This is a genomic window from Nocardioides proteolyticus (genome assembly GCF_051280635.3).
Classification (GTDB): domain Bacteria; phylum Actinomycetota; class Actinomycetes; order Propionibacteriales; family Nocardioidaceae; genus Nocardioides.
Window position 1 is genome coordinate 1 of sequence record NZ_JBNBPO030000011.1, and the last position, 56,788, is coordinate 56,788.

General features: G+C 72.3%; 54 protein-coding genes and 3 tRNA genes (1 of these 57 cut by a window edge). 9 read left to right on the forward strand and 48 right to left on the reverse strand.

Going from position 1 to position 56,788, the window contains the following annotated elements:
• Positions 1–535 (reverse strand): VldE C-terminal domain-containing protein (locus tag ACPOLA_RS08345; protein WP_491483278.1); only part of this gene is annotated, 535 nt, incomplete at its 3' end.
• Between the two features lie 74 nt (positions 536–609).
• Entirely contained in the window at positions 610–1,110 is a 501-nt protein-coding gene (locus ACPOLA_RS08350; RefSeq protein WP_435769954.1) for a GNAT family N-acetyltransferase, read from the reverse strand.
• Positions 1,111–1,238: 128 nt separating this feature from the next.
• On the opposite strand from ACPOLA_RS08350, the gene serC reads away from it, so the two are divergent.
• Positions 1,239–2,357: a phosphoserine transaminase gene (serC, locus tag ACPOLA_RS08355; RefSeq protein WP_435769955.1), complete on the forward strand. Its 1,119-nt coding sequence runs from the start codon at positions 1,239–1,241 to the stop codon at positions 2,355–2,357.
• A gap of 68 nt (positions 2,358–2,425) precedes the next feature.
• Here the strand turns inward: serC and ACPOLA_RS08360 are convergent, their stop codons facing one another.
• The 15 genes from ACPOLA_RS08360 to ACPOLA_RS08430 form a co-directional block, all read right to left on the reverse strand.
• The gene (locus tag ACPOLA_RS08360; protein WP_435769956.1) at positions 2,426–2,698 is read right to left on the reverse strand and encodes a hypothetical protein; all 273 of its coding nucleotides are present in this window, start codon (positions 2,696–2,698) and stop codon (positions 2,426–2,428) included.
• Between the two features lie 81 nt (positions 2,699–2,779).
• Entirely contained in the window at positions 2,780–3,289 is a 510-nt protein-coding gene (locus tag ACPOLA_RS08365) for an O-acetyl-ADP-ribose deacetylase (protein ID WP_435769957.1), read from the reverse strand.
• 114 nt (positions 3,290–3,403) lie between these two features.
• Positions 3,404–4,411, reverse strand: coding sequence for a DNA topoisomerase IB (locus ACPOLA_RS08370; protein WP_435769958.1), 1,008 nt, complete (start codon positions 4,409–4,411; stop codon positions 3,404–3,406).
• Positions 4,412–4,462: 51 nt separating this feature from the next.
• Complete coding sequence (locus ACPOLA_RS08375; protein ID WP_435769959.1) at positions 4,463–5,473, reverse strand: LPXTG cell wall anchor domain-containing protein; 1,011 nt, start codon at positions 5,471–5,473, stop codon at positions 4,463–4,465.
• Positions 5,474–5,918: 445 nt separating this feature from the next.
• Complete coding sequence (locus ACPOLA_RS08380; protein ID WP_435769960.1) at positions 5,919–6,218, reverse strand: DUF1905 domain-containing protein; 300 nt, start codon at positions 6,216–6,218, stop codon at positions 5,919–5,921.
• A gap of 46 nt (positions 6,219–6,264) precedes the next feature.
• Complete coding sequence (locus tag ACPOLA_RS08385; RefSeq protein ID WP_435769961.1) at positions 6,265–7,131, reverse strand: RNA polymerase sigma-70 factor; 867 nt, start codon at positions 7,129–7,131, stop codon at positions 6,265–6,267.
• Positions 7,128–7,727 carry a carboxymuconolactone decarboxylase family protein gene (locus ACPOLA_RS08390; RefSeq protein WP_435769962.1) on the reverse strand — a complete coding sequence of 200 codons (600 nt, stop codon included), beginning with the start codon at positions 7,725–7,727 and terminating at the stop codon, positions 7,128–7,130. Before ACPOLA_RS08390 ends, ACPOLA_RS08385 begins: the two co-directional genes overlap by 4 nt.
• A 106-nt stretch (positions 7,728–7,833) precedes the next feature.
• Positions 7,834–8,883 (reverse strand): hypothetical protein, encoded by a 1,050-nt coding sequence (locus ACPOLA_RS08395; RefSeq protein ID WP_435769963.1) that lies wholly within the window; start codon positions 8,881–8,883, stop codon positions 7,834–7,836.
• Positions 8,880–10,157, reverse strand: coding sequence for a class I SAM-dependent methyltransferase (locus ACPOLA_RS08400; RefSeq protein ID WP_435769964.1), 1,278 nt, complete (start codon positions 10,155–10,157; stop codon positions 8,880–8,882). Before ACPOLA_RS08400 ends, ACPOLA_RS08395 begins: the two co-directional genes overlap by 4 nt.
• A gap of 90 nt (positions 10,158–10,247) precedes the next feature.
• A complete protein-coding gene (locus tag ACPOLA_RS08405; protein ID WP_435769965.1) occupies positions 10,248–13,046 on the reverse strand; it encodes an FAD-binding and (Fe-S)-binding domain-containing protein in 2,799 nt (932 codons plus the stop codon).
• Positions 13,043–14,299, reverse strand: coding sequence for a hydroxyacid-oxoacid transhydrogenase (locus ACPOLA_RS08410; protein ID WP_435769966.1), 1,257 nt, complete (start codon positions 14,297–14,299; stop codon positions 13,043–13,045). Before ACPOLA_RS08410 ends, ACPOLA_RS08405 begins: the two co-directional genes overlap by 4 nt.
• Before the next feature lie 19 nt (positions 14,300–14,318).
• The gene (locus tag ACPOLA_RS08415) at positions 14,319–14,795 is read right to left on the reverse strand and encodes an SRPBCC family protein (protein WP_435769967.1); all 477 of its coding nucleotides are present in this window, start codon (positions 14,793–14,795) and stop codon (positions 14,319–14,321) included.
• A complete protein-coding gene (locus ACPOLA_RS08420) occupies positions 14,792–15,436 on the reverse strand; it encodes a TetR/AcrR family transcriptional regulator (RefSeq protein WP_435769968.1) in 645 nt (214 codons plus the stop codon). The genes ACPOLA_RS08415 and ACPOLA_RS08420 overlap by 4 nt, the downstream gene beginning before the upstream one ends.
• Positions 15,437–15,475: 39 nt before the next feature.
• Positions 15,476–16,372 carry an NUDIX domain-containing protein gene (locus ACPOLA_RS08425; RefSeq protein ID WP_435769969.1) on the reverse strand — a complete coding sequence of 299 codons (897 nt, stop codon included), beginning with the start codon at positions 16,370–16,372 and terminating at the stop codon, positions 15,476–15,478.
• Between the two features lie 223 nt (positions 16,373–16,595).
• The gene (locus tag ACPOLA_RS08430) at positions 16,596–17,840 is read right to left on the reverse strand and encodes a geranylgeranyl reductase family protein (RefSeq protein WP_435769970.1); all 1,245 of its coding nucleotides are present in this window, start codon (positions 17,838–17,840) and stop codon (positions 16,596–16,598) included.
• 154 nt (positions 17,841–17,994) lie between these two features.
• On the opposite strand from ACPOLA_RS08430, the gene ACPOLA_RS08435 reads away from it, so the two are divergent.
• Positions 17,995–19,641 (forward strand): glycoside hydrolase family 18 protein, encoded by a 1,647-nt coding sequence (locus tag ACPOLA_RS08435; protein WP_435769971.1) that lies wholly within the window; start codon positions 17,995–17,997, stop codon positions 19,639–19,641.
• Between the two features lie 26 nt (positions 19,642–19,667).
• On the opposite strand, the gene ACPOLA_RS08440 is transcribed toward ACPOLA_RS08435, so the two are convergent.
• Positions 19,668–19,943, reverse strand: a complete 276-nt coding sequence (locus ACPOLA_RS08440; protein WP_435769972.1) for a hypothetical protein — start codon at positions 19,941–19,943, stop codon at positions 19,668–19,670.
• A 172-nt stretch (positions 19,944–20,115) separates the two neighbouring features.
• Between ACPOLA_RS08440 and ACPOLA_RS08445 the strand changes: the two genes are divergently transcribed.
• The 3 genes from ACPOLA_RS08445 to ACPOLA_RS08455 all read left to right on the forward strand — a co-directional run bounded on the left by ACPOLA_RS08445 (position 20,116) and on the right by ACPOLA_RS08455 (position 23,599).
• Positions 20,116–22,140, forward strand: a complete 2,025-nt coding sequence (locus ACPOLA_RS08445; protein ID WP_435769973.1) for a sensor histidine kinase — start codon at positions 20,116–20,118, stop codon at positions 22,138–22,140.
• Positions 22,137–22,820, forward strand: coding sequence for a response regulator transcription factor (locus tag ACPOLA_RS08450; RefSeq protein ID WP_435769974.1), 684 nt, complete (start codon positions 22,137–22,139; stop codon positions 22,818–22,820). Before ACPOLA_RS08445 ends, ACPOLA_RS08450 begins: the two co-directional genes overlap by 4 nt.
• A gap of 71 nt (positions 22,821–22,891) precedes the next feature.
• Positions 22,892–23,599, forward strand: coding sequence for a hypothetical protein (locus ACPOLA_RS08455; protein WP_435769975.1), 708 nt, complete (start codon positions 22,892–22,894; stop codon positions 23,597–23,599).
• A gap of 96 nt (positions 23,600–23,695) precedes the next feature.
• Here ACPOLA_RS08455 and ACPOLA_RS08460 read toward each other — a convergent pair whose 3' ends face one another.
• The 15 genes from ACPOLA_RS08460 to rplJ form a co-directional block, all read right to left on the reverse strand.
• A complete protein-coding gene (locus ACPOLA_RS08460; RefSeq protein WP_435769976.1) occupies positions 23,696–27,559 on the reverse strand; it encodes a DNA-directed RNA polymerase subunit beta' in 3,864 nt (1,287 codons plus the stop codon).
• Between the two features lie 137 nt (positions 27,560–27,696).
• Complete coding sequence (gene rpoB / locus ACPOLA_RS08465; RefSeq protein WP_435769977.1) at positions 27,697–31,179, reverse strand: DNA-directed RNA polymerase subunit beta; 3,483 nt, start codon at positions 31,177–31,179, stop codon at positions 27,697–27,699.
• 295 nt (positions 31,180–31,474) lie between these two features.
• Positions 31,475–32,398 carry a J domain-containing protein gene (locus tag ACPOLA_RS08470; protein ID WP_435769978.1) on the reverse strand — a complete coding sequence of 308 codons (924 nt, stop codon included), beginning with the start codon at positions 32,396–32,398 and terminating at the stop codon, positions 31,475–31,477.
• Positions 32,395–33,141: a hypothetical protein gene (locus ACPOLA_RS08475; protein ID WP_435769979.1), complete on the reverse strand. Its 747-nt coding sequence runs from the start codon at positions 33,139–33,141 to the stop codon at positions 32,395–32,397. The genes ACPOLA_RS08470 and ACPOLA_RS08475 overlap by 4 nt, the downstream gene beginning before the upstream one ends.
• A gap of 23 nt (positions 33,142–33,164) precedes the next feature.
• Positions 33,165–34,451 (reverse strand): MlaD family protein, encoded by a 1,287-nt coding sequence (locus ACPOLA_RS08480; protein ID WP_435769980.1) that lies wholly within the window; start codon positions 34,449–34,451, stop codon positions 33,165–33,167.
• On the reverse strand, positions 34,448–35,881 hold the full coding sequence (locus ACPOLA_RS08485; RefSeq protein WP_435769981.1) for an MCE family protein: 1,434 nt from the start codon (positions 35,879–35,881) through the stop codon (positions 34,448–34,450). Before ACPOLA_RS08485 ends, ACPOLA_RS08480 begins: the two co-directional genes overlap by 4 nt.
• The gene (locus ACPOLA_RS08490) at positions 35,878–37,011 is read right to left on the reverse strand and encodes an MCE family protein (RefSeq protein ID WP_435769982.1); all 1,134 of its coding nucleotides are present in this window, start codon (positions 37,009–37,011) and stop codon (positions 35,878–35,880) included. The genes ACPOLA_RS08485 and ACPOLA_RS08490 overlap by 4 nt, the downstream gene beginning before the upstream one ends.
• A complete protein-coding gene (locus ACPOLA_RS08495; protein WP_435769983.1) occupies positions 37,008–37,979 on the reverse strand; it encodes an MCE family protein in 972 nt (323 codons plus the stop codon). The genes ACPOLA_RS08490 and ACPOLA_RS08495 overlap by 4 nt, the downstream gene beginning before the upstream one ends.
• Entirely contained in the window at positions 37,976–39,031 is a 1,056-nt protein-coding gene (locus ACPOLA_RS08500) for an MCE family protein (RefSeq protein WP_435769984.1), read from the reverse strand. The genes ACPOLA_RS08495 and ACPOLA_RS08500 overlap by 4 nt, the downstream gene beginning before the upstream one ends.
• Positions 39,031–40,299: an MCE family protein gene (locus tag ACPOLA_RS08505; RefSeq protein ID WP_435769985.1), complete on the reverse strand. Its 1,269-nt coding sequence runs from the start codon at positions 40,297–40,299 to the stop codon at positions 39,031–39,033. The genes ACPOLA_RS08500 and ACPOLA_RS08505 overlap by 1 nt, the downstream gene beginning before the upstream one ends.
• A gap of 4 nt (positions 40,300–40,303) precedes the next feature.
• A complete protein-coding gene (locus ACPOLA_RS08510) occupies positions 40,304–41,131 on the reverse strand; it encodes an MlaE family ABC transporter permease (RefSeq protein ID WP_435769986.1) in 828 nt (275 codons plus the stop codon).
• 10 nt (positions 41,132–41,141) lie between these two features.
• Positions 41,142–41,927 (reverse strand): MlaE family ABC transporter permease, encoded by a 786-nt coding sequence (locus tag ACPOLA_RS08515; RefSeq protein WP_435769987.1) that lies wholly within the window; start codon positions 41,925–41,927, stop codon positions 41,142–41,144.
• A 13-nt stretch (positions 41,928–41,940) separates the two neighbouring features.
• On the reverse strand, positions 41,941–42,888 hold the full coding sequence (locus ACPOLA_RS08520; protein WP_435769988.1) for an ABC transporter ATP-binding protein: 948 nt from the start codon (positions 42,886–42,888) through the stop codon (positions 41,941–41,943).
• A gap of 228 nt (positions 42,889–43,116) precedes the next feature.
• Positions 43,117–43,512: a 50S ribosomal protein L7/L12 gene (gene rplL, locus ACPOLA_RS08525; RefSeq protein ID WP_435769989.1), complete on the reverse strand. Its 396-nt coding sequence runs from the start codon at positions 43,510–43,512 to the stop codon at positions 43,117–43,119.
• 80 nt (positions 43,513–43,592) lie between these two features.
• Positions 43,593–44,279 (reverse strand): 50S ribosomal protein L10, encoded by a 687-nt coding sequence (gene rplJ / locus ACPOLA_RS08530; RefSeq protein WP_435769990.1) that lies wholly within the window; start codon positions 44,277–44,279, stop codon positions 43,593–43,595.
• 280 nt (positions 44,280–44,559) lie between these two features.
• On the opposite strand from rplJ, the gene ACPOLA_RS08535 reads away from it, so the two are divergent.
• Complete coding sequence (locus ACPOLA_RS08535) at positions 44,560–45,843, forward strand: aspartate aminotransferase type Ic (protein WP_435769991.1); 1,284 nt, start codon at positions 44,560–44,562, stop codon at positions 45,841–45,843.
• Between the two features lie 166 nt (positions 45,844–46,009).
• Here the strand turns inward: ACPOLA_RS08535 and rplA are convergent, their stop codons facing one another.
• The 5 genes from rplA to ACPOLA_RS08560 all read right to left on the reverse strand — a co-directional run bounded on the left by rplA (position 46,010) and on the right by ACPOLA_RS08560 (position 48,771).
• The gene (gene rplA / locus ACPOLA_RS08540; RefSeq protein ID WP_435769992.1) at positions 46,010–46,732 is read right to left on the reverse strand and encodes a 50S ribosomal protein L1; all 723 of its coding nucleotides are present in this window, start codon (positions 46,730–46,732) and stop codon (positions 46,010–46,012) included.
• A 63-nt stretch (positions 46,733–46,795) separates the two neighbouring features.
• Positions 46,796–47,227, reverse strand: coding sequence for a 50S ribosomal protein L11 (rplK, locus tag ACPOLA_RS08545; protein ID WP_435769993.1), 432 nt, complete (start codon positions 47,225–47,227; stop codon positions 46,796–46,798).
• A gap of 190 nt (positions 47,228–47,417) precedes the next feature.
• Complete coding sequence (nusG, locus tag ACPOLA_RS08550; protein WP_435769994.1) at positions 47,418–48,332, reverse strand: transcription termination/antitermination protein NusG; 915 nt, start codon at positions 48,330–48,332, stop codon at positions 47,418–47,420.
• Positions 48,333–48,372: 40 nt separating this feature from the next.
• Positions 48,373–48,651: a preprotein translocase subunit SecE gene (gene secE / locus ACPOLA_RS08555; RefSeq protein ID WP_435769995.1), complete on the reverse strand. Its 279-nt coding sequence runs from the start codon at positions 48,649–48,651 to the stop codon at positions 48,373–48,375.
• 47 nt (positions 48,652–48,698) lie between these two features.
• Positions 48,699–48,771, reverse strand: a tRNA-Trp gene (locus ACPOLA_RS08560).
• A gap of 150 nt (positions 48,772–48,921) precedes the next feature.
• Here ACPOLA_RS08560 and ACPOLA_RS08565 point away from each other — a divergent pair.
• Together ACPOLA_RS08565 and ACPOLA_RS08570 are read left to right on the forward strand one after the other, a co-directional pair.
• Positions 48,922–49,941 carry an adenosine deaminase gene (locus ACPOLA_RS08565; RefSeq protein ID WP_435769996.1) on the forward strand — a complete coding sequence of 340 codons (1,020 nt, stop codon included), beginning with the start codon at positions 48,922–48,924 and terminating at the stop codon, positions 49,939–49,941.
• A gap of 69 nt (positions 49,942–50,010) precedes the next feature.
• Positions 50,011–50,490 carry a DUF4190 domain-containing protein gene (locus tag ACPOLA_RS08570; RefSeq protein ID WP_435769997.1) on the forward strand — a complete coding sequence of 160 codons (480 nt, stop codon included), beginning with the start codon at positions 50,011–50,013 and terminating at the stop codon, positions 50,488–50,490.
• Positions 50,491–50,517: 27 nt separating this feature from the next.
• Here ACPOLA_RS08570 and ACPOLA_RS08575 read toward each other — a convergent pair whose 3' ends face one another.
• The 10 genes from ACPOLA_RS08575 to ACPOLA_RS08620 all read right to left on the reverse strand — a co-directional run bounded on the left by ACPOLA_RS08575 (position 50,518) and on the right by ACPOLA_RS08620 (position 56,555).
• Positions 50,518–51,570, reverse strand: coding sequence for a UDP-N-acetylmuramate dehydrogenase (locus tag ACPOLA_RS08575; protein WP_435769998.1), 1,053 nt, complete (start codon positions 51,568–51,570; stop codon positions 50,518–50,520).
• The gene (locus ACPOLA_RS08580) at positions 51,563–51,967 is read right to left on the reverse strand and encodes a MaoC/PaaZ C-terminal domain-containing protein (RefSeq protein ID WP_435769999.1); all 405 of its coding nucleotides are present in this window, start codon (positions 51,965–51,967) and stop codon (positions 51,563–51,565) included. The genes ACPOLA_RS08575 and ACPOLA_RS08580 overlap by 8 nt, the downstream gene beginning before the upstream one ends.
• On the reverse strand, positions 51,964–52,362 hold the full coding sequence (locus tag ACPOLA_RS08585) for an FAS1-like dehydratase domain-containing protein (protein WP_435770000.1): 399 nt from the start codon (positions 52,360–52,362) through the stop codon (positions 51,964–51,966). Before ACPOLA_RS08585 ends, ACPOLA_RS08580 begins: the two co-directional genes overlap by 4 nt.
• A gap of 113 nt (positions 52,363–52,475) precedes the next feature.
• A complete protein-coding gene (rpmG, locus tag ACPOLA_RS08590) occupies positions 52,476–52,646 on the reverse strand; it encodes a 50S ribosomal protein L33 (RefSeq protein ID WP_345455701.1) in 171 nt (56 codons plus the stop codon).
• A 50-nt stretch (positions 52,647–52,696) separates the two neighbouring features.
• Positions 52,697–52,770: transfer RNA gene (locus ACPOLA_RS08595), tRNA-Met, on the reverse strand.
• Between the two features lie 53 nt (positions 52,771–52,823).
• Positions 52,824–52,896 (reverse strand) — tRNA-Thr (locus ACPOLA_RS08600).
• An 80-nt stretch (positions 52,897–52,976) separates the two neighbouring features.
• On the reverse strand, positions 52,977–54,383 hold the full coding sequence (locus tag ACPOLA_RS08605) for an amidase (protein WP_435770001.1): 1,407 nt from the start codon (positions 54,381–54,383) through the stop codon (positions 52,977–52,979).
• 123 nt (positions 54,384–54,506) lie between these two features.
• Positions 54,507–55,214 (reverse strand): LrgB family protein, encoded by a 708-nt coding sequence (locus ACPOLA_RS08610; protein WP_435770002.1) that lies wholly within the window; start codon positions 55,212–55,214, stop codon positions 54,507–54,509.
• The gene (locus ACPOLA_RS08615; protein WP_435770003.1) at positions 55,211–55,606 is read right to left on the reverse strand and encodes a CidA/LrgA family protein; all 396 of its coding nucleotides are present in this window, start codon (positions 55,604–55,606) and stop codon (positions 55,211–55,213) included. The genes ACPOLA_RS08610 and ACPOLA_RS08615 overlap by 4 nt, the downstream gene beginning before the upstream one ends.
• A 16-nt stretch (positions 55,607–55,622) precedes the next feature.
• Complete coding sequence (locus ACPOLA_RS08620) at positions 55,623–56,555, reverse strand: pirin family protein (protein ID WP_435770064.1); 933 nt, start codon at positions 56,553–56,555, stop codon at positions 55,623–55,625.
• Positions 56,556–56,651: 96 nt separating this feature from the next.
• On the opposite strand from ACPOLA_RS08620, the gene ACPOLA_RS08625 reads away from it, so the two are divergent.
• Positions 56,652–56,788: the start of a glycosyltransferase gene (locus tag ACPOLA_RS08625; RefSeq protein WP_435770004.1), read on the forward strand. Its footprint extends 979 nt past the window's final position; 137 of the gene's 1,116 nt are visible here — the first part of the coding sequence; its start codon is at positions 56,652–56,654; its stop codon lies beyond the right edge, outside the window.

Here is a 56,788-nt window from a genome sequence, read left to right on the forward strand (position 1 = left end):
TGTGGACGTGGTCGAGGTGGCGGAGGGTGCGGGAGCAGCGGGCGAGCTTGCGGCAACCGGAGTTGAGGTAGGGCTCGGAGCGGAAGCCGTTCCAGGCCGACCACATCCGGTCGTCCCAGATCACGTACATCACGCCCATCCGGCGGGCCAACGCGTCGGGGTTCCCGGCCGCGTCGGTGGCGAAGAGCCGCTGGAGGAGGCGCTTGACCCGGACCCGGTCGGCGCGCCGCCGGGTGTCGACGGTCCAGTCGAACGCCCGGCCCTCCTTGTGCTCCGAGCGGCCACCGGTGCGGCAGGCGCGGGAGATCCCGCCCATCCGGCCGCCGTACTTGCGCACGATCCAGCGGGCCAGCTCCACGGTGCCCGGCTTCGCCGACGGCGAGCAGCGGCGCTGCGGCTGGTACGGCGCGTAGTCCTCGACGGGCGTGGCCGCGCGGGCCGGGGTGGCGACGACCAACAGGCTCGCGAGGACGGCGACCGCCACCGCGAGAGCGGCGGGCACGGACAGGGACATGACGGCGCGGAGTGGGCGCACGGATCCTCCAGGTCGAGCACGGGCAGGAGATCACCATCGGCACCGCCCGCCGGGACCTGAGGACCGCGCAGCGGTCAACCCCGCGCCGCCGGCACGATCCGCTTGCCGAAGCAGCGCGACAGCTCCGCGCCGGCGTAGTGCCCGAACCCGGGGACCTGCACGTAGCCGCTGCTGGCGTACAGCGCGATCGCCTCCGGCTGCAGCAACCCCGTCTCGAGCACGACGAGGTCGTGGCCCGCCGCCGCGGCGCTGCGCTCGAGCTCGGCCAGCACCACCCGGGCGAACCCGCGACCGCGCTCCTCGGGCACGACGTACATCCGCTTCACCTCCACCGCGCTGGTGCCGCCGAGCACCCGGACCGGCGACCGCCGCCAGGCGCCGGTCGCGACCGGCCGCCCGCCGGCGTACCCGACGAGGAACAGCCCGCCCGGCGGCTCGAAGTACGACGCCTCGATCGGACTCTCGTCCGGCGACCCGTAGCGCTCGACGTACTCGCCCTGGACGCGCGCGACGAGCGCGGCGGCGTCGGGGTGGTCGTAGCCCACCGGCTCCAGGACCAGCGCGGGCTCGGGCACCGGACCAGCCTAGTGAGCGGCGGCGCCCGCCCCTCGGCGCGGTTGCTGCCCGGCGCGGCCCGCCTGCAACAATGGGCCGGCTGACACCGTGGTCACCGGACGCGCACATCTCAACCTGAAGGCAGCTCATGACCGACCTGCAGATCCCCGCTGACCTCAAGCCCGCCGACGGCCGGTTCGGCGCCGGCCCCTCGAAGATCCAGACCAGCCACCTCGACGCGCTGGCCGCGACCGGCGCCACGCTGATGGGCACCTCCCACCGCCAGGCCCCGGTGAAGGACACCGTCGGCCGGGTGCGCGAGGGCCTGGCCGCGCTGTTCGAGCTGCCCGAGGGCTACGAGGTGGTGCTCGGCAACGGTGGCGCGACCGCGTTCTGGGACATCGCGGCGTTCGGCCTGATCGAGCGGAAGTCGCAGCACCTGAGCTTCGGGGAGTTCTCCGCGAAGTTCGCGAAGGCCGCCGAGCAGGCGCCGTGGCTGGACGCCCCGACCGTGATCAGGTCCGAGCCCGGCGCCCGGCCCGAGGCCGTCGCCGAGGACGGTGTCGACGTCTACGCGTGGGCGCACAACGAGACCTCGACGGCCGTGATGGCTCCGGTGGTGCGTCCCGACGGCGCCGACGACGGCGCGCTGGTGCTGATCGACGCCACGTCGGGCGCCGGCGGTCTCCCGGTCGACCTGACCCAGGTCGACACCTACTACTTCGCGCCGCAGAAGTGCTTCGCCTCCGACGGCGGCCTGTGGATCGCGATCATGTCGCCGGCCGCGCTGGAGCGCGCCGCCCGCGTCGCGGCCACCGACCGCCACATCCCCGCGTTCTTCGACCTGCCGACCGCGATCGACAACTCGGCGAAGAACCAGACCTACAACACCCCGTCGGTCGCGACGCTCTTCCTCATGGCCGAGCAGCTGGACTGGATGAACAGCCAGGGCGGGCTCAAGGGGATGGTCGAGCGGACCACCGCCTCCTCCGACGCGCTCTACGGCTGGGCGGAGCGGACGTCGTACACGACGCCGTACGTCGCCCGTCCGGAGGACCGCTCGCTGGTCATCGGCACCATCGACTTCGACGACGCGATCGACGCCGCCGAGGTGGCGAAGGTGCTGCGCGCCAACGGGATCGTCGACACCGAGCCCTACCGCAAGCTGGGCCGCAACCAGCTGCGCATCGCGATGTATCCCGCGGTCGACCCGGCGGACGTCGAGGCGCTGACCGCCTGCATCGACTTCGTCGTCGGGGCGCTGTGACGGGAGCCTGAGGGGCGGCCTCAGTCGGCGTCAGGCGGCGTCAGGCCGCCTCGGCGCCGTCAGGCACGTCAGGCGACGACGTCGACCCGCGGCGCGCCGAGCGCCACGAGGAGCTCGCGCCGGGCCTCGCCGGAGACGGCGCCCGGCGTCGACAGGGCCTCCACGACGGTGCTCTGCAGCTCGCGGTGCTCCTGGAAGTGCCGCAGCGCCGCCGACCGCCACGCGTCGACGTCGGGGCCGGCCTCGACCGGCAGCGGCTCGGGACGGCTCGGCAGCACGCATGCCCAGCAGACGATGGCCAGGCCGACCAGGAGCAGCGCGGTGGTGAGCTCGAGCGACATGGTCGTCTCCTTCCGGGCCTGGCGAGATTCGGTTGCTGGACCAACGACCGCCCGCCCCCGAGGTGACGACCGTGAAGCGACTCAGGACCCGGTCCCAGCATCCAGCCGCGACCGGACGAGCTCGTACGTCGGCCGGCCGAACGCCACGATCCGCGCCACCTCCACCGCGGTCGGCGTCGCCCGCAGGGTCCCGATGGCGGCGTCGATCGCATCCGGCACCGGCCATCCGTAGATCCCTGCGCTGACCAACGGGAAGGCCACCGACCGGGCGCCGAGCTCGTCGGCCACCTCCAGCGCCCGCCGGTAGCAGGAGGTGAGCAGGGACCGGTCGGTCTCGCCGGCCCGGTGGTTGGGGCCGACGACGTGGATCACCCAGCGCGCGGGCAGCGCTCCGGCCGTGGTCCACCCGGCGTCGCCGGTGGCCAGGCCGTCGGGGAACCGGCGTACGCAGTCGGCGAGGACCTCCGGCCCGCCCGCGGCGTGGATCGCGCCGTCGACCCCGCCGCCGCCCCGCATGCCGCGGTTGGCCGCGTTGACGACCGCGTCGACCGGCTGGCGGGTGATGTCGCCCTCGACCACCTCGAGCTGCATGCCTCGAGCCTGCCACGCGGAGCCGGCCAGGCCGACCCGGCCCACCGGTCCTTCCCGGCCCACCCGGCCGGCTCACCCGTTCCGGCTCACCCGATCCGGATCAGCCGCTGCGGATCAGCCGCTGCGGATCAGCCGCAGGGTCGCCCGTTCGAGGGCCAGCTGCCGGGCGTCCGGGTCCGGGTAGTCCCGCCGTACGGCGGACCTGATGGTGCGGCCCTCGTCGTAGGCGTCGACCACCCGCGGGTCGACGTACGACGACCGGGCGAGGGTGGGCGTGTTGCCGAGGAACTCCGCGACCTCGCGCATGGCCGCGGTGACGGCCCGCTTCCTCGCGGTCTTGCTGGCGTCGGGGCCGGGGGCCTCGGCGAGCAGGGCAGCGGCCATGACCGTCGCGTGCCAGGTGCGGAAGTCCTTCGCGGTCGCGTCCATGCCGCTGACGTCCCGCAGATAGTCGTTGACGTCCGCCGGGGTCAGCGGCCGCCACCGGTGTCCGTTGCGGAACGCCAGCAGGCAGGGGTCGGTGTTGCTCCTCCGGCGCCGCATCCGCTCGACGACCTCGGTCACGTCGGCGTCCTCGATCTCGACGTGGTGCTCGACCCCGGACTTGCCGGTGAACTCGAAGACGAGGCGGCCCTGCTCGCGCCGGACGTGGTGCCGCTCGAGCGTGGTCAGCCCGAACGAGCCGTACTCCTCGGCGTAGACGTCGTTGCCGATCCGGAAGCAGCCCAGGTCCAGCAGCCGCACGGCGAGGGCGCAGGCGCGACCGAGGCCGAGGTCCTCGGCCGCCAGGTCCTCGCGGACCCGGTCGCGCACCTTCGGCAGCCGCTTGCCGAACCGCAGCACCCGGTCGTGCTTCTCGGCCGCGCGCTGCTCGACCCAGTACGGGTGGTAGAGGTACTGACGCCGCCCCGCGTCGTCGGTGCCGACCGCCTGGAGGTGGCCGTTGGGGTGGGGACAGATCCACACCTCCCGCCAGGCCGGCGGGATCACCAGGGCCCGGCACCGCGCCACGGCGTCCGGCGGCAGCCGGTCGCCGTGCTCGTCGAGGAAGACGAACCCCCGGCCGGCCCGACGCCGCGTCCAGCCCGGCTGGTCGGGCGAGGTACGACGGAGTCGGGGCATGCCGTGGAGGTAACCCGAGCGGGGCGGGTCAGTCCTCGCGTGCGGCTCCGGTCAGGCGCTCCTGCGCCGGCGGGCGACGAGCAGGCCCGCCCCCGCGGCCGCGCAGAGGCCGCCGACGGCGGCCAGCAGGGCCAGGTGCTCGGGCGACCCGGTGGCAGGGAGGAATCCGCCACGCTCGTCGGTGGCGTCGGCCGCGGCCTCGCGCGTCGCGGCGAGGTCGGCGGGCGCGGCCACGACCAGGCCGAGGACCTCGCCGTTCTCGTCGGGCAGGCCGGGGGCGCCCTCGTCGGGGGTGCCGGCGGCCGGCTGCTCGCCGGGAACCTCGTCCTCGGGAACCTCCTCGCCCGGAACCTCCTCGCCCGGGACCTCCTCGCCCGGGAGCTCCTCGCCCGGCACCTCGCTCGACGTGGGGCAGCCGGCCAGCGAGATCTCCCGCGCCTGCTCGCCGTCCTCGGCGTAGCGGACGGCGACCGAGCCGACCTGCCCGTCGGAGAACGGGTAGGGGAAGGAGCCGGTGAAGCCGTCGCCCTCCAGCGCGTGGTAGTCCACGACGATCACGTGGTGGGGGATCTCGGTGGCACCGGGCTTGCGGACGTACTTGCAGACCACGACCTTCCGCTGCTCGCGCCCGGCCTGGCCCGGAGGCGTGCCGGCGCCGGGAGCCTCCTGCGCGGGGGCGCCGGGGGCGCCGGGGGCGCCGGGGGCGTCGGGGGCGTCGGGACGCTCCTTGGGACCCTGGGCCTTCGCGCCCGGAGCCGCCTGGCCGCGGTTGCCGTGGTCGGCCTGCCCCTTCCCGTTGGACTTCCCCTTGGCCTTCCCCTTCGCGTTCCCGTTGGCCTTCCCGTTGGCCTTCCCATTGGCGTTGCCCTGACCCTTGCTCTTGCCCTGGCCCTCGCCCTGGCCCTTGCCCGCCTCCGACGCACCACGGCCGCGGTCGCCACCGTTCGGATCACCTCCCGGCTCCGCGGCGTGCGCCGGCCCGGCGAGGGCCAGCGAGAGCAGGGCGGTGGGAAGCGCCAGGGCGAGTGCGGGCCGCCGCGAGGGGCGGGAGGAGCTGGACAACGTCGGATACCTCCAGGTATCGGCGCGGCATGGCCGCGAGAACCGGACAACGGACCGAGCGCCTGGTTCCCGAGTACCAGCCCGGCGGCCGGTCCGGCCCGCACACCGCGCGGCCGGCACCCGGATCTCGCCGAGAGCTCACCCTCGGAAACGGAGAGGGTTCGCCACGGTTATCGGCGGGCCGGCGTGGCATGACTCACCGGTATGAACCGCCGATCGGTGGGCACTTCCCTCGCCCGCCCCGGGCCCAGACGCCGGCTCCGCAGCCACGACTACGGAGTGCACGGACGGCGCCGGTGACGCACCGCCGACCAGTCGGGCTGGTCACCGGGCGGGACAAGACCTACCTGGTCGCCGGCAGGGCGGCCGGCACGCGGAGTGGGCCTCCGAACCGGTCGTTCCGCACACCGCGGCCCGCCATGCCGGGGCGGGCTGACCGCCGCGGTCAGACCGCGCGGATCCGGAGCGCGCAGCGCGACCCCTCGTCGAGCCGCTCCCGCTCCCGCACCGATTGCTTGACCGGGAGCAGGAAGGTGCCGTGCTCCTTGCTGGGGAAGACGCTGGTGCGCCAGGTGGTGGAGCCCAGCGTCACCTCGACCCGCACGCTGCCGAACCCCTTGCGGGGTGCCGGGTCGTCGATCGCGTCGGCCACCTCGTGCGGCAGGTGGACGAAGAACCAGGAGCCCGGGTCGGCGCCGTCCGGACGCCAGCGCCACAGCGCGGCGGTGAACTGGTGCTCGGTCACGAGCACCGATCGTGGCAGCCGGCGCCGACACCGGCCGACACCAGGCCTACCGGCTCAGCGGCGCGACCTGCGGCAGTCGGGCGAGCTTGTGCGGGTTGCGCATCACGTAGATGCGGCTGACGCGCCCGTCCTCGACGACCACGCTGACCGCGGCGACCAGCTCCTCGCCGTCGTCGATCCGCACGCCGGGCGCGCCGTTGAGCCAGACCGGCGAGAGGTCGAGGCCCGGCGCGAGCGCCGGCACGTTGCTCAGCAGTCGGCCGACCGGCTCCCTCCCGGCGAGCGGCTTGCGGATCGCGGGCGCCAGGCCGCCGCTGTCCGCGACGATGACCACGTCGGGCGCCAGCACGTCGAGCAGGCCCTGCAGGTCGCCGCCCCGCACCGCGGCGAGGAACCGGTCGACCACCTGCTGCTGCTCGGAGCGGCTGACCCGGGTCCGGGGGCGGCGGGCGGCCGTGTGCTCGCGGGCCCGGTGGGCGATCTGCCGCACCGCGGCGGGGCTCTTGCCGACGGCGGCGGCGATCTCGTCGTACGGCACGTCGAAGACCTCCCGCAGCACGAACACGGCGCGCTCGGTGTGGCCGAGCGTCTCCAGCACGGTGAGCATCGCCATCGAGACGCTCTCCGCCAGCTCGGCGTCCTCGGCGACGTCGGGCGCGGTCTGGAGCGGCTCGGGGAGCCACTCGCCGACGTACTCCTCGCGCCGGCGGGCCAGCGTCCGCATCCGGTTCAGGGCCTGCCGGGTGACGATGCGTACGGCGTAGGCGCGCGGGTCTCCCACTGCGGACCGGTCGACGTCGGCCCACCGCAGCCAGGCCTCCTGCACCACGTCCTCGGCGTCGGCCGCCGAGCCGAGCATCTCGTAGGCCACCGTGAAGAGCAGGCTGCGGTGGTCGACGAACGGGTCAGTCACGAGGCGGACGCTACCGCCGGACGTCCGCTCGGGTCGGCCAGCGGCTTGAGGCCGCAGGCGGCGGCGAACCCGTCGGACTCGATGCCCAGCGCGACGTTGGTGCGGCTGGAGAAGTTCGCGAAGGCGACGACCGAGGTCAGCTCGACCAGGGCGGCCGCCCCGAGCTGGTCGAGGAGCCGCGCGGACAGCTCGTCGGTCACCGTCGGCGGCGTCTGGCTCATCGCCTCGGCGTAGGCCAGCACGTCGCGCTCGAGCGGCGTGAAGACGTCGGACTCCCGCCACCGCGGAACCTCGCGCGCCTTGTCGAGGTCGAGGTCCTTGTTGCGCGCCTCGAAGTAGTTGAAGTCCAGGCACCAGGTGCAGCCGATCAGCGACGCCACGGCCATGTGGGCGAACGTCTTGAGCGTCTCGTCGCAGGCGTCCCACGCCTGCACCTTGCGCCCGATGCCGGAGGCGCTCATCAGCACCTTGGGGTTGTGCCAGTAGATGCCGAGCGACGTCGGCACCTGGCCGAGCATCCTCCTCGCCATCCGCTTCATCAGGGCCGCCTTGAGGCCGGTCATCTCGGCCGGGGGGATGCGGGTCTCGCCGGTCATGTCTCCTCCTGAGGTCGGTGGGCTCGCCATGAAGACACCGCCCGGCCCGGGCGTGTGACAGGGCCGGAGGAACGCCGGACCGGCCGGCGCGGCGGGGTCAGCGGGGTCAGCGCGGGCGCAGCGACCGGAGCAGCACCACCACGATGACCGCCCCGGCGACGCCGCCGAGGGCCCACGGCCACCAGCCGCGCTCGGTCTCCACCTCGACCGGCACCGATCGGTCGGGGGCGGTCCGGCCCGACGGCGACTCCCCCGGCTCCGCCGGTGCGCTCTGCTCCCCGCCATCGGCACCGCCACCGCCACCGCCACCGCCACCGCCACCGCCACCGGCGAGCGTCCGGCGCAGGTCGGCCGGCAGCGGGACCGTGCGCACCTCCGAGCCCGCGCCCTCGGTGCTGACCAGCACCTCGCCGCGCTCGGAGACCGCGATGCCCTCCCCCTGCGGCTGGGGCGGCAGGTCGACCAGCGCGATCCGCTCGAGCGCGGGCCAGGTGTAGAACGCCGCCTGCTCGTAGTTGCGGAGCACCAGGTGCCGCCCGTCGGGGAGGAACGCCCCGTCGGTCGCGATGCCGAGCACCTCGTCGACCGGCTCCAGCACGTTGGGCTCGGTGGCCGACAGCCGCGCCGGCGCGGCGTAGAGCCGGCCGATGAACTCCTTGGCGACCACGTAGAGCCGACCGGTCACCGGGTGGACGAGCAGCGTCTCCGCGTCGTGCGCCCCGTCGGCGTAGACCAGGTCGTACGTCGCCGCCTCGACCGCGCGGTCACCCCGCCCGACCGTCACGCGGGCGACCTCGACCGAGTCGCGCGCGGCCCGGTTGTCGCCGATGTCGCCGACCCAGATCGTGCGGTCCTCGCCGGCCCGCCCCGGGGCCAGCGCCTCGACGTCCACCGCCTCACCCGGCCAGGTCGTCACGCCCACGGTGTCGCCGGTCGCCGGGTCGACGACGAAGACCCGGTTGCCGTCGCCGGAGTCGTTGACCGTGACCACGAGACCGTCGCGGGCGACCAGCCCGCTGGACTCCACGATCCGCTCGTCGGTGAAGGTGAACAGCAGCTCCCCCTCGGCCGGCTCGGCCGCGTCGGCGCCGACCAGGAACCCGACGGCGAAGGGCAGCGCGGCCAGGGCGAGCAGCAGCCGCTCCACCCGGGTCACTCCCCCGCCTCGCCCGCTGCGCCCGCCTCGCCCGCCTCGCCCGCCGCGACCCTCAGCAGCTCACCGAGGCGGGGACGGATGCCCCACGTGGTCACCAGGGCGTCGTACTCGCCCGCGACCTCGGCGGGCGGCGGGCCGCCGGCCCGCACCGCCCGGAGCAGGGTGTTGCGCGGCGTGTGCTGGCTGGCGACGAACTCGATCACCTCCACCCGGTAGCCGCGGGTCCGCAGCAGGGAGGCGCGCAGCGCGTCGGTCAGGGTGTCGGCGAACCGCTCCCGCAGGATGCCGTGCCGGGTCAGCGAGGCGTACGGCGCCGGGGCGGGCGCCCCGCGCAGCTGCGCCGCGATGTCGTGGTGGCAGCAGGGCGCGGCCAGCACCAGCGAGGCGCGCCACTCCACCGCGCGGGCGAGCGCGTCGTCGGTGGCGGTGTCGCAGGCGTGGAGGGCGAGCACCACGTCGGGCCGCTCCGCGAGGGTCGCCTCGCCGATCGTGCCGACCACGAAGTCCGCGTCGATCCCCAGCCGCTCCGCGACCGCCGCGTTGTGCCGGGCGGACTGCTCCTTCACGTCCACGCCGGTGAGCCGCACCGGGATGCCCCGCCGGCCGCTGAGGAAGCGGTGCGCGGCGAAGGTGAGGTAGCCGTTGCCGCAGCCGAGGTCGACGATGCGGAGCGGGTCCTCGGCCGACGGGCGGCGCACGTGGCCCTTCGCGACCGCCTCCGCGACGGTCCGGTCGAGGATCCGCAGGAAGTCCTCGACCTGGCGGTACTTCGCCATCCGGCTGGGCTTGATCCGGCCCTGCCCGTCGGCGAGGCCGAGGGCGGCGAAGAGCGGGTCGTCCTCGGGCAGCAGCCGCTCCTTGGCGCGGTCGTGGGCGCGGTCGGGTCCCGCGTCGCGGGCCTCGGCCGGTGAGCCGGTCGCGGCCTTGGTGTGGACGGCGGCGTCGCCCTTCTTCGTCACTCGCAGCGCGAGGTGGTGCTCGGTGGTGTCCACCGTCCAGTTGCCGAACGGCTCATCGAGCAGCGCCGCGACCGCCTCCGCGGCCGCCTCCCCGCGGGCGTGGTTGGCGGTGTGGGCCTGCGTCGCGTCGTACCGGACGACCTGGAGGTGCCGCCCGGCCTTGAGGTCCACCCACCGCAGCTCGACCCGGCGCCAGGGTGGCGTCGCCGAGCGCTGCCGGCCCGACGCGACGGCCCGCACCAGCCGGTCGTCGGCGAGGAGGTCGGCGCGCACCCGGGCGAGCCCCTCGGCCAGCGGCTCCGTGGTGCTGCTCATCTGCCCCTCACCCCATCAGCGCGGCGACGACCACGATCACCAGCAGCGCCACGAGCGCCGCGGGGATGATGAGGCGGCGGTGGCGCGGGTTCACTCCTCAAGCGTAGAGGCGAGCAGCTCGGCGAGGTGCAGCGACCGCACGCCGGCGAGGTCGTCGAGCTGCAGCGAGCAGGACAGGCCGTCCGCAAGCACGACCGTGGCGGGCTCGGCGGCGAGGGCGGTGCGCACGGCCGGCAGCAGATGGGTCTCCGCGACGGCCACCGAGACGTCGTAGTGCTCCATGCCGAAGTTGCCGGCCAGCCCGCAGCACCCCGGCACCCGGACGAGCTCGGCGCCGGTCTTGCGCAACAGGCCCTCGTCGGCGTTCCACTTGAGCACGGCGTGGTGATGGCAGTGCGGCTGCGCGACGACCTTGGTGCCGGTGAGGTCCGGCAGGGGCAGGTCGAGCTCGTTGACCAGCTCGGCGAAGGTGCGGACGCCGGCGACCACGGCGGCGGCCGCTGCCGGGTCGTCGGCCAGCTCGACCGCGTCCGAGCGCAGCGCGGCCAGGCACGACGGCTCGAGCCCGATCACCGGCACCCCGCTGTCGACGTACGGCGCCAGGGTGGCCAGGGTGCGGCCGACGATCCGCCGCGCCTCGTCGAGCTGCCCAGTGGTGATCCAGGTGATCGCGCAGCACGCCGGCTCCTCGATCACCGCCACCCGCAGCCCGGCCGCCTCCAGGAACCGCACCGCCGCCTGCCCCGGCCCGGTTCGGAAGTGGTCGGTGAAGGAGTCCGCCCACAGCCACACGTCCGGCCGGTCCTCACCTGCCGGTCCGTCGACTCGATCGGTGGCGGCCGCCCAGCGGCGCAGGGTGACCGGGGCGAAGGTGGGCAGCGAGCGCCGGGCGTCGACCCCCGCCACCTTCTTGGCGACCGCGGCGAGGGGGCGGAGTCGCAGCGAGGCGTTGGCGACCCGCGCGGTCGGTGCGGCGAGGCGGGCCCAGCGCGGCAGCCGCCCCATGGTGAAGTGGGTCCGCGGCCGGCGCGGCGCGCCCTTGCCGGAGTAGGTCTGGTGCAGCGTCTCGGACTTGTACGTCGCCATGTCCACGCCGGTCGGGCAGTCCGACGCGCAGCCCTTGCACGACAGGCAGAGGTCGAGCGCCTCGTGCACGGCCGGGTCGGCCAGGCCCCGGACGAGCGACCCGTCGAGCGCCTCCTGCAGGACGCGCGAGCGGCCGCGGGTGGAGTCCTTCTCCTGTCCCGTCGCGAGGAACGACGGGCACATCACGCCGCCGCCCGCCCCCAGCGACGGTACGACGCACTTGCCGACGCCGGTGCAGCGGTGGACCGCGGTCCCGAACGAGGCGTCGTGGGTCAGCTGCAGCGCGCTGCGCACCGACGTCACCGGCCGCACCGGCCGCAGGTCGGCGTCGAGCGGCTCGGGGTCGACCAGCACGCCGGGGTTGAGCAGGCCTCGAGGATCGGCCGCGTGCTTGACGGCGCGGAACAGCCGCAGCGAGGTCTCGTCGTACATCAGCGGGAGGAGCTCGGAGCGCGCCCGGCCGTCGCCGTGCTCGCCCGACAGCGAGCCGCCGTAGCCGCGGAGCCGCTCGGCGCCGGCGGTCAGGAAGTCGCGGAACACCCGCGCCGACGCCGGGTCGCCCGCCGCGAAGGGGAAGTCGATCCGCACGTGCACGCAGCCGTCGCCGAAGTGGCCGTAGGGCACGCCGTCGAGGTCGTGCTCCCGGAGCAGCTCGTCGAAGTCGCGGAGCCAGGCGCCCAGCCGGTCCGGCGGCACGGCGGCGTCCTCCCACCCGGAGTAGGCGGGGGTGGCCAGGCTGCGGGCGGCCAGCCCGGCGCCGTCCTCGCGGATCCGCCAGATCGCGGCCGCCTCCGCAGCCGTCGGCACGATCCGCCACTCGAGGGCCCCGGAGACCGCCGCCAGCCGCTCCAGCACGGCCGGCGCCTCGGCACCGGTGGCCTCGGCCAGCAGCCAGCCGGCACCCTTCGGCAGCTGCGGCACCGGACCCTTCTGCCGCACCAGCTCCACCAGCCGCGCGTCGAGCCCCTCGCAGGCGACCATCGCGCCCTGCGCCGCGGCCAGCAGGGCGGGTACGGCGTCGGCCGCCTCGGGCATCGACGGATAGCCGAGCACGAGCAGCTGCCGGGGCTGCTCCTCGACGAGCGCGACGGTCACCTCGCGCAGGATCCCCAGCGTGCCCTCGGAGCCGGCCAGGAAGCGGGCGACACCGGCCCCGTCGCGCAGCGACTCCGGCAGCAGCTGCTCCAGGGAGTAGCCGGACACCTGGCGGGTGAACCGGCCGAACGACGTGCGCACGTGCTCGAGCTCGGCTGCCACCACGTCGGCCAGGCGCCGCTCCACCTCGCCCGGCGCGGCGGCCCGGTCGCCCCAGAGCACGTCGGCGGCGCGGACCGTGTCGGACGTGCGGCCGTAGCCCAGCGCTCGCGAGCCGCACGCGTTGTTGCCGACCATCCCGCCGATGGTGCAGCGGGTGTGGGTCGACGGGTCCGGCCCGTACCTCAGCCCGTACGGCGCCGCGGCCGTCTGCAGCCGCGCGTGCACCACGCCCGGCTCGACCCGCGCGGTGCGCGCCTCCGGGTCGATCTCGAGGACCCGGTCGAGCCGGCGGGTGTCCACGACGATGCCGGTGCCGACGGCGTTGCCGGCGATCGAGGTGCCGGCGCCGCGCATGGTGACGGTGGTGCCGGCCTCGGCGGCGACGCCGAGCACCGCCTCGAGCTCGTCGCGGTGGTGCGGGCGCGCCACGACCGTGGGCAGCACCCGGTAGAGGGAGGCGTCGGAGGAGTAGAGGGCGCGGGTCAGCGTCGAGTCGTCCGCCTCCACGCCCTGCCGCCGGAGGGCGGCGACGAGGTCAGCGGTCACCAGTGCTCCATCGATCCGCCGATGATCACGGCGAGGTCCTCGCCGGTCACCTCCTTGGGCGCCGTGGCGAGGAGGCGCTGCTGCTTCAGGGCCCCGTCGACCAGGTCGTCGACGTCGCCCTCCCCGTAGCCGACCGCCCCGAGCCCGTTGGGGATGCCGATGTCGCGCATCAGGCTGCGCAGGACCCCGGGGAGCACGTCGGGGCCGTCGCCCTCGGCGTCCGGTGCGAGCAGCCGCGCGGCGCGCAGGTGGCGGTCGGGCGCGGCGTCGAAGGTGAACCGGAACGCCTCCGGCGCGGTGAGCGAGACGGCCATGCCGTGGGGGACGATCGGCTCGTCGTCCGGATAGTCGGCCGGCCGGAACTCCCTGACCCGGCCGGCGATCGGGTAGGCGTTCGCGTGCGGGATGTGCACCCCGGCGTTGCCGAAGCCGAGACCGGCGAAGGTCGCGGCGAGCGCCATGTCCTCGGCCGCGTCCGGCTCCTGGCGCACCGCGCGGCGGAACGCCGTCGCGAGCAGGCCCATCGCGCGCTCGGACCACAGGTCGGCGATCGGGTTGGAGCCGCAGTAGGGCACCCGCTGCTCGGGCTGCTTGGCCTCGAAGTCGGCGTACCACCGCGCCGTGTAGCTCTCCAGCGCGTGGCAGAGGATGTCCATCCCCGCCGCGGCCACGACGCCCGGCGGCTGGGTGGCCGAGAGCGACGGGTCGACCACGGCCAGCCTCGGCCGCAGCGCCGGGTGGCTGATGCCGGTCTTCACCCTCAGCGACAGCACGTCCATCACGCAGATCGTCGTCGACTCGCTGCCGGTGCCCGTGGTCGTCGGCACGGCGACCAGCGGGAGCACCGGCTGCTGCGGCGCGCGCGCCCGGCCCACCGGTGCGTTGACGTAGTCCATCAGCTCGCCGGGGTTGGTCACCAGCAGCGCGACGGCCTTGGCGGTGTCGATCGCCGACCCGCCGCCGACGGCGACGACCGCGTCGAACGGGCCCTCCGCCCGGGCGAAGGCGACCGCCTCCTCGAGGGAGACGTCCGTCGGCTCGACCCGCGCGCCGTCGTACGTCGTCACCTCGAGGTCGTGGCCGCGCAGCGCCTCCGCCACCGCGGCCGGATGCCCCGCAGCCGCGACGCCCGGGTCGGTGACGAGGAGGACCCGACGGGCGCCCCACGCGCTGACGTCGTACCCGATCTCGCGGGAGGCGCCGCGGCCGAACTTCAGGGCCGGCGCCGCATACGTGAAGACCGTCTCTGTCACCGGGACACGGTAGCCGACCTCATGCCTCGACCAGCGAGGCGAGGCGGTCGAGCGTGACGGTCATCCCGCGGCGCAGGTCGCTGCGGCGGTCCGTGTTGCCGTAGACCCAGCCGATGACGAACCAGCCGAACAGCGGGACCGGCCGGACCACCTCGTAGGACTCGGTGACCCGGGTGCCGGTGCCCTCCGGCTCGAAGACGTAGCGCCACCGGATCGTGCCGGCGCCCTTCTCGCTGCGGGAGAAGGCGAACTCCCGCCCCCGGTCGGCCACCTCCACGACGGGCTCGTTGTGCCAGTCGGGCCCGCGCCCTGCGTGGTTGCGCGCGCGGAACCGGGCTCCGACCACCGGGCCCGTGGCGCCGTCGATCCACTCGCACGCGGTGATCTCCGGCGAGAGCTCGGGTGTGCGCGTGACGTCGGCGACGATGTCGTAGAGCGCCTCCGGCGAGGCCTCGATGTGGCGCTCGACGCTGTCGGTGGTGAGTTCCTGCCTCATGGTCGTTCCTTCCTGGATGCCGGCGCGTGGGCAGCGACGAACATCGCCAGCGCGCGGTCGGTGAGTGAGGTGAACGCGCCGTCGTCGTACGACGCGCCGGGTTCGTTGGCCAGCTGCTGCGAGCACAGGCCGGCCGAGATCGAGGTCAGCAGGCGGAACGTCTCGTCAGTGTCCGCCCAGTCGGCCAGCTCGCCGTTGCGCACGGCCGTGGCCAGCTCCGCGCGGAAGCGGGTGACCAGGCCGGCGGCGAGCTCGAAGGACTCCGGACTCGGCTCGAACCCCGGCACCGGCCGCCAGAAGAGCAGCGTCGAGATCCCCTTGTTCAGCATCGACCAGCGCCCGAACGACCGGATGCCCTCCAGCAGCCGGTCGAGTCCCGGCTCCCGGTCGCGGATCGCCTCCTCGACGTACGCGGTCAGCCGCTCGTTGCCGCGGGCGAACAGCGCGTCGTAGATCGCGTGCAGGGACGGGAAGTACTTGTAGAGCGACGGCGGCCGGATCCCCATCCGTCGGGCGACCTCCGACACGGTCACCGCTCCGGCGCCGTCGGACTCGAGGATCCGCTCGGCGTGGTCGAGCGCCTCGTCGATGGTCAGCTGCCGCCGGGCGGCGGTGCGGCCGGCACTGGGGCTAATAGCCATAGCTTCAGGCTACGACCATTAGCCGAAGTGTGCAACGGGTCAGTCCCCGGCGGCCTCCATCGCGACCCGCACCAGCTCGGTCACCTTGCGGGACCCGTCGGCGATCTCCTCGAACGGCACCCACTCCGCGGCGTCCGTCGTGCCGTCCTCCTCGACCACCCGCGGATCCCCGGCCTCCGCGACCGTCGCCCGGTGCACCAGCTGGATGCCGTGGAAGTCCTCGTGGCGGCCGTGCGGAGCGGTGCCGGCGAAGTGCACGTCGTGCACCGTGAGCACCGGGCCGACCTCGGCGACCAGCCCGGTCTCCTCCCGCACCTCGCGGGCGACGGCACTCACCGGCGACTCCCCGTGGTCGACGCCGCCGCCGGGCAGCGTCCAGACGCCGGGCCGCGGGCCGCGCACCGAGTTGCGGGCCAGCAGCAGCCGGCCCTCATGCTCGACGTACGCGTAGGCTGAGACCCGCTGCAAGGGAGTGGGGCGGTAGGCCGCCAAGGCCTGGCCCACGAGCGCCACCGTCGGCAGGGTGCCGTCGAGCACGCTCGCGATCGGCTTCCACGCCGCCTCCGCGGTGGAGCCGTCGACCTCGGTCACCTGCGGCTCCGGCGCGTCCGGCGGCACCCAGCCCTCGTAGACGATCCGCACCGAGTGGGCGTCGACCCGCCGCCCGCGCCGCCAGGAGTCGGCGACGTGGAGGGAGAACACGTGCGCCGTCTCGCCGACCTCGGCCCGCAGGCCGGTCTCCTCGTAGACCTCGCGCACCACCGCGTCCCGAGGGTCCTCCCCGTGATCGACGCCGCCCCCCGGCAGCGACCACAGCTCGTGCCGGGTGACCCGCTCGGAGAGCCGTGACAGCAGGATCTGGTCACCCCGGACGATCACGGCGTACGCCGCCAGCCGCTGCACCCGCTGCCCCATGCCGCCGTCCTCCTCGCTCACCTCGCCTCCCCCTCCACCCTACGGACGCGAGTTGGGGCTTCCGCCCCGCGAGTCGTACCTCCCGCGCCGCGAGTCGTACCTCCCGCCCCGCGAGTCGTACCTCCCGCCCCGCGAGTCGTACCTCCCGCCCCGCGAGTCGTACGTCGGGGCCTGCGAGTCGTGCGCTCCGGCCGGGACCAGCACCGAGACCCCAACTCGGGGGACGAAAACCCCAACTCGGCGATCAGGAGAAGGGGGGCCGGTGGTCGCGGGCCAGGGAGCGGCGGCCGGCCCAGCGCCACACCCGGGCGGCGCGGTCGCGGTCCTCGTCGGTGACCAGGTTGCCCATCCAGCGCAGAGCCAGGGTCATCAGCAGGTCGGAGCGCATGCCGACCGGGCCGAGCGCGGGGAGCAGCCGCGGGACGGTGACCAGGCCGGCGAGGCGGCGGGCGACGGAGAACGACTCGCCGTAGTGCTCGCGCAGCAGCGCCGGCCACACCCGGCCCAGGTCCACGTCGGGATCCTCGGCGAGCAGCTCGGCGAGGAGGCGACCGGTCTCCAGGCCGTAGTCGATGCCCTCACCGTTGAGCGGGTTCACGCAGGCGGCGGCGTCGCCGATCAGCGCCCAGTTGCGCCCGGCCACGTGCGACACCGCGCCGCCCATCGGCAGCAGCGCGGAGGTCGGCATCCGCAGCTCGGTGCCGAGCCCGAACTCCTCCCGGCGCGCGTCGGCATAGAAGCCCATCAGCGGCTTGATCGCCACGTCGGCGGGCCGCTTGGCGGTGGCCAGCGTGCCGACGCCCAGGTTGACCTCGCCCGCCCCGTCGCCGAGCGGGAAGATCCAGCCGTAGCCCGAGAGGATCTCGCCGTCCTGGCCGCGCAGCTCCAGGTGCGAGCTGATCCACGGGTCGTCCGCGCGGCTCGACGAGACGTAGCTGCGCCCGGCGACGCCGTACACGGTGTCGCGGTGCCACTCGCGTCCGAGCACCTTGCCCAGGGGCGACCGGACGCCGTCGGCCACCACCAGCGTGCGGCAGCCGATCTCGCGACCGTCCTTGAACCGCACCGCCGCCACCCGGTCGCCGTCCATCCGCGCGGCGACCGCCCGGGCACCGTCGACGGCCGTCGCGCCGGACTTGATCGCCGTGGTGCGGAGGTGGTCGTCGAGCTCGGTGCGCGCGACGGCGCTGCCCCAGTCGGGCAGGCTCCCGCCGGGCCACGGCAGGTGCAGCGTCCGGCCGAAGCCGTGCGCCCGCAGCCCCTGGTTGACGGTGTGCGCGCGCACCCAGTCGCGGAGCCCGAGCCGCTCGAGCTCGCCGATCGCGCGCGGGGTGAGCCCGTCGCCGCAGGTCTTGTCGCGCGGGAACACCGCCGCGTCCGCGAGTACGACGTCTCGACCCTGCCGCGCCGCCCACGCCGCCGCGGCCGACCCGGCGGGGCCGGCGCCGACGACGAGCACGTCGGTGCGCTGCGGCGTGGTCTCGGTCACCGGCCCATTGTCCCCGGCGGCGCGAGCGCGCCGCGGGCGGGTGCCCCGGCGAGCTCGCCGGCCGGCTCGGCGCACCGACCCGGGACCCCCGTCCCGGATGGTCGGGACGCTCGCCCCTTGCCGACCGGGCCGTGCACGACGGCACGATGACCGGATGCGTGCCCGTCTGCTCAGCCTGGTGCTGGCGCTCGCGGTGGCGGTCCTCGGGCCCGCCGCCGTCGGCGCCGCGCCGTCGACGTCCTCGACCCCGTCGACCTCCTCGATCCCGGCGACCCCCTCGAACCTGCCGGCCTCCGCCGCACCCGCCGCGCGCGCGGCCGCCGCGCCGAGCCTGCGCGGGCCGGCGACGGCGACCTCCGGCGGGACGGTCGTCCTTCGCGGGAAGGCCCGCGCGCGGGGGCTCCGGGTGGTCCTCCAGCGCCGGCTCTCCGGCTCGTGGAAGGGTGTGACGGCGACCCGGTCAGGCCGCTACGGGCGCTTCGCCTTCCGGGTGCGGATGCCGGCGACGACGGCCCGCTACCGGGTCAAGGTGGCCCCGCGGTGGTCGCCCGTCGTCACCGTGGCGGTGCGGAGGCCGCTGCCCGACGGACCCGGCCCGCTGACCGGCTCACCCTGGGTGACCGGCTACTACGCGGGCTGGTTCTGGGACCAGGGCTATGCCCCGCACGAGGTCGACATGTCGGCGATGACCCACTTCGTCTTCGGCCGGGTCGCGCCGGGGGGCGGCTCGCTGGGCGGCTCGCCGGGGACCGTCGTGCGTGGGGCCGGCACGGCGCACGACCCGGCCGCGTCGCCGTACGACGGCGTGTCGGTGGAGGACCACGCCGTCCGCCGCGCGCACGCCGCCGGCACCAAGGCGCTCCTCATGCTCGGCGGCGACGGGTTCGACGGCCGCGGCTTCGTCGCCTCGACCCGCGACGACGTGCGCGCCACCTTCGTCGACAACGTCGTGGACTACCTGGTCGCCCACGACTACGACGGGGTCGACGTGGACTGGGAGAACTGCATCGGCGGACCGGCCGGGCAGTGCGGCGTCGACATCACCGAGGCCGAGGCGGTGCGGCGGCTGACGGCGCTGATCCGCGAGCTGCGCGCCGAGATGGCCACCCGGCCCCGCTACGCGACGACGCCCGGGCTGATCACCTTCCCGGGCTACGCCGTGAGCATCAACGAGACCGCCGGTCGCGGCGGCAGGGTCAAGCAGTGGCAGGCCGACGTGGCGAACCTGGTCGACCAGTACAACCTGATGACCTACGGCGTCGGGACCACCTGGAACGGCGACGGCTGGCACTCGTGGTTCTCGGGGGCGCTGGACGGGGAGAGCGGCACCACGCCGATGAGCATCGACGCCTCGATCGACGCCTACGAGGCCACCGGGGTGCCCCGCGCGCGGATCGGGCTCGGCATCGGCTTCTACGGGATCTACTACGGTCCCTCGATCGACGGGCCGCGGCAGAGCACCGCGGGCAACGACATCTACGAGATCAACGACGTCGCGCTGTCCTACGCCAACCTGCGCGCCCAGGGCTACCTGAGCCACGGCACGCGGCACTTCGACGACGCCGCCTCGTCGACGTACCGGGTGTACGGCGGCGCCGGCTTCGTGCCCGCCGCGGACCCCCGGCGCAACCCGGCCGGCTTCCTGTCCTACGAGGACGAGCAGTCCATCGCCGCCAAGGCCGCCTACGTACGCCGCGGCGAGGCCGGCGGCGCGATCGTGTGGACCCTGAACTACGGCGCGCTTCCCGACGACACGAACCCGCTGCTGGCGGCGGTCAAGCAGACCTTCCTCGACCGGTAACCGCACGGGTCTCGGCGGACGGTCGCTCAGGCGCCGCCCTCGCCGAGCGGCGGGAACTTCTTCGGCGCCCGGTCGTAGTCGGGGTTGTCGGTGAACATCCCCTTCTCCACGTCGAAGTCACGATGCGTGTTGTCGATCTCCGCCTCCTCCGCCCGGTTGGCGGGATCGAGCCGCTCGGCACGCTCCTGCTCGAGCTGGTCGACCGGCGTGCCGTCCATCGCCACGCCGTCCGGCGGCAGGTCGCTGCTGCCCACGCGCGGACCGGGCCGGTCGTCGCCCGCAGGGGGGATGTCGTTGACCATGGTCGCCTCCGATGTGCTCTCGAGGTCCTTCCCCGAGAGGTACCCCGTCGTTCCCGATGCAGGCGGTGCCGGCACAGCACGGCTGTACGACGGGGCGGGGACCGGTCGTGCCCGGACGGTCAGGACTGCGAACCCGTCCCCTCGGGCCGCCCGAGACGCGACAATGGCCGGCGTGTCGGCACCGGGTCCACCCCCCTCCACGCGCCTCGGCGTCGCCGAGCGCGCGGCCGTCGTGCTGGGCGGCGGCCAGCTGGTCCTCGCCGTGGTCACCGCGCTGGCGCTGCTCGCGACCTCCGAGGTGCCCGACCCGCCCTACGAGGTGCAGCGCCAGCTCGCGCCGCTCGACCTCGTCGTCGCCCTGCTCTACGGCCCGGTCGGCGCCCTCGTCGTCGCCCGCAGCCGCCACGCGGTCGGCTGGGCGCTCCTGGCGTCGGGCTGGGGCTACACGCTGACGGCCGCGGGCATCGCCTGGACGGTTCTCGCCGTGGAGAGCCCCGGGCTCCCCGGCACGGCGTGGGCGGCGCCGGTGCTGCTGACCGGGTGGACCGCCGCCACCCTGGTCTCGGCCCTGGTGCTGCCGTTCCTGCTGACGCCCGGACCGCCCACCGGCTGGGCCCGGCGGCTGGCGATCACCGGCGGGGTCGTCGTCGCGGCCGGGACCGCGATCCGGCTGCTCGTCCAGGTGCCGGGCGCACCCGCGCACCCGCTGACCGGCGGGGGGCGGGTCTCCGAGCTGGCCTGGACGGTCGACGGGTGGCTCATCCCGCTGTACTGCGTCCTGGCGCTCGCGGTCGCGGTCCACCTCGGCGGCCGGCTGCGCAGCGGGCGGCCCGACGAGCGGCGCGGCGTGGTCTGGCTGGTGGTGGCCCTGGTCTCGGTCGCGCTCGCCTACCTCGTCTTCGAGACCGGCGTCAGCCTCGGCGGCCCCTGGCCGCTCGCGGGCGCGGCGCTCCTGGGCCTCGCCGAGGTGCTGCTGCTCGCCGCGGTGTTCGTGCTGATCCGCAGCCAGCCGTCGTGGCGGGTGGACCTGGCGATCTCCCGGACCCTGGTCGGCGTCCTGCTCACCGCGACGCTGGTCGTCGGCTACGTCGTCGCCGTGTGGGCCCTCGGCATGCTGACCCCGTGGCAGGCGGAGTCGAGCGGCATGGTGGTGGTCGCGGTCCTGGCGCTGGCGGTCCTCCCCCTGCGGGACCTGCTCCAGCGCCAGGTGGAGCGCCTGGTGTTCGGCTCCGGGGCCGACCCGTCGGTGCTCCTGGAGCGCGTGGCCCAGGCGCTGCAGTCCGGTGACGGCGAGACCCCGCAGCTGGCCGGCCTGGTCGACGCGCTCCGCCGGGCCCTTCGGCTGGCGCGCGTGGAGGTGAGCCTCCACGGCGAGCGGGTCGCCGCCTCCGGCCGCACGGAGTACGACGACAGCGAGCGCGGCCTGCGGCTGGAGCTCCACCAGCGTGGTCGGCCGGTGGGCGTGCTCACCGCCGTGCCGCCGCGCGGCGAGCGGCTGGACCCCCGCACCGTCCGTCTGCTGCGGCAGATCTCCGGCCTGGTGGCCGTCGCCGCCCAGCTCGACGAGGCCAACCGGGCGGTCGAGGAGGCCCGCGCGCGGGTCGTGGAGGTGCGCCACGAGGAGCGCCGGCTGCTGCGCCGGGAGCTCCACGACGGGATCGGGCCGGCACTCTCCGGCACCGCACTGGCCCTCGCCGCGGTGCCCGCGACGTCGACCCTGAGCGACGCCGACGCCGTGCTGCTCGGCCGGCTCGTCGAGGAGCTCAGCCGGCGCGCCGACGACGTCCGGCAGATGGCGCGGGTCGTGCTTCCCCCGGCGCTCGACGAGGGAAGGCTGGGCGAGGCGCTGGCGCTGCTCGCCGAGCGCCACTCGATGCCGCGGTTCTCGGTGTCGGTGGATGCTCCGCACGCCGACCGGCTCGACGGGATCCACCAGATCGTGGTCTACCAGGTCGCGGCGGAGGCGGTGCGCAACGCCGAGCGGCACGCGGGGGCCCGGCACTGCGTCGTGCGGCTCACGACTCCGGCGCACGGCGGCGTACGCCTGGAGGTCTGCGACGACGGCCGGGGCATCGGCAGCGACGTCCAGCCCGGCGTGGGCATGGCCTCGATGCGCGAGCGGGCGGCCGAGCTAGGCGGGCACGTGACGGTGGAGGGCGACGAGCGAGGGACCCGCGTGGTGATGGTGCTGCCGTGAACGAGCTGACTCCCATCCGGGTGCTGGTGGTCGACGACCACCCGGTGTTCCGCATCGGCATGAGCGCGCTGCTCCGCTCGCTGCCGGACGTCGAGGTCGTCGGCGAGGCCGCCGACGCGGCGGAGGCCGTGGCCGCGGTGGCCGCCCACTCCCCCCACGTCGTGCTGATGGACCTCGACCTCGGCGGCGACTCCGGGGTCGAGACCACCAGGGAGCTCTGCCGGCGCGACCCGACCCTCGGTGTCCTGGTGATCACCATGCTCGGCGACGACGACTCGCTGTTCGCCTCGATCCGCGCCGGCGCCCGTGGGTTCCTGCTCAAGGGTGCCTCGCCCGACGAGGTGGAGCGGGCGGTCCGGTCCGTGGCCAACGGCGACTTCCTGCTCGGGCCGCAGCTGGCCCAGCGTGCGGCGGTGTACCTGTCCGGGGCGCGCACCCGTGGCGCGGTGCCCCTCCCGGAGCTCACCGACCGCGAGCGCGAGGTCGTCGACCTGGTGGCCCGCGGCTACGACAACGCCACCATCGCCCGCCGCCTGGTCCTGTCGACCAAGACCGTCCGCAACTACGTCTACGGCGTGCTCGCCAAGCTCGACCTGCCCGACCGCGCCCAGCTGATCGTGCGGGCCCGGGAGGCCGGCCTGGGCGGCGAGGAGCGGGACGCGACGGCCCGGCCGCACTAGGACACCGGCGCCCGGAAGCCGAGGTCGATGGGCACTGGGACCCGGGTGCTCCGGCACACGAGGCTCGGGGCATGAACGAGACCACTCCCCTGTCCCCGCCCACCATCGCCCCGGCGACGCCGCAGCGGGCCGGCGGCTTCACCGCGTGGCCGCTGCTGATCAGCCTCTGCGGGCTGCTCGGCGTGGCCGCCCTGCTGCTCGAGGGTCGCCCCGACGCCAGCGGCGACTTCGACTACCCCGTCACGGCCGAGGACGTCGTCGGCATCGACCACCTGCCCTACCGGCTGTCCGGCGCGATCGGCTACGTCGTGGCGATCCTGCTGCTGGTGACCGCGGCCGTCTGGCGGCACCGCGTCGAGCGACGCTTCCCGGGATCGGTCGGCGCCACCGTCGTGTCGTACGGCGTGGTGGCGACCGCCGCCATCACCACCCTCGCCTACGGCTGGCGCGGCGCGGTCGGCAACTACTTCCCCGGTGCCGCCGAGGAGGACACCTACGACACCGAGGGCCTCTACAACTACTACATCCTCACCGACTTCAGCCCCTACATCGCCTTCATCCCGCTGGTCGCCTCGGCGTACGGCCTGGCCTGGATGGCCTTCCGCGAGCGGCTGGTCTCCCGCGGGCTGGGCGCGCTCGCCGCGGTGCTGGCGACCGCGCTGCTCGGCGCCGCGTTCGTCACCGGGGTGCCGGGCCTGCCGTCGATGATCATCGTCGGGCTGGTGGTCGCCGGCATCTGGCTGGCCTTCGGGCGCAGCCCCATCACGTCCGGTCAGTGACCGGCGGGTCCACCGCGCCTGTGGGGGGCGGGGTGGACCGTGGAACACGAAGGCCCCTCCCGCGCGTCACGGGAGGGGCCTTCGGCGATCAGCGGATCAGTTGTTGTACGACCCGAAGTCGAAGTCGTCCAGGGCGACCGCCTGGCCCGACGCGTTGCCGAACTCGTAGTCGTAGGACTCGTAGCCGGTGACGGCGTACGCCGCGGCGCGCGCCTCCTCCGTCGGCTCCACGCGGATGTTGCGGTAGCGCTCCAGGCCGGTGCCCGCCGGGATCAGCTTGCCGATGATCACGTTCTCCTTCAGGCCACGCAGGCTGTCGGAGCGGGCGTTGATCGCGGCGTCGGTGAGCACCCGGGTGGTCTCCTGGAAGGAGGCCGCCGAGAGCCACGACTCCGTCGCGAGCGACGCCTTCGTGATGCCCATCAGCTCCGGACGACCCGAGGCCGGCTTGCCGCCCTCGGAGACGACCCGGCGGTTCTCCTCCTCGAAGATGACCCGGTCGACCAGGTCCGACGGCAGCAGGTTGGTCTCGCCCGACTCCAGCACCGTGATCCGGCGCAGCATCTGCCGCACGATGATCTCGATGTGCTTGTCGTGGATCGACACGCCCTGGCTGCGGTAGACCTCCTGGACCTCGTCCACCAGGTGCTGCTGGGTCCGGCGGACGCCGAGGATCCGGAGCACCTCCTTCGGGTCGGGCGTGCCCTGGGTGAGCATCTGGCCGACCTGGATGTGGTCGCCGTCCTGCACGAGCAGGCGCGAGCGGCGGGACACGGCGTACTCGATGGCCTCGCTGCCGTCGTCGGGGGTGACCACGACCTTGCGCGCCTTGTCGGTCTCCTCGATCTGCACCCGGCCGGCGGCCTCGGAGATCGGCGAGACGCCCTTGGGCGTGCGGGCCTCGAAGAGCTCGACCACGCGGGGCAGACCCTGCGTGATGTCGTCCGCGGAGGCCACACCACCGGTGTGGAAGGTGCGCATCGTCAGCTGCGTGCCGGGCTCACCGATCGACTGGGCCGCGATGATGCCGACCGCCTCGCCGATGTCGACCAGCTTGCCGGTCGCCAGCGACCGGCCGTAGCACTTCGCGCAGGTGCCGGTGCGGGCGTCGCAGGTGAGCACCGAGCGGACCTTGACCTCCTCGATGCCGGCCTCGATCAGCTCGGCGATCTTGACGTCACCCAGGTCGTCCCCGGCCCGGGCGAGGACCTCGCCACTGTCCGGGTGCTCGATGTCGACGGCCGCCGTCCGGGCGTACGCCGCGGTCTCGGCGTTCTCGTTCTTGACGACGGTGCCGTCCTCGAGCCGGTCGCCGATCCGCTTCGGCAGGCCGCGCTCCGTGCCGCAGTCGTCCTCGCGGATGATGACGTCCTGCGACACGTCGACCAGGCGACGGGTCAGGTAGCCGGAGTCCGCCGTGCGGAGCGCGGTGTCGGCCAGACCCTTGCGGGCGCCGTGGGTGGAGATGAAGTACTCCAGCACGGAGAGACCCTCGCGGAAGTTGGCCTTGATCGGCCGCGGGATGATCTCGCCCTTCGGGTTCGCCACCAGTCCGCGCATCGCGCCGACCTGACGGATCTGGTTGAAGTTTCCGGACGCCCCCGAGTAGACCTGCATGTAGATCGGGTTGGCCGGCTGCTCCTTGAAGGCCTCCTCCATCGCGTCACCGACGCGCTTGCCGGCCTCGGTCCAGATCTCGATGAGCTCCTGGCGGCGCTCCTCGTCGGTGACCAGGCCGCGCTCGAACTGCTTCTGGATCTTCGCGGCCTTGTCCTCGAAGTCGGCGAGGATCTCGGACTTGTTCGCCGGCGTGGTGACGTCGTCGATGGACACGGTCACACCCGAGCGGGTCGCCCAGTAGAAGCCGGTGTCCTTCAGCGCGTCCAGCGACGCCGCGACCTCGACCTTGCCGTAGCGCTCGGCGAGGTCGTTGACGATGGCGCCGAGGCGCTTCTTGCCGACCTCCTCGTTGACGTACGGGTAGTCCGCGGGCAGCGTGTCGTTGAACAGCGACCGACCCAGCGTGGTCTCCAGGATCACCGGCTCGCCCGGCTCCACGCCCTCGACGAGGGCGTCGGTGAACCGGATCCGCACCTTGCTCTGCAGCGTGATCTCGTTGCGGTCGAACGCCATGATCGCCTCGGCCGGCGAGGAGAACACCCGGCCCTCGCCGATCGAGCCGGGACGCTCGGTCGTCAGGAAGAACAGGCCGATGATCATGTCCTGGGTCGGCATGGTCACCGGACGTCCGTCGGACGGCTTGAGGATGTTGTTGGTCGACAGCATCAGGATCCGCGCCTCGGCCTGGGCCTCGGCCGACAGCGGCAGGTGCACCGCCATCTGGTCGCCGTCGAAGTCCGCGTTGAACGCGGTGCAGACGAGCGGGTGGATCTGGATGGCCTTGCCCTCGATCAGCTGCGGCTCGAAGGCCTGGATGCCGAGGCGGTGCAGCGTGGGCGCCCGGTTGAGCAGCACCGGGTGCTCGGTGATGACCTCCTCCAGGACGTCCCACACGACCGGGCGAGCGCGCTCGACCATCCGCTTGGCGGACTTGATGTTCTGCGCGTGCGACAGGTCGACCAGCCGCTTCATCACGAACGGCTTGAACAGCTCCAGCGCCATCTGCTTGGGCAGGCCGCACTGGTGCAGCTTCAGCTGCGGGCCGGACACGATGACCGAGCGGCCGGAGTAGTCCACCCGCTTGCCGAGCAGGTTCTGGCGGAACCGGCCCTGCTTGCCCTTGAGCATGTCGGACAGCGACTTCAGCGGCCGGTTGCCCGGACCGGTGACGGGACGACCGCGGCGGCCGTTGTCGAACAGCGAGTCGACGGCCTCCTGGAGCATCCGCTTCTCGTTGTTGACGATGATCTCGGGCGCGCCGAGGTCGAGCAGCCGCTTCAGCCGGTTGTTGCGGTTGATCACCCGGCGGTAGAGGTCGTTGAGGTCGGAGGTCGCGAACCGGCCACCGTCGAGCTGCACCATCGGGCGCAGGTCCGGCGGGATGACCGGGACGGCGTCCAGCACCATGCCCTGCGGCTTGTTGCCGGTCTTGCGGAACGCGTCGACCACCTTGAGCCGCTTGAGGGCGCGGACCTTGCGCTGGCCCTTGCCGGTCGCGATGGTCTCGCGCAGCGACGCCACCTCGGCCTCGATGTCGAAGCTCTCGAGGCGCTTCTGGATCGCCGTGGCGCCCATGTGGCCCTCGAAGTACTTCCCGAACCAGTTCTTCATCTCGCGGTAGAGGACCTCGTCACCCATCAGGTCCTGCACCTTGAGGCTCTTGAAGGTCTCCCAGACCTCCTCGAGGCGGTCCAGCTCGCGCTGCGCGCGGTCGCGCAGCTGCTTGAGCTCGCGCTCGGCGCCGTCGCGCACCTTGCGGCGCTGGTCGGCCTTGGCGCCCTCCGCCTCGAGGGCGGCGAGGTCCTCCTCCAGCTTCTTCGTGCGGTCCTCGAGGCCGGCGTCGCGGCGCTTCTCGATCGACTCGCGCTGGAGCTGGATCTTCGACTCGAGCGAGGACAGGTCGCGGTGCCGCGCGTCCTCGTCGACCGCGGTGATCATGTAGGCGGCGAAGTAGATGACCTTCTCGAGGTCCTTCGGCGCCAGGTCGAGCAGGTAGCCGAGCCGGCTCGGCACACCCTTGAAGTACCAGATGTGGGTCACCGGGGCGGCGAGCTCGATGTGGCCCATCCGCTCGCGGCGAACCTTCGAGCGGGTCACCTCGACGCCGCAGCGCTCGCAGATGATGCCCTTGAAGCGGACCCGCTTGTATTTGCCGCAGTAGCACTCCCAGTCCCGCGTGGGACCGAAGATCTTCTCGCAGAAGAGGCCGTCACGCTCGGGCTTGAGCGTGCGGTAGTTGATGGTCTCCGGCTTCTTGACCTCGCCGTGGCTCCACGTGCGGATGTCGTCCGCGGTGGCCAGGCCGATCTGAAGCTGGTCGAAGAAGTTAACGTCGAGCACGATGGCTGCTGTCCTTCGTTAGTTACTGGAAGTTCGATTCACGTTGTTGACCGAGGCCCCCGCCGCCGCAACCACGGGGCCGGGGCCCCGCGGAGCTCGTCGCCTGTGAGGCGGGCTGAAGAGCTCCGCGGGGGGCCTCAGACCTCTTCGACCGAGCTGGGCTCGCGGCGCGACAGGTCGATGCCGAGCTCCTCGGCGGCGCGGAAGACGTCCTCCTCCGCGTCGCGCATCTCGATGGCGGTGCCGTCCTGCGACAGCACCTCCACGTTGAGGCAGAGCGACTGCATCTCCTTGACGAGGACCTTGAACGACTCCGGGATGCCCGAGTCGGGGATGTTCTCGCCCTTGACGATCGCCTCGTACACCTTCACGCGGCCCGGCACGTCGTCGGACTTGATGGTGAGCAGCTCCTGGAGCGCGTAGGCGGCGCCGTACGCCTCCATGGCCCACACCTCCATCTCGCCGAACCGCTGGCCACCGAACTGGGCCTTACCGCCCAGCGGCTGCTGCGTGATCATGGAGTACGGACCGGTCGAGCGCGCGTGGATCTTGTCGTCGACCAGGTGGTGGAGCTTGAGGATGTACATGTAGCCCACCGAGACCGGGTCGCGGAACGGCTCGCCGGAGCGGCCGTCGAAGAGCCGCGCCTTGCCGTCCTCGCCGATCATCCGCTCACCGTCGCGGTTGGGCAGCGTGGCACCCAGCAGGCCGGTGATCTCGTCCTCGCGGGCGCCGTCGAAGACCGGCGTCGCCAGCTTGGTGTCGGGCTCGGCCTTGTCGGCGCCGATGGAGATGAGCCGCTGGGCCCAGTCCTGGTCCTGCAGGTCGGCGTCGATGTGCCAGCCCTGCTTGCCGAGCCAGCCGAGGTGCAGCTCGAGGATCTGGCCGATGTTCATCCGTCGCGGCACACCCAGCGGGTTGAGCACGACGTCGACCGGCGTGCCGTCCTCCATGAACGGCATGTCCTCGACCGGCAGGATCTTCGCGATGACGCCCTTGTTGCCGTGACGCCCGGCGAGCTTGTCACCCACCGAGATCTTGCGCTTCTGGGCGACGTACACGCGGACCAGCTGGTTGACGCCCGGCGGCAGCTCGTCGCCCTCCTCGCGGTCGAAGACCCGGACGCCGATGACGGTGCCCGACTCGCCGTGGGGCACCTTCATCGAGGTGTCGCGCACCTCGCGCGCCTTCTCGCCGAAGATCGCGCGGAGCAGCCGCTCCTCGGGGGTCAGCTCGGTCTCGCCCTTCGGCGTCACCTTGCCGACGAGGATGTCGCCGGTCGTGACCTCGGCACCGATCCGGATGATCCCGCGCTCGTCGAGGTCGGCGAGCATCTCCTCGCTGATGTTCGGGATGTCGCGGGTGATCTCCTCCGGACCCAGCTTGGTGTCGCGGGCGTCGACCTCGTGCTCCTCGATGTGGATCGAGGTGAGGACGTCCTCCTGGACCAGCCGCTGGCTGAGGATGATCGCGTCCTCGTAGTTGTGGCCCTCCCACGGCATGAACGCCACCAGCAGGTTGGTGCCGAGCGCCATCTCCGCCTGGTCGGTGCACGGACCGTCGGCGACCGGCGAGCCGACCTCGACCCGGTCGCCCGCGGCGACCAGCGGCCGCTGGTTGATGCAGGTGCCCTGGTTGGAGCGGCGGAACTTCGCCAGCCGGTAGGTGGAGTAGGTGCCGTCGTCGTTCATCGTCTCGACCAGGTCGGCCGACACGTCCTTGACCACACCGGCCTTCTCGGCCACCACGACGTCGCCGGCGTCGACCGCCGCGCGGTACTCGATGCCGGTGCCGACGATCGGGCTGTCGCTGCGGATCAGCGGCACCGCCTGACGCTGCATGTTGGCGCCCATGAGCGCGCGGTTCGCGTCGTCGTGCTCGAGGAACGGGATCAGGGCGGTCGCGACCGACACCATCTGGCGCGGCGAGACGTCCATGTAGTCGACCTCGTCGGCGATGATCTCGGAGACCTCACCGTGGCGCTGGCGCACCAGCACCCGCTCCTCGACGAAGCGGCCGTTCTCGTCGAGCGCGGCGTTGGCCTGCGCGATGACGTAGCGGTCCTCGTCGTCGGCGGTGAGGTAGTCGACCTTGTCGGTGACGACGCCGTTCTCGACCTTGCGGTAGGGCGTCTCGACGAAGCCGAACGGGTTGATCCGGCCGTAGGAGGCCAGCGAGCCGATCAGGCCGATGTTGGGGCCCTCAGGGGTCTCGATGGGGCACATCCGGCCGTAGTGCGACGGGTGCACGTCGCGGACCTCCATGCCCGCGCGGTCACGGGACAGACCGCCCGGCCCGAGCGCGGAGAGACGCCGCTTGTGCGTCAGGCCCGCGATCGGGTTGGTCTGGTCCATGAACTGCGAGAGCTGCGAGGTGCCGAAGAACTCCTTCAGCGCCGCGACCACGGGCCGGATGTTGATCAGCGACTGCGGCGTGATCGCCTCGACGTCCTGGGTGGTCATCCGCTCGCGGACGACGCGCTCCATGCGGGCCAGGCCGGTGCGGAGCTGGTTCTGGATCAGCTCGCCGACCGTGCGCATCCGGCGGTTGCCGAAGTGGTCGATGTCGTCGGCGCCGATCTCGATCGTGCCCTGCGGGGTGTCGAGCTCGGTGCGACCGTCGTGCAGCGCGACGATGTAGCGGATCGTCGCGACCATGTCGGAGATCGTCATGGTCTGCTGGTCGAACGGCTGGTCCTGGCCCAGCTTCTTGTTGATCTTGTAGCGGCCGACCTTCGCGAGGTCGTAGCGCTTGCTGTTGAAGTAGTAGTTCTTCAGCAGCGTCAGCGCAGCCTCACGCGTCGGCGGCTCGCCCGGGCGCAGCTTGCGGTAGATGTCGAGGAGCGCGTCGTCCGGACCGGAGGTGTTGTCCTTCTCCTCGGTGAGCTGGATCGACTCGAACTGCCGCAGGTCGGCCATCACGGCCTCGTAGTCGTAGTCCTCGCCGGTGTCCTCGGCGATGGCCTGGAGGGCCTTGAGCAGGACCGTGACGTTCTGCTTGCGCTTGCGGTCGAGGCGGACGCCGACCATGTCACGCTTGTCGATCTCGAACTCCAGCCAGGCGCCGCGGCTCGGGATCAGCTTGGCGGTGTAGATGTCCTTGTCGGACGTCTTGTCGGCCGCGCGCTCGAAGTAGACGCCCGGCGACCGGACCAGCTGGGAGACGACGACGCGCTCGGTGCCGTTGATGACGAACGTGCCCTTGGGCGTCATGAGCGGGAAGTCGCCCATGAAGACCGTCTGGCCCTTGATCTCACCGGTCTCGTTGTTGGTGAATTCGGCGGAGACGTAGAGCGGTGCGGAGTAGGTGAGGTCCTTCTCCTTGCACTCGTCGACGGTGTACTTGGGGTCGTAGAAGACCGGGTTCTCGAACGAGAGCGACATCGTCTCGGAGAAGTCCTCGATCGGGGAGATCTCCTCGAAGATCTCCTCCAGGCCGGACTTCTCGGACACGTCCTCGCCGCCGGCGCGGCGCGTCTCGATCCGGTTCTTGTGGGCCTCGTTGCCGATCAGCCAGTCGAAGCTGTCGGTCTGGAGGGAGAGGAGCTGCGGGAGCTCGAGCGGCTCCTGGATCTTTGCGAAAGAGATGCGGGACTTACCGGGAGTGCTGCGCGCGGCCAAGAGTTGTCCTTCGACGGGTTCGACTCTTCGAGAGCGCCCTCCCACCACATCATCGGCCACCGGGCAGGCCGAAGCGCATCTGAGGGCAGGCGCAAGGCGCCACGATACACCATCGCCGAGCACTCAACAAAGCCGGCTGCGCGACCACGCAGTCGACACCGTCTCGGGTGGATCCGTGCGCCGATCATGCTGCCCCGGCCCGCTCAGGTCAAGCGTCCCCGCCGTCCGGCTCTGCCGTCTGCCCCGCCGCCTGACCCGCCGCCGGACCGGCTCGGCCGACCGGACCGGCCGCGCGTCACTCGCAGTCGGCCTCGGTGCAGAGGTCGTCCAGCAGCCACCGGTCGGTGTCCCCCGGCGCACGCACCAACGACAGGGTCGCCCACATCTTCAGCACGAACGGGTCCTCGCCGCGCTTGGTGACCTCCTGGTCCAGGAAGACCAGCACAGTCGCGCGGTCGCCGTCGGACGAGATCCTCGTCAGCGCGGTGCCGACCGGGGTGGCGTCGACGACGACGCGCTGCGCCTCGGCCTCCTGGGTCAGCTCGGGCCAGATCGCCGCCCGCTTCTCACCCGCCTCCTCGGTCATGTACTCGCGGATCCGGTCGAGGTCGGCGGCCATGGTCTTGTAGCTGTAGGACAGCACCGGGGCGACCATCGCCTCGGCGGCGGCCTCCGCCGTGACCGCGGCGCGCTGCTGCCGGCTGTTGCGCTCGGCGATCTCCTGGGCGGACGCGCCGCCGGCGGTCTGGACCAGCAGGGCCACCGCCACGACCAACGCCACCGCGGCGCCGACCGCGGCGGCGAGCAGGGCCCACCGCGGCGGAGCGGACGCCGGATCGTCGGCTGCCGGCTCGTCGGTGGCCGGCTCGTCGGCTTCCGGCTCGTCGGTCGCCGGCTCGTCGGCTTCCGGCTCGTCGGCCTTCGGCTCGTCTGCTGCCGGCTCGGACTCCGTCGAGGCCCGGGACTCGCCCGCCGTCCCCGCGTCGTCCGCCGGCGCGTCGTCGGCCTCGGGGGACTCGGCGGCGCGGGCCGCGGCCAGTTCTGCGTCGTACTGCTCGCGCCGGCCGGGGTCCAGCAGCACGCCGGCCGCGTCGTTGTAGGCCCGGAACCGGCGGTCGGTCGGGTCGAGGTCGGCGATCGCGGCCTTCCAGGCGGACCGGATCTCAGCGGCGCTCGCGGTCTCCTCGACGTCCAGGAGGTCGTACAGGTTGAGGCTCATCGCGTCTCACCGGTCCCCGGGCTGCCGGACTCAGGGCTCGGCGAGCCGGACGGGCCTCCGCTGGGCGAGCCCGAGGGCTGCTCGGTCGGCGTGCCTCCGGGGGCGCCGGTCTCGGGGATGGAGGCCTCCCCGAAGGAGGGCAGGGAGTCGTCGACGTCGTCGAGGTCGTCGACCAGCCACTTCCCGTCGACCCGCACCAGCGACACCTGGTAGCGGAACCGGCGGGGCTCGAAGGTGATCTCCTCGTCGCTGTCCTCGGGGTTGGGGTAGGAGAACTCGACGGTCCCGGCGACCAGCGCCTCGGCGGAGTCGGCGTCCATCGACGCGACGCCCACGCCGTACACCGTGCCCTTGCGGCTGATGCCGGTCTCGGCGACCGTCTGCTCGGCGTAGCCCACGTTCTTGTCGAACACCGTGCGGAACTTCGGGGTCATCAGCTCGCCGACGGCGGCGTAGTCGGGCATCTTGCCGCTGTCGTTCAGCAGGTCGGGCCCATAGCTGTTGAACCGCTGGACGAACGTGCGCGAGGCGGCGAGGACGTCCTCGCGCTGGGCCGCGAGGTCCGTCGGCGGGTCGAAGACGGACTCCGCCTTCTCGATCGGCCCGTCACCGGCCCCCCGTCCGAAGACGATGAAGCCGGAGACCACCAGTCCGACCACGACCACACCCAGCAGCGCACGGAGGAGGTTCCACCTGAGCCGCCTGCTGCCTTGCGTGTCGCGTGCCGTCGATTCGTCGGTCACGCTGCCCTTTCCTTCAGTGGAGGTCAGTGGTTCAACATCGGCTGGAGGTAGAGCCACTGCCAGGAGTCCTTCCCCAGGGACGGGGGGGCCACGGTACCTCGGTCACCTGACAGCTCCTGGGGGACGTCCCAGCCCACCTTGCCCGACTCCACGTCGTAGCCCACGATCACCGGCTCGCTGCTGGACCCGCCCGGCGCGACCCGGGGCAGGTTCTGCGTGCCACGCGGGTTGCTCTTGGTGATCGGCTCGGTGCACCCCACGTCCGGCATCGGCAGGTCCTCGCGCTCGGCCTGGGGGTGCCGGCGCTTCTCGAGGTAGCCCTCGTGGCAGAGCGGGCCTTCGTGCAGGACCATGCCGAAGTGGGCGTCCCAGAAGCCGCTTCCGCCCTCCGACTTGGGCTTCTTGCCCACGGTGACGTAGGCGCCGAGGACCGCCACGGGGTAGACCACCAGCATCTGCTTGATGGCGGGTAGGTGCCGGACGGTGATCTCGTTGGTCGTCACCAGGTTGGCGAGCAGCTCGCTGAGCTCCACCCCGTTCTGCTCGAGGAAGGTGCGCAGCTGGGTCGCGGCGAAGGAGCCCGAGTCGATCACCTTGCGGAGGTCGGCGTCGGCGCCCGCGAGCGAGGAGCTGAACAGCGACAGCTGGCTGGCGAACGTCCGCAGCGACGACTCGCCGGCGATCTGGCCGCGCAGCACGGTGTTGCTGTCGCGGATCAGCGCGGTGGTGATGTCGAAGTTCTCGTCGGCCGTCTCGATGAACGAGTTGCCGGTGTCGATGATCTTCTGCAGGTCCTCACCGGTGCCCGCGAACGCCTGGCCGAGCTCGGTGATGGTCGTCCGCAGCGCGTCGCGGTCGACGCTGCCGACCGTCGTGGACAGGTTGCCGAGAAGCTGCTCGGTGGCGATCGGCGTCGCGACGTCGTGGATCTCCGAGCCGTCCTCGAGGTAGGGCCCCTCGTCGGTCTGCGGCTGCAGCTCGACGTACTGCTCACCGACCGCGGAGCGGTTGCCGACCAGCGCGATCGTGTCGGCCGGGATCTGGTCCCACTCGTTCTCGATCTTCAGCTTGACGTCGACGCCGTCCTCGGTGAGCTCCATGTCGCCGACCTCGCCGATGCCGACGCCGCGGTAGGTCACCTCGGCACCCTTGAAGATGCCGCCCGACTCCGGGTAGTGCGCCGTCACCGTGTAGGTGCGGTCCATGACCAGTCGGTCGAGCTGTGCGTAGCGGGCCCCCACGAAGGTGACGCCCACGACCGTGATGATCGCGAACGCGATCAGCTGGATCCTCGTGCGGCGGGTGATCACTGTGCGCTCCCCTGTCGGGTTCCGGACGCGACCAGCGGTGCTGCGTAGAGGTCCACCAGGTCGGTGTCGTAGGTGGCGTCGAACTCCGCCCACATCCGGTCGGGCTCGCTGGTGCCGCCCGGCGCCGGGCGGCCGAGCCCACCACCGCTGAGGACGCTGCCGAGGAGGTCGCCGATCGGGTCGTTGGCCGCACCGTCGCGCCGGTTGCCGCCCAGGTTGGCGCCGCACAGCAGCCGGGTCGCCTTGCACACCTCGTCGACGAGGTACCCGGGCAGCCGGGCGCAGGCGGCCGCGTCGGGCGGTGTCTTCAGGCACGACTGCAGCGCCTTGGTGGCACCGTCGCACAGACCCTTGAGGTCGATCAGCTCGTCCAGCGGGCTGTCCGGCAGCTGGTTGATCGGGATGCAGGCGATGTCGGGCAGCTCGAGGTTCGCCAGGTCGAGCCGGAGGTCGACCGACAGGTTCACGTAGTCGCCCATGTGCAGGTTGCGCGCCACGTTGGGGTCGCGACCGACGGCCTCGTCGATGAAGGGGAAGGTCAGGAAGGTGCTGAACCCGTCGACGAAGTCGTCGCCCGCCTTGGCGATCTGGTTGAGGACGGGGAACAGCGACTGCAGCGAGCTCACCGTCGAGGCCCGGGTCGCGTTGATGACCCGGACACCCACGTCGCTGAGCTCGTTGAGACCCTCCAGCATCAGGACCAGGTCGTCACGCTGGCGGTCGAGCGAGTCCAGCGCGCTCGGCAGCTCCTCCAGCGCCAGGTCGATGCTGTCCTGGTGCTCGCGCGCGCTCACCGCCAGGCGGTTGATCGACTCGATGGCGTCCACGATGTCGGCCTTGCGCTCGTCGAGCTGGCCCACCAGCGACTCCACCTGCGTCAGCACCGACTTCGCGGCGTCCTCCCTGCCCTCGAGCGCGAGGTTGAGCTCGCTGGCGATCGTCTTCATCTGGGCGATGCCGCCGCCGTTGAGGACCAGGCTGAGCGCCCCGAGCACCTCCTCGACCTCGGGATTGCGGCCGGTGCGGCTGATCGGGATGACGTCCCCGTCGCCGAGCTGCTCGCCGGTCGGCGACTCGGGCGCGTCGAGCGAGACGAACTTCTCGCCGAGCAGGCTGGTCTGCCGGATCGAGGCCGTCGCGTTGTCGGGCAGGTCCACGTCCCGGCGCACCTCGAGGGTGACCAGGGCGCGGTAGCCCTGGAGCTCGACGTCCTTGACCTGACCGACGGTGACCTCGTTGACCTTCACCGAGGACTTGGGCACCAGGTCCAGGACGTCGGCGAACACGACCTTCACCTCGATCGGGTCGTCGCCGGTGTCGGCCCCGCCGGGCAGCGGGAGCTCGTAGACGTCGAAGCTGCAGCCGGTGAGCACGACCATCCCCAGGAGCAGTGCGGTCGCGGCGCGCAGGCGGCGCCGGAGGGCGCTCATCGCTCGACCTCCACGAGTCCGTTGAGGGTGGGGTCGAACGGCTCGTCCTGCCAGGAGCCGGTCCCGAACGGCGCCCCTCGCGGCAGCACCTGCCTGATCAGGTCGCAGAGCTGGCCCTTCTTGTCGGCGGCGGACGTGAGCGCACACAGCGCCGCGGCAGGGTTGGTCTCCAGCTCGTGGACCAGGTTGCCGATGTTGGCGTTGGTGTCGAGCGTGCCGTTGCCCGGGTTGTAGGTGTGGTAGAGGTTCGTGACCGCGAGGGGGCCCGCCTGCAACAGCTCGTCGAGCGCGGCCCGCTGCCGGACGAGCACCTTGGCCACGCGGTTGACGTCCTTGATGTTGCGTCCGAGGACGGACCGGTTGCGCTTGACGAACCTGCCGACCTGGTCGAGCGCGGTGCCGAGGTTGGACAGCGCGGTGGTCAGCTCCTGGCGCTCGTCGGCCAGGAGGGTGGAGACCTCGCCGAGCGACCGGTTGAAGTCACGGACCGTCTGGTCGTTGTCTGCGAGGGTCTTGATGAACGACTCCAGCTTGGCGGTGGAGTCGAAGAGCTCCTCCTTGTTGTTGTCCAGCGTCTCGCTGAACCTGCCGAAGTCCTTGATCGTCTGGTGGAACTCCGCTCCTCGACCGCCGAAGTTCTTGGCGGTCTGCTGGAGCAGGTCGGTCAGGGCACCCTTCCGGTTGGCGCCCTCGGGCCCCAGCGCGACGGTCAGCCGGTCGATGCCGGCGTAGATCTCGTCGAGCTCCAGCGGCACCGCGGTGTCGTCGGCCTCGACGACCGCGTCGTCGTCCATCACCGGACCGGACTCGTAGGCGGGGGTGAGCTGGACGTAGCGGTCGCCCACCACGGAGGGCGAGACGATCACGGCCTGGGCGTCCTCGGGGACCTTCACGTCCTTGTCGTAGGCCATCACGACCTTGACCTGCGTGCCCTCGGGGACGACCTTCTCCACGGTGCCGACGGCCACTCCGAGCACCCGGACGTCGCTGCCCTCGTAGACGGACACGGCGCGGGGGAAGAAGGCGGTCACCGTCTTCTGGTCACCTCCGCTGCCGAACATCCACACCACGGCGGCGGCGACGAGGAGCAGGACGACGGAGAGCGGCAGCCAGCGCTGCAGTGCGGTCATCGCGGGCTCACCGTCCCCGGGATCGGCGGCATGTTGAAGATGTAGGTGTCGAACCACGGCCCGTTGCCGAGCGTGCTGGCGAACACCCGGTAGAACGGCGCCATCGTCTTGATCGAGTCCTCCAGGTTGTCCTCGTTGCGCTTGATCACCTGCAGGACCGTGTCGAGCTGGTCCAACGCGGGCTTGAGGTCCGCTCGGCTCTCCCGGATCAACGCCGTCAGCTCCTTGCTCAGCGTGGTCGAGGAGACCAGGAGGCGGTGGATCTGCGCCTTCCGCTGGACGAGGGCCTGGAACAGGCTGTCGGCATCCGCCATCAGCTGCACGATGTCCTCGTCGCGGGCGTCGAGCACCGTGGAGACCCGCTCGAGGTTGACCAGGAGCGAGTTGATCTCCTCGTCCCGGGACGCGACCACCTCGGAGAGCGCGGAGACGCCGGACAGCGCCGCACGGAACTCCTCGGGGGTGTTGCGGGTGAGGTCCGCGAGGGTGGTCAGGGCCTGCGCCAGCTGGTCGGTGTCGATGTCGCTCGACGTCTCACCGAGGCCCTCGAACGCCTCGACGATGTCGTACGGCGACGTGGTGCGCTCGACCGGGATGGTGGCTCCCTCGGCCAGCTCGCCCGACCCTGCCGGGGAGACCGAGAGGAACATCGACCCGAGGATGGTCTTCACTCTGATGTCGGCACGGGTCTGGGAGCCCAGCTCGGCGTCGGTGTCGACGTTGAACCCGACCTTCACCGAGTTGCCGTCGAGCTCCATCGACTCCACCTCGCCGACCCGGACGCCCGCGATCCGGACCTCGTCGCCGGTCTTGAGGCCGCCGGCCTCGGAGAACGACGCGTAGTAGGTGTCCCCGCCCCCGATGAGCGGCAGGTCCTGCGCCCGCAGGGCCGCGACCAGAAGCAGCGCCAGCACGGCGAGGCTGGCCGCCCCGACCATGACCGGGTTGCGCTCGCGGAACGGCGTCATCGGGCTGCCACCTCCTTCTGCAGCGAGCAGCGGTCAGCCGCCACCGAGTAGACCCCGGACACCGGCGGGAGGCCGGGTGCCTTGACCGTCGCCGTGAAGTGGCACAGGTAGAAGTTGAACCACGACCCGTAGGTGGCGGTACGGCCGATCTTGGTGAGCTTGATCGGCAGCACCTGCAGGGCCCGGTCGATCTCCTTGCGGTTGCTGGCGAGGTTGTCGGCGACCTTGCGCAGCTCCCTGATGTCCTTGACGAAGGGGTCCTTGATGTCGCGCACGAGCGCGGCCGTGTGCACCGACAGCTCCGAGATCGAGTCGAGCGAGGACAAGATCGCCTCCCTGTCGTCGTTGAGGCCCCCGACCAGCTGCCGGAAGCTGCCGATCAGCTCGGTCAGCTCCTGGTCGCGGTCGGCGACGTGGTCGAGCACGTAGTCGAGGTTCTCGAGGAGGTCGCCGATCACCTCGTCACGCTCCGCGAGGGTCTGGGTGAGCGAGGCGGTGCTCGAGAGCAGGCTCTCCAGAGTGCCGCCCTCGCCCTGGAAGACCTGGACGATCTCGAAGGAGAGCTTGTTGATGTCGTCGGGCGACAGCGCCTGGAACAGCGGCTTGAAGCCGTTGAAGAGGACGGTGAGGTCCAGCGCCGGCTTGGTGCGGGAGACCGGGATCACCGCGTCCTCGGCGAGCCGCTCGCCGCCGCCGGTCTGGTCGGTGAGCGAGATGTAGCGCTGACCGATCAGGTTGCGGTAGCGGATGGCCGCCCGGGTGTCCTCGTCGAGCACGGTGTCGGCGTCCACGTCGAAGGAGATCCGCGCGCGGTCGGCGCCGATGATCTCGACGTCCTGCACGCTGCCGACCTTCACCCCCGCGATCCGGATGTCGTCGCCCTCGACGACGCCCGTCGCATCCACGAAGTCGGCCTTGTAGCTGCGCGTCGCACCGAAGGACAGGTTGCCGATCGTGACGACCAGCACGCCCGTGGCAAGTGCGGTGAGGACCATGAAGATGGTCAGCCGGGTGAGGTCACCGGCGGTCTTCTTGTCGAGCCCTCGTGGCATCAGCGCACAGCTCCCTCGGCGACCAGCGGCCCTGCGAGCAGGACGTCCATGTCGGAGCGGTCGGCGCCGTACTGCTCGGTCAGCAGCTGGCGCAGCGCCGCGACGTCGTCGGGCGTGCCGTAGTAGCCGACACCGGTGCCCGGCGCGGGCCGGAAGTTGCCCTTGCCCGTGTTGCCGTTCATGCCGTCGTCGAGACCGGGCTGGCCGGGCGCGGGGTTCTCCTGGCTGTAGCGCGGGTTGGGCAGCCCGTGGCAGTTGGGACCGGTGTCGGTGCCGAACTTCGGCCGGTCGGCGGGCGTGTAGGGGCGCGGCTGGTCCTTCAGCAGCTCGAGCACGATGTGGAGCTCGAAGCCGCGGAACGTCTCGGCCAGGCGGCCCTGGGTCTCCACGATCGCCTGCGACATGCAGGGGAACGTCGGGGCGTACCGCGCCAGCACGCGCAGCGTCTGGGTGCTCAGCTCGCCGAACCTCTCGAGTCGCGTGGCGTTGGCATCGAGGAACGAGCGGGCCGTGTCGGCGAAGGACCGGACGTCACGCAGCGTCGCGGTGAGCGCCACCTCCCGCTCCTCCAGCGTGCCGGTCGTCGTGACGCTGTCGTCCAGGATCTGGGCCACCTCGGGAAGGATGTCGGCGTAGGTGTCGGAGACCCGCGCGGTCAGCCGCAGGTCCTCGATCAGCGCGGGGATCTGCGGGTTCATCCGTTTCAGGTAGGAGTCCAGCGTCTCGAGGTTCTGGCCGAGCGCCTCTCCGCGACCCTCCAGCGCCGTCGCGATCGCCGTCAGCGTCATGTTTAGGTCGGCCGGCTGGACCGTGCGGAGCAGCGGGTAGAGGTCGGAGAGCACCTGCTCGACCTCGGTGCTCACCTCGGTGCGGTCGATGACGTCGCCGGCCTGGAGCGTGCCGGAGCCGCCCGAGTCGGGCACCACCAGCGAGACGTACTTCTCACCGAACAGCGTCTTGGGCACGATCGACGCCGTCACGTTGGCCGGGATGACGTCGGTCTTCTCCGGGTAGATGCCGAGCACTACCTCGGCGCCCTGCCCGTCGGCCAGGCGACGCTCGAGGACCTCGCCGACGATGACGCCGCGGATCTTCACGTCGGCCCGGTCGGGCAGCTGGAGCCCGATGTTCGTGGTCTGCACCGTCACCCGGTCGTAGTCGGCGAACGCCTTGGTGAAGACGGCGTAGGTCAGCCACACGCCCACCAGGAGCAGGCACACGAAGACGACGCCGAGCACCTTGTGCGCGCCGAGGATCTTGTCTGTCATCTCGTCACCCCGCCAGCCTGACGGTCGTCGAGGCGCCCCAGATCGCCATCGACAGGAACAGGTCGATCACGTTGATGGCCACGATGCTGGTCCGGACCGCTCGGCCCACCGCGACGCCGACGCCCGCCGGCCCGCCCGACGCGGTGTAGCCGTGGTAGCAGTGGATCAGGATCACCACGACCGCGAAGACCAGCACCTTCCCGAACGACCACAGCACGTCGCCGGGTGGCAGGAACTGGTTGAAGTAATGGTCGTAGGTGCCGGCCGACTGGCCGTAGATCTGCGTCACCACCAGGCGGCTGGCGACGTACGACGACAGCAGGCCCACGACGTAGAGCGGGATGATCGCGATCAGGCCCCCGACCACGCGGGTGGTGACCAGGAACTGCATCGAGGGGATCGCCATCACCTCGACGGCGTCGATCTCCTCCGAGATGCGCATCGCGCCGAGCTGGGCGGTGAAGCCGCAGCCGACGGTGGCGGCGAGCGCGATGCCGGCCACCAGCGGGGCGATCTCGCGGGTGTTGAAGTAGGCCGACACGAATCCGGAGAACGCCGCCGTGCCGAGCTGGTTGAGCGCGGCGTAGCCGGACAAGCCGACCTGCGCTCCGGTGAAGAAGGTCATGCCGATGATCACGCCGACCGTGCCGCCGATGACGGCCAGGGCGCCGGAGCCGAGCGTCACCTCGGCCAGGATCCGCAGGATCTCTCGGGGGTACCGCTTGATGGAGCGTGGCAGCGCAAGCAGCACCCGCACGTAGAACGACAGCTCGTGACCGAGGTTGTCGAGCCCCTTGACGGGGCGCTCGTAGATCGCCTTCACGTTGGCCATGTCCGCCGCCTCACCCTGTCTTCGGTGGGACGATCTGGAGGTAGATCGTGCTCAGGACGAAGTTGACCACGAACAGCAGCAGGAACGTGATGACCACCGACTCGTTCACCGCGTCCCCCACGCCCTTCGGGCCGCCGGCGGCGTTCATGCCCTTGTAGGCCGCGACGATGGCGGCGATGAGGCCGAAGACGAGGGCCTTGATCATGCCGATCCACACGTCGGGCAGCTGGGCGAGCGCGGTGAAGCTGGCGAGGTAGGCGCCCGGTGTGCCGTCCTGGAGGATCACGTTGAAGACGTAGCCGCCGGCGACGCCGACCACGCTCACCATGCCGTTGAGGAAGACGGCGACGAGCATGCACGCCAGCACGCGGGGCACGACGAGGCGCTGGATCGGGTCGATGCCCAGCACCATCATGGCGTCGAGCTCCTCGCGGATCTTGCGCGCGCCGAGGTCGGCCGCGATGGCCGAGCCGCCGGCGCCCGCGATCAGCAGCGCGGTCGCGATGGGCCCGGCCTGCTGGATCACCGCCAGCACCGACGCGGAGCCGGTGAAGGACTGCGCGCCGAACTGCTTGATCAGGCCGCCGACCTGCAGCGCGATGACCGCACCGAAGGGGATGGCGACGAGCGCCGTCGGGATGATCGTCACCGAGGCGATGAACCAGGCCTGCTGCAGGAACTCACGCAGCTGGAACGGGCGGCGGAAGAGCCCGCGTCCGACGTCGAGACCGAAGGCGAAAAGCTTGCCTGCGGTGCCGACGGGAGCGAGTACGCGGGCCGCCGTAGGGGATGACACCGAGTCGCTCCGATCAGCCGTTGAGCGCGGCCTCGGGGGTGAAGGATCCCGGAGGCGGCGTCACGCCGTTCTGCCGGCACCACTCGCCCGGCGGTCGCTGGCTGCGGCGCGGGATGCCGTTGGACGGCTCCAGCTGCAGGGCGATCGGAGGAAGAGGCGGGAGGTCCATGCCCTTCTCGGCCTCGAGCTCGTTGGCGTCCTTCTCCTCGGACATGCCGATCGGCCCGACCCGCTGGGCGTTCAGGAACTGGCGCACCACGGGCTCCTCGGAGCTGAGCAGCATCTCACGGGGGCCGAACATGGCGAGGTGCTTGTGGTAGAGCAGGCCGATGTTGTCGGGCACGGTGCGCGCGGTGTTGATGTCGTGGGTGACGATCAGGAACGTCGCGTCGATCTGCGCGTTCAGGTCGACGATGAGCTGGTTGAGGAACGAGGTGCGCACCGGGTCGAGGCCGGAGTCGGGCTCGTCGAAGAGGACGATCTCCGGGTCCAGCACCAGCGCTCGCGCCAGGCCCGCACGCTTGCGCATGCCGCCCGAGATCTCGCCGGGCAGCTTGTCCTCCGCGCCGAGGAGACCGACGAGGTCCATCTTCTCCATGACGATGTCGCGGATCTCGGACTCGCTCTTCTTGGTGTGCTCGCGCAGCGGGAAGGCGACGTTGTCGTACAGGTTCATCGAGCCGAACATCGCGCCGTCCTGGAACAGCACGCCGAACAGCTTGCGGATCTCGTAGAGCTCCTTCTCCGAGCAGGAGGCGATGTCGGTGCCCTCGATGATGATCGAGCCGCGGTCGGGCTTGATCAGCCCGATCAGCGCCTTCAGGAACACCGACTTGCCGGTGCCGGACGGGCCGAGCATCACGCAGATCTCGCCCGCCGGGATCGTCAGCGAAACGTCGGCCCAGATCAGCTGCTTGCCGAACGACTTCGTCAGCCCATCGACAGCGATCTCAACACCCATGTCGTCTCTCTCTCCCAGTGGGGCACGAACCGGGCGCCCCTGTCGGATCCAACGCGCACCAGAGGCGCAGGTTACGCGTTCGCGTGGCGCCCGTCACCTTCCCGAGACCCGAACCTTACCCGCAAGTAGCAAACGTGTCGGCGGTGTCCGAAATGGCACCGGGCCGGCAGAGCGGATGCTCTGCCGGCCCGGCATGCCGGACCCGCCTCGAGGGCGGGTCCGACGGACTCACTTGAGGGTGACGGTGGCGCCGGCGCCCTCGAGGGACTCCTTGGCCTTGTCCGCGGTCTCCTTGTTGACCTTCTCGAGGATCGGCTTCGGGGCGCCCTCGACGAGGTCCTTGGCCTCCTTGAGACCGAGGGAGGTCAGCGCGCGGACCTCCTTGATGACGTTGATCTTCTTGTCACCAGCGGCCTCGAGGATGACGTCGAACTCGTCCTGGGCGGCCTCGGCGCCGCCCTCGGCGCCCGCGGCTCCGCCGGCGGCGGGAGCAGCGGCAACCGCGACCGGGGCGGCGGCGGTGACGCCGAAGGTGTCCTCGAACTGCTTCACGAACTCGGAGAGCTCGATGAGGGTCATCTCCTTGAACGCGTCGAGGAGCTCGTCGGTGGTGAGCTTCGCCATGGTGGCGTCTCCTTCTTGTTTCTTGTGGCCCGCGGCGTCGACCGCGGACGGGGTTTCAGGTGGTGTACGTCGGCCTGGGGTCAGGCGTCGGTGGACTCGGCCTCGTTTGCCTCGTCCGCCTCGGCGGGGGCGGCCTCGTCGGCAGCCTCCTCCGGAGCGGCCTCGGCGGCCGGGGTCTCCTCGGCAGCGGCCTCCGCCGTGTCCGCAGCTCCCGCTGCGGGGGCGCCGGCACCACCTGCGAGGATCGAGGGGTCCTCCTGCGCCTTCGCCTCCAGGGCGCCGGCGAGCCGGGCAGCCTGGGCGAGCGGGGCGTTGAGGAGGTAGACGGCCTGGCTCAGCGAGGCGAGCATCGCGCCCGCCAGCTTGCCCAGGAGCACCTCGCGCGACTCGAGATCGGCCAGCTTGGCGATCTCGGCCGGGTCGAGGAGGTTGCCGTCCAGAACTCCACCCTTGATCACCAGGGTGGGGTTGGCCTTGGCAAAGTCACGCAGGCCCTTCGCCGCCTCGACGACGTCGCCCTTGATGAAGGCGATCGCGGTCGGGCCGGTGAGCAGGTCGTCGAAGCCGTCGATGCCCGCCTCCTTGGCGGCGAGCTTGGCCAGCGTGTTCTTGACCACGGCGTAGTTGGCGTTCTCACCGAGGGAGCGGCGAAGGTCCTGCAGCTCCTTGACGGTGAGACCGCGGTACTCGGTCAGCACAGCACCAGCGGCACCGCTGAAGGACTCAGCGATCTCCGCGACGGCGGCCTGCTTGTCTGCCCGCGCCATGGGTCTCCTTCCGGATCGGTGAGACCGCTCGCCGTTCCCGGCCTCCGGAAAGACGAACGCCCCGGGCGCAGGCCCAGGGCGTGGACTTCGAGCACGGACGCGAACGTCGAGGCGTGCTGCGGGTCTTGCTCTGACACCTGCGCGGGCCGTCCGCTTGCGCGGAGCCTTCGGCCGGAACCTGCGGAGCAGCTCCCGACAACCAGCGGTCTCTGGTTTCAGTGGGCAAGACTACGGAGATACCGGGTCGCCACCAAATCGCCGGGGTTGAGACGATGGCGAGGTGACCACCTCCGCGACGCCGCTGTCCGACCTGTCCGCCGACGACCTCGCCGCCCGGCTGGAGGCCGCTCGCGCCGACTACGAGGCGCTGAAGGCCCGTGACCTGAAGCTCGACCTCACCCGCGGCAAGCCGGGAGCCGACCAGCTGGACCTGTCCGAGGGCCTGCTCGGCCTGCCGACCACGCACCGCGACCGGAGCGGTGCGGACGTCCGCAACTATGGCGGGCTCGAGGGGCTCACCGAGATGCGGGAGATCTTCGCCGACCTCCTCGGCGTCGACGTCGCCAACGTCGTCTGCGGCGGCAACTCGAGCCTGACGATGATGCACCAGGTGATCACCGCGCTGCTGCTCAAGGGCGGCCCGGACTCGCCGCGGCCGTGGTCGCAGGAGCCGGTCGTGCGGTTCGTGTGCCCGGTCCCCGGATACGACCGCCACTTCACGATGCTCGCCGAGCTGGGGATCGAGATGGTCACGGTGCCGATGCACGACGACGGACCCGACGTCGAGGCGACCCGGGCGCTCGTCGCCGACGACCCGGCCGTGAAGGGCCTGTGGCTCGTGCCGACGTACGCCAACCCCACGGGCGCGGTCTGCTCCGCCGAGGTCGCGGCGGAGCTGATGGCGATGCCGACCGCGGCGCCGGACTTCCGCATCCTCTGGGACAACGCCTACGCCGTGCACCACCTGACCGAGCACGAGACCAAGAGCGCCGACGCGCTGGGCCTCGCCGCGGCCTCCGGCCACCCCAACCGGCCGATCATGTTCGCGTCCACCTCGAAGATCACCTTCGCCGGCTCCGGCGTCGCGGCCCTCGCCGCCTCGGCCGAGAACAAGGCGTGGTACCTCGCCCGGCTGGGCTTCGCGTCCATCGGCCCCGACAAGGTCAACCAGCTGCGCCACGTCGAGTTCTTCGGGGACGCCGACGGCGTGCGCGCGCACATGCGCCGGCACCGCGACCTGATCGCTCCCAAGTTCGCCGCCGTCGACGACGCCCTGACGGCGCGGCTGGCCGGGCTCGGGATCGCGGAGTGGACCAAGCCCACCGGCGGCTACTTCGTCAACCTCGACGTGATGGACGGCACGGCGTCGCGGGTCGTCGCCCTCGCGAAGGAGGCCGGCATCGCGCTCACCCCGGCCGGCTCGGCGTTCCCGCACGGCAACGACCCCGACGACCGCAACATCCGGCTCGCGCCCACCTTCCCCGTGCTGGAGGAGGTCGAGCTCGCCATGGCCGGCGTGGCCGTCTGCGTCGAGCTCGCGGCGCTGGAGAAGCTCGCCGGCTGAGCCGCGCGGCCGTCGTACCTGCGTCGCCGCGGGCGTCGTACGCCGTCCCCGCGGGCGTCGTACCTGATCAACGCGTTGGGTCTGCGCCGGAAACCCAACGCGTTAGTCAGGTACGACGAAGCCCCGGCCACCCTCGCGGGCGACCGGGGCTTCGCTGCAACCGGGGTCAGGCCGTGGCGGCCTCGTCCTCGGCGGCGACGTTCTTGATCCGGTTGGGGTCGACCGGGACGCCGGGGCCCATCGTCGTGGAGACGGTGACCTTCTTGAGGTAGCGGCCCTTGGAGCTGGCCGGCTTCAGCCGGAGCACCTCCTCGAGCGCGGCCGCGTAGTTCTCGGCGAGCTGCTGCTCGGAGAAGGACGCCTTGCCGATGATGAAGTGCAGGTTGGCGTGACGGTCCACGCGGAACTCGATCTTGCCGCCCTTGATGTCGGTCACGGCCTTGGCCGGGTCCGGGGTAACGGTGCCGGTCTTGGGATTCGGCATCAGGCCTCGGGGACCGAGCACGCGGCCGAGGCGGCCGACCTTGCCCATCAGGTCGGGGGTGGCGACCACGGCGTCGAAGTCGAGGTAGCCCCCCGCCACCTTCTCGATCAGCTCGTCGCCGCCGACCTCGTCGGCGCCGGCCGCGCGGGCGGCCTCGGCCTTGTCGCCGTTGGCGAACACCAGGACCTTGGCGGTCTTGCCGGTGCCGTGGGGCAGGTTGACGGTGCCGCGCACCATCTGGTCGGCCTTGCGGGGGTCGACGCCGAGACGCATCACGACGTCCACGGTCTCGTCGAATTTCTTCTTGCTCGAGGACTTCGCGATCTTGATCGCGGCCAGCGGGCTGTAGAGCTCGTTCTTGTCGAACGTCTCCGCAGCCGCGCGGTAGGTCTTGCTGCGCTGCATTGGGGTTCCTTAGGAGTGTGAGGAGATGTGGTCAGCGGGCCAGCGCGGCCCTTCCACGGTGGCTCAGCCGTCGATGGTGACGCCCATGGAGCGGGCGGTGCCCTCCACGATCTTCATGGCGGCGTCGACGTCGTTGGCGTTGAGGTCGGGGAGCTTCGTCGTGGCGATCTCGCGCACCTGGTCCTTGGTCAGCTTGCCGACCTTCTCCTTGTGCGGGACGCCCGAGCCCTTCTGGAGGCCGGCGGCCTTCTTGATCAGCTCGGCGGCGGGCGGCGTCTTCGTGATGAAGTCGAAGGACCGGTCCTCGTAGATCGTGATCTCGACCGGGATGACGTTGCCGCGCATGGACTCGGTCTGCGCGTTGTAGGCCTTGCAGAAGTCCATGATGTTGACGCCGTGGGGACCGAGCGCGGTACCGACCGGCGGCGCCGGGGTGGCCTGTCCGGCCTGGAGCTGCACCTTGACCAGTGCGGCGATCTTCTTCTTGGGAGGCATTTCCTCTGTCTCTTTCTACTCGTGGTCACAGCGAGGGTGTGGAGCCCTCTGCCACTTGCTGCCCGGGGCAACCCGAGCATTCTTCCGCGTGTTCGGCCGTACGGCGAATCGCGGGGTGCTCTGCTCTCGACGCGACCGGGTCGCGACCGGCGTGGAGCGCTCGACCTGCTCGGCGTCGAGCGCCGGAAGCTCAGACGCGCTGGATCTGGCTGAAGCTGAGCTCGACGGGCGTCTCGCGACCGAAGATCTCGACGAGCGCCTTGACCCGCTGGGCCTCGGCGTTGATCTCGGTGATCGTCGCGTGCAGCGTCGCGAACGCGCCGTCGACGATGAGCACGGAGTCGTTGATGTCGAAGTCGGCGACCTCGATCGGCTTCGTGGGGGCCGGCGCGCCCGCCCCGGCCCCCCCCGCGGCGGCGGCCTCGGCCTCGGCGGCGGCCGCGGTGACCACGGCCGGCGCCAGCATCTTCTCGACCTCGTCCATGCTCAGCGGCACCGGCTGGTGGCTGTGCCCGACGAACCCGGTCACCGACGGGGTGTGGCGCACGGCGGCCCACGACTCGTCGGTGAGGTCCATCCGGACCAGGACGTAGCCGGGCAGGACGGTGCGCTTGACCATCTTGCGCTGGCCGTTCTTGATCTCGGCGACCTCCTCGGTGGGGACCACGATCTCGTGGATGTAGTCCTCCATGTTGAGGGAGTGGATCCGGTTCTCGAGGTTCTGCTTCACCCGGTTCTCCATGCCGGAGTAGGTGTGCACCACGAACCAGTCGCCCGGCTTGGCCCACAGCTCGCGACGGAACGCCTCGAGCGGGTCCTCGTCGGCGGCCTGCTCGGGCTCGGCGTCACCCTCGGTCTCCACGGCGCCCTCGGCGCCCTCCGACACCTCGGAGAGCTCCGACACCTCGGACAGCTCGGCTCCGTCGGCGGCCGCCTGGGTGTCGTCGAGGCCCATCGCGGCGTCGGTGGACTCGTCGGTCACCTCGGCGTCCAGGCGCGGGTCGTCGAGGACATCCGGGCCGTCGTCCGGCTGGCCGTAGGTGTCCTCGAGGGACTCCTGCGGGGCGTTCGACTCCGGGAACTGCTCCGACACGTCCTGCTCCATCAGTTGGTAGTTGTCATCGACGACGCTGCCCGGGCCGGGCTCAGATGTCGTCGGCGCCGGTGAAGACCTCGAACGCGAGCTTGCCCAGACCGAGGTCCAGCAGCGACACGATCGCGATCATCACGAGCACGAAGGCCATGACCACGAAGAAGTAGGTCACCAGCTGCTCGCGCGAGGGGTAGACCACCTTGCGCAACTCGGCGACGACCTGGCGGTAGAAGGTCACCGGGCCGGTGCGGGGCTCGGGCTGCTGGCGCTTGCCGCCCGAGGAGTCCTTGCGGCCCTCGGGGACCGTCGGGGCGTCCGACACGCTGCTCACCCTTTCCTTCTGGCCGTCGGCGATCTGCCGGTTCTTCGTATGTCGTGCAGGGCACGAGGGACTTGAACCCCCAACCTTCGGTTTTGGAGACCGATGCTCTGCCAGTTGAGCTAGTGCCCTCCGATGGCGACTCCCGAGCGGGCGCGACCTGCCTGAGGGCGCGACCGAGCATGTGGAGGAACCACCAGTGGGCGAGTCTACGCACTCGGTCGCGACCCGACCAATCGGAGCCCCCGCGGGTCCCGCACACCGTCCCCCTACGATGACGGCGTGCGGGACCTCCACGCGCTCCCCAAGGCGCACCTCCACCTGCACTTCACCGGCTCCATGCGCCACGCCACCCTGCTCGAGCTCGCGGCCAGGGACGGCATCCCGCTCCCCGACGCGCTCGTGGAGGACTGGCCACCGCAGCTGACGGCGGCCGACGAGAAGGGCTGGTTCCGGTTCCAGCGCCTCTACGACGTGGCGCGCTCGGTCCTGCGCACCGAGGGCGACGTACGCCGCCTGGTGCTCGAGGCGGCCGAGGACGACGTCGCGGACGGCGGCCGGTGGCTGGAGATCCAGGTCGACCCGAGCGGCTACGGCGGCCGGTTCGGCGGCATCACGGCGTTCACCGACCTCGTGCTCGACGCCGTGCGCGACGCCTCGGAGCGCACGGGCCTCGGCATGGCGGTCGTGATCGCCGCCAACCGCACCCGGCACCCCCTCGACGCCCGGACGCTGGCCCGCCTCGCCGGCCAGTACGTCGACCGCGGCGTGGTGGGCTTCGGGCTGTCCAACGACGAGCGACGGGGCCGCACCGCGGACTTCGCCGCCGCGTTCGCGATCGCCGAGCGGGCCGGCCTGCTGCTGGTGCCGCACGGCGGCGAGCTCCGCGGGCCCGAGCACATCCGCACCTGCCTCGACGCGCTGCACGCCGACCGGCTGGGCCACGGCGTCCGTGCCGCCGAGGACCCCGAGCTGCTGAAGCGGATCGTCGACGCGGGCGTCGCCCTCGAGGTCTGCCCCGTCTCCAACGTGTCCCTGGGGGTCTACTCCGATCCCTACTCCGTGCCGCTCCCGACGCTGCTCGAGGCGGGCGCCACGGTCGCGCTCGGCGCCGACGACCCGCTGCTGTTCGGCTCCCGGCTGGCCGGCCAGTACGCCACCATGCGGGCCTCCCACGACCTCTCCGACGAGCAGCTGGCGGAGCTCGCGCGGATGTCGTTCCGGGCCAGCCGGGCGCCGCGGGAGCTGGTGCGGCGCGCGCTGGCCGAGATCGACGCCTGGCTGGCCTCGCCCGGCAGCTGACCGGCGGCCGGCCGGCGCGGTTCGCCGCTCGGCGGTTTCAGGTGGCGCCGGCGCTGGAAGGATGACGCCGTGAGCGACCAGCAGCCCCTCGTGCCCCCCGCACCGCCGACCGGCGACGACCGGCCCTTCGAGCCCTACGTCGCGCCGGCGTGGGGCGACCCCGCGGGCGAGGCGCCGGCGGGCATGCAGCCGGCTCCGCCGGCGCCGTACCAGGTCGCTCCGCAGTACCTCGTCAACCCGGGCGCCCCGACCCACCCGCTGGCGATCACCGCGCTGGTGCTCGGGATCGTCGGCATCGTGTCGGTGGTGCTCACCCCGCTCTTCGGGGTCACCCTGGTCGGCGGGCTCTGCTCGCCGTTCGCGATCTGGCTCGGAGCCTGGGCGCGCCGGCAGATCCGCGCCGACCCGCAGACCTACGGCGGCGAGGGGATCGCGACCGCCGGCTTCGTGACCGGCATCGTCGGACTCGGCCTCGGGCTGCTCGTCCTGCTCTTCGTGGTGGCGTTCGTGGCCCTGATCCTCGCCGTCTTCGCGGGAGCGGGCGCCTAGGCCCAGCGTGGTCAGCGTGGGGTGCGGTCAGGCGCCGGCGAGGCTGCAGCCGACCAGCACCGGCTCGTTGACGAGCTCGATCCCGAACCTGGCCCGCACCCCGTCGCGCACCTCGCGTGCCAGCGCCAGCAGCTCCTCGGTGGTCCCGCCGCCCCGGTTGGTGAGGGCGAGGGTGTGCTTGGTCGACAGCGAGACGCCGGCGCCCGGGCGCTCGAGCCCGTAGCCCTTGCCGAAGCCCGCCCGCTCGATGAGCCAGGCGGCGCTCGTCTTCACCGTTCCGTCCGGCTGCGGGTACGCCGGCGCCCCGTCGGGCAGCCGGGCCGGGTCGACGAACGGGTTGGTGAAGAAGGACCCGGCACTCCACGTGTCGCGGTCGTCGGCGTCGAGGACCATGCCCTTGCCACGCCGCAGGCCGAGGACCGCGTCGCGCACCTCCTGCAGCGGCGCCCGCCGGCCCTGCTCGACACCCAGTGTCCGCGCCAGCTCGGCGTAGGCGACCGGGGCCGACAGGGATCCGGGGTGGAAGTCGAAGCCGACGTCGAGGACGACGTGGCGCGCGGGGTCGGCCTTGAACCGGGAGTGCCGGTAGGAGAACCCGCACTCGGCGGCCGTGAAGGTCCGCTGTCCGCGGAGCACCCGGTCCCACACCCGCACGCGGGCGATCGTCTCCGCGACCTCCTGGCCGTAGGCCCCGACGTTCTGGATCGGGCTCGCACCGACGGTGCCGGGGATGCCGGACAGCGCCTCCACGCCGGTCCACCCCTCGGCCACCGCCCGCTCGACGAACCCGTCCCACGGCTCACCGGCGCCGACGGTCACCGACACGACGCCGCAGCCGTCGTCGGCGACCTCGACCCCGCCGCCGACGACATGGACGACGGTGCCCGCGAAGCCCTCGTCGGCCACCACGACGTTGCTGCCGCCGCCGAGCACGAGCACCGGCTCCCCGGCCGCGTCCGCCGCCGCGACGGCCGCGACCAGCTCGTCGGCGTCGCGCGCGGCGACGTACCGGCGGGCCGGGCCGCCGAGCCGCAGGGTGGTCAGCTCGGCCAGGCGGGGCGTGCGCGCCGGCTCAGGCACGGACCGTCGCCCTGGGGGCGCCGAGCACCTTGGTGCCCTCGCAGCTGACCTCGAGCCGCAGCGACAGCAGCCCGTCGGGCGTGCGCTCACCGACGGTGCCGCGGACCGTCACCTCGGCCGCTCCCTCGGCGGGTACGACGACCGGCTGGACGAACTTCGCGCCGAGCTCGACGACCTCGGCGCCGCCGGTCCACTCGGCGACCGCGCGGCCCACCAGCGCCAGGGTGTACATCCCGTGCGCGATGACGCCCGGCAGCCCGACCGCCCGGGCGACCGCCTCGTCCTGGTGGATCGGGTTGGGGTCGCCGCTCGCGGCGGCGTACGCGACGAGGTCCGCGCGGGTGATGGCGAAGGTGGCCGGGCCGAGCTCGGCTCCCGGCTCCAGCGTGCGGCTCATGCCGCGCCCCGGTGCACGAGGGTGGCGGTCGCGGTGCAGACCAGGGAGCCGGCCGCGTCGGTGATCTCGCTGGCGGTGCTCACGATGTCGTTGCCCCCGATGCTGCGGACGCCGGTGACGGTCAGGGTCGCGGTCAGCTCGTCGCCGACGACGACGGGGCGCTCGTAGCGGAACCGCTGGTCGCCGTGGACGATGCGGGACAGCTCGACCTGCTCGGCGGCGAGGAAGCCCTGCAGCGCCTGGAAGGTGACCACGATCGGGAAGGTCGGCGGCACGCCCGCCACGGGGCCCGCCGTCCCGACCGCGCCGGCGAAGGCGGTCACGGCCTCGTCGGTGACGCGGTAGGGCGCGGTGGGCGGGAACGTGCGGCCGGCGAGGCTGCAGTCGATCGGCACGGGGCCGAGCCTAACGAGCCGGAGACGACGTCGACCCGGCACCGCCCCTGCGGGCGGTCCGGGTCGACGAGGAGAAGCGTGCGCTCGCTGTGGGCGAGGCTGGTCCGCTCTGGTCAGCGGGTTTCGCGGTGCGCGGTGTGCTTGCGGCACCGCGGGCAGAACTTCGACAGCTCGATGCGGTCGGGGTCGTTGCGCCGGTTCTTCTTCGTGATGTAGTTGCGCTCCTTGCATTCCACGCACGCGAGCGTGATCTTGGGGCGAACATCGGAGCTCTTGCTGGCCACGGGAAGTCCTTCTTACGCGGGTCTGTGGGGTACTGCTTCGTCGTCTGGCGTAGCGGGGGCGGGACTCGAACCCGCGACACCACGATTATGAGCCGTGTGCTCTAACCACCTGAGCTACCCCGCCAGGGGGTCGGGGCACGCGGCACGCCGTCCGGCGGGCCAGGCCCTTGCTCCCAGAGCCCCTTTACGGAATCGAACCGTAGACCTACTCCTTACCATGGAGTCGCTCTGCCGACTGAGCTAAAGGGGCAACGCCGGAGAACGATACACGCGCCCGCGACGCAGGCGAAATCGAGGCTGCGCGGCGCCGATGACCCCGCTCGACCCGGCTCAGTCGCCCTGGATCCGGGGGAACGGGCGGGCCTCCTCGAGCTCGAAGGCGAGCTCGATGAGCAGCGCCTCCTGACCCGGCGCGGCGCCGAACATCATGCCCTGCGGGAGCCCCTCGGGGGTGGTCGCCAGCGGCAGCGACACCGCCGGCGCGCCGGTGACGTTCTGCCACGGCGTGAACGCCACCCAGTCCTGCAGGCGGTCGATGATCGTGTCGTAGTCGAGCGTGGGGTCGAGGTGGCCGACCCGCGGTGTGGCCATCGCGAGGGTCGGCGTGAGCGTGACGTCGTACTTCTCGTGGAAGAGCTCGGCCTGGCCGCCGGCCCGCTTGAGCCGGGCGATCGCGCCGGGGAGGCGGTGCAGGTTGCGGCGCGCGTGCCGCGCGAGCCCCTGGGTGAGGTTGTCGAGGTTGGCCCGCTTCCAGCTCCGGCCGTGCAGGACCCGGCCCGTCGTCACCATGGCCAGCCCCAGCGAGGCCCAGTAGAGGAGGAAGTCGTCGGCGAACGACGGCCCGACCGGCACGTCGGCCTCGGTCACGGTGTGACCGAGCTCCTCGAGCAGGTCGGCGGTCTGCTCGGTCAGGGCCCGGGTCGCCGGGTCGGCGCCGCGGCTGAGGCCGGAGGTGTTCAGGGCGACCCGGAGGCGTCGCCTGACCGGGCGGGTGAGGTCCCCCACGGGCGGCAGGTGCAGCGGACGGTGCACCCGCTCGGCCTCGCGGTAGAACGCGGCGGTGTCGCGCACGGTGCGGGTGAGGACGCCGTCGGAGACGATCCGGATCGGCATGTCCCGGAACTGCTTGTCCTGGGCGAGCCGCCCGCGGGTCGGCTTGAGACCCACCAGCCCGTTGACCGAGGCGGGGATCCGGATCGAGCCGCCGCCGTCGTTGGCGTGGGCGATGGGGACCGCTCCGGCGGCGACGAGGGCGCCCGACCCGGAGCTGGACGCGCCGGCGGTGTGGTCGGTGTCCCACGGCGTGCGCACGGCGCCGAGCCGCGGGTGCTCGGCGGAGGCGCTGAAGCCGTACTCCGAGAGCTGGCTCTTGCCGAGCGCGACGAGCCCGGTCGCGAGGTACATCTGCACGAAGTCGCCGTCCCTGCGGGCCGGTCGCGGATCCCAGGCGTCGGTGCCGGCCATCGTCGGCATGCCGGCGACGTCGACGTTGTCCTTGACCAGGGTGGGGACCCCCGACAGACCACCCGGCCTGGGTGCCCGCGCAAGCGCCCGGGCCCGGTCGTAGGCGGGGAAGGCCATCGCGTTCAGCTCACAGGCGACCTTCTCCACGCGCGCGATCGCGGCCTCGACCACTTCGGGCACGGTGACCTTGCCGGCGGCGATGTGCTCGGCCACCCCCACGGCGTCCAGGTCCCCGAGGGCGTCGTCGGTGAAGGAGTGCACGCGCAGCGTCATGACGCAGAAACTAGTGGCCGACCGCACCGCGGCGAAGCAACACCGATGAGCCCGGCCGCGTCCGGCCCTCGCAGCGCCGCGCCACAGGACGCGGCGGCATCGGTCCACTCCCGGCCGACCGGCTCAGAACAGGACGAGCGCGAGCAGCGGCAGCAGCAGGCTGATCGCGAGGGCGGACAGGCCCATCGACAGGCCCGCGAACGCACCCTCGGACTCGTCCTCGCGCAGCATCCGCGACGCGCCGATGCCGTGCGACACCGCCCCGACCGCCAGGCCCCGCGCGCGCCGGTCGCGGATGCGGAGCAGGTCGACCGCCACCGGGCCCGCGATCGCGCCGAGGATGCCGACCGTGATCGCGAACACCGCCGCGAGCGAGGGGATGCCGCCGAGGGCGTCGGTCACCGCGATCGCCACCGGCGTGGTCGCCGCCTTCGCCGCGACGGTCCGCTCAAGGGACTCGCCGGCGCCCAGCGCCCGGGCCAGGAGCACGGCGGAGGCGATCGAGACCACCGCCCCCACGACGACCGCGACGAGGAGCGGTACGACGAACCCGCGGAGCCGGTCGGCCTGCCGGTGGAGCGGGACGGCCAGGGCGACGGTGGCCGGACCCAGCCAGAACGCGATCAGCTCGGTGGCGTCGCGGTAGTCGGCGTAGTCGACGCCGAGCAGGGTGATCGCGGAGCCGGCGGCCACGATCGCCACGAGGACCGGCTGGGCCAGCGCGTGCCCGCCGGTGCGCCGCTGGAGCCAGCGCCCCAGCTGATAGCCGCCGAGCGTGAGGGCCAGGAGCGCGAGCGGCGAGCGGGCCAGCTCGAGGACGGTGGCGGTCATGCCGGGTCCGCCGGAGGCAGGCGGTCCGGCGGCAGGTCGTCACGGGGCCGGCCGAGCAGCCGCTCCAGGCCGACGGCGGACCAGCCCACGACGGCGATCCCGACAAGCCAGGAGCCGACGAGGGCCACCCCGAGCGACAGGGCGTCGTCGCGGATGGCCGCGGCGTAGACCACCACGCCCACGCCGGCCGGCACGAAGAACAGCTGCAGGTGCCGCAGCAGGGCGGAGCCGGCGCGCACCACCGGCCCGCTGTCGTCGTACCTGCGCAGGCGGAGGAGGACGAAGAGCAGCAGCATCCCGGCGACGGGCCCCGGCACCGGCACGTCGGCCAGCCGCACGACCAGCTCGCCGAGGAGCTGGAAGGCCACCAACCAGGTCAGCCCGGCGATCACCTCGTGGGCTCTGCGGTCACCGGCGCTCCCGGAGCCGGGCGTTGGGCAGCGCCGGGGCGGGGATCGGCCGCAGCGGCTGGTCCGGCACCACGCCGAACCGGCCGGGCTCGACGCGCCGGCCCTCCGGGACGACGCCCCCCGTCGTGGGGTCGGTGATCTGGGCCTGCCACTCGGCGCGGTAGCCGACGACCTCCTCGTGGGTGCGGCCCACGAAGTTCCACCACATCACGATCGGCTCACCGAACGGCGGCCCGCCGAGGAGGAGGACGCGGCAGCCCTCGTCACCGGCCGAGAGCGCGAGCTGCCGCTCCCCGGGCGGGACGTAGACGAGATCGGATGCCTTCGCGTCGAGCCCGCCGACCGACACCGAGCCGAGGTCGACCAGCACGCCGTGCTCGAACCCGCCGTCGACCGGCACGGGCAGGTCCGCGCCGGGGTCGAGCACCAGCTCCGCGCCGAGCAGCGGGGTGTGCGTGGTCACCGGCGAGCGGTCGCCGAGCAGGGAGCCGAGGAACACCCGGCCACGCCAGCCCGCTCCCCTGATCTCGTCGGGCGCGTGGTGCTCGAACCCGGGGTCGGTGTGCCGCGAGGCGTCGGGCAGCGCGACCCACAGCTGCGCGCCGTGCAGCACCGACGACGTCGTGGTCGACACCTCCGAGTGGCTGATCCCGCGACCGGCGGTCATCAGGTTGACCTCGCCCGGCCGCACCGTCGCGACGTTGCCGGCACTGTCGCGGTGCTCGATCTCGCCCTCGAAGAGCCAGCTCACCGTCTGCAGGCCGGTGTGGGGGTGCGGCGCCACCCGCATCCCGCCTCCGTCGCGGACCAGGTCCGGACCGTAGTGGTCGAGGAAGCACCAGGCCCCGATCAGGGAGCGGTGCCGTTGCGGCAGGGTGCGGCGCACCAGCATCGCTCGCGGCCCGCCGAGCGGCACCTCCCGCGCCGTCATCAGCTCCACGGCCGCCTCCTGCCCATGCCCTCATCTTCCCGCGCCCGTCAACCGCCCGTCGGCGCGCGTTCACGAGTCCGAGCGACGGTCGCCGGTGTGCGGATCGCCCAGCTCGCCAACTTCGTCGGCGCCACGACCGGTGGGATGCGGACCGCCCTCGCCGAGCTGGGGCGAGGGTACGCCGCCGCGGGGGCGGCGCGGCTGCTGGTGATCCCCGGACCGGTCGACGCCGT

Coding starts and splice junctions, on each gene's coding strand:
- serC (WP_435769955.1), top strand. CDS start 1,239: ATGACCGACCTGCAGATCCCCGCTGACCTCAAGCCCGCCGACGGCCGG.
- ACPOLA_RS08360 (WP_435769956.1), bottom strand. CDS start 2,698: ATGTCGCTCGAGCTCACCACCGCGCTGCTCCTGGTCGGCCTGGCCATC.
- ACPOLA_RS08365 (WP_435769957.1), bottom strand. CDS start 3,289: ATGCAGCTCGAGGTGGTCGAGGGCGACATCACCCGCCAGCCGGTCGAC.
- ACPOLA_RS08370 (WP_435769958.1), bottom strand. CDS start 4,411: ATGCCCCGACTCCGTCGTACCTCGCCCGACCAGCCGGGCTGGACGCGG.
- ACPOLA_RS08390 (WP_435769962.1), bottom strand. CDS start 7,727: ATGACCGGCGAGACCCGCATCCCCCCGGCCGAGATGACCGGCCTCAAG.
- ACPOLA_RS08400 (WP_435769964.1), bottom strand. CDS start 10,157: ATGAGCAGCACCACGGAGCCGCTGGCCGAGGGGCTCGCCCGGGTGCGC.
- ACPOLA_RS08415 (WP_435769967.1), bottom strand. CDS start 14,795: ATGAGGCAGGAACTCACCACCGACAGCGTCGAGCGCCACATCGAGGCC.
- ACPOLA_RS08420 (WP_435769968.1), bottom strand. CDS start 15,436: ATGGCTATTAGCCCCAGTGCCGGCCGCACCGCCGCCCGGCGGCAGCTG.
- ACPOLA_RS08435 (WP_435769971.1), top strand. CDS start 17,995: ATGCGTGCCCGTCTGCTCAGCCTGGTGCTGGCGCTCGCGGTGGCGGTC.
- ACPOLA_RS08440 (WP_435769972.1), bottom strand. CDS start 19,943: ATGGTCAACGACATCCCCCCTGCGGGCGACGACCGGCCCGGTCCGCGC.
- ACPOLA_RS08455 (WP_435769975.1), top strand. CDS start 22,892: ATGAACGAGACCACTCCCCTGTCCCCGCCCACCATCGCCCCGGCGACG.
- ACPOLA_RS08470 (WP_435769978.1), bottom strand. CDS start 32,398: ATGAGCCTCAACCTGTACGACCTCCTGGACGTCGAGGAGACCGCGAGC.
- ACPOLA_RS08485 (WP_435769981.1), bottom strand. CDS start 35,881: ATGAGCGCCCTCCGGCGCCGCCTGCGCGCCGCGACCGCACTGCTCCTG.
- ACPOLA_RS08490 (WP_435769982.1), bottom strand. CDS start 37,011: ATGACCGCACTGCAGCGCTGGCTGCCGCTCTCCGTCGTCCTGCTCCTC.
- ACPOLA_RS08495 (WP_435769983.1), bottom strand. CDS start 37,979: ATGACGCCGTTCCGCGAGCGCAACCCGGTCATGGTCGGGGCGGCCAGC.
- ACPOLA_RS08500 (WP_435769984.1), bottom strand. CDS start 39,031: ATGCCACGAGGGCTCGACAAGAAGACCGCCGGTGACCTCACCCGGCTG.
- ACPOLA_RS08505 (WP_435769985.1), bottom strand. CDS start 40,299: ATGACAGACAAGATCCTCGGCGCGCACAAGGTGCTCGGCGTCGTCTTC.
- ACPOLA_RS08510 (WP_435769986.1), bottom strand. CDS start 41,131: ATGGCCAACGTGAAGGCGATCTACGAGCGCCCCGTCAAGGGGCTCGAC.
- ACPOLA_RS08520 (WP_435769988.1), bottom strand. CDS start 42,888: ATGGGTGTTGAGATCGCTGTCGATGGGCTGACGAAGTCGTTCGGCAAG.
- rplL (WP_435769989.1), bottom strand. CDS start 43,512: ATGGCGAAGCTCACCACCGACGAGCTCCTCGACGCGTTCAAGGAGATG.
- rplJ (WP_435769990.1), bottom strand. CDS start 44,279: ATGGCGCGGGCAGACAAGCAGGCCGCCGTCGCGGAGATCGCTGAGTCC.
- rplA (WP_435769992.1), bottom strand. CDS start 46,732: ATGCAGCGCAGCAAGACCTACCGCGCGGCTGCGGAGACGTTCGACAAG.
- rplK (WP_435769993.1), bottom strand. CDS start 47,227: ATGCCTCCCAAGAAGAAGATCGCCGCACTGGTCAAGGTGCAGCTCCAG.
- nusG (WP_435769994.1), bottom strand. CDS start 48,332: ATGGAGCAGGACGTGTCGGAGCAGTTCCCGGAGTCGAACGCCCCGCAG.
- ACPOLA_RS08580 (WP_435769999.1), bottom strand. CDS start 51,967: ATGAGCCGCACGCTGGAGCCGGGAGCCGAGCTCGGCCCGGCCACCTTC.
- ACPOLA_RS08605 (WP_435770001.1), bottom strand. CDS start 54,383: ATGACGCTGCGCGTGCACTCCTTCACCGACGACGCCCTCGGGGACCTG.
- ACPOLA_RS08610 (WP_435770002.1), bottom strand. CDS start 55,214: ATGACCGCCACCGTCCTCGAGCTGGCCCGCTCGCCGCTCGCGCTCCTG.
- ACPOLA_RS08620 (WP_435770064.1), bottom strand. CDS start 56,555: ATGACGGCGCGGGAGGTGCCGCTCGGCGGGCCGCGAGCGATGCTGGTG.